The sequence below is a fragment of the Corynebacterium sp. HMSC075F02 genome (assembly GCF_001838335.1).
GTDB classification, from domain to species: Bacteria; Actinomycetota; Actinomycetes; order Mycobacteriales; family Mycobacteriaceae; genus Corynebacterium; species Corynebacterium jeikeium_D.
Window position 1 is genome coordinate 57,672 of sequence record NZ_KV836311.1, and the last position, 57,671, is coordinate 115,342.

The 57,671-nt window shown below is 59.7% G+C and carries 48 protein-coding genes (2 of these 48 cut by a window edge); 10 read left to right on the forward strand and 38 right to left on the reverse strand.

Translation table 11 applies throughout. From position 1 onward, the window contains the following. The 5 genes from HMPREF2920_RS04855 to gndA all read right to left on the reverse strand — a co-directional run. Positions 1–430 carry the beginning of a hemolysin family protein gene (locus HMPREF2920_RS04855; protein WP_048734025.1) on the reverse strand. Its footprint begins 785 nt before the window's first position, so only the first 430 of its 1,215 coding nucleotides appear in the window; the start codon lies at positions 428–430; its stop codon lies beyond the left edge, outside the window. Beyond that, positions 427–1,812, reverse strand: coding sequence for a hemolysin family protein (locus tag HMPREF2920_RS04860; RefSeq protein ID WP_016422831.1), 1,386 nt, complete (start codon positions 1,810–1,812; stop codon positions 427–429). Before HMPREF2920_RS04860 ends, HMPREF2920_RS04855 begins: the two co-directional genes overlap by 4 nt. A gap of 3 nt (positions 1,813–1,815) precedes the next feature. Continuing rightward, positions 1,816–3,045, reverse strand: coding sequence for a DEAD/DEAH box helicase (locus tag HMPREF2920_RS04865; protein ID WP_239660003.1), 1,230 nt, complete (start codon positions 3,043–3,045; stop codon positions 1,816–1,818). A gap of 185 nt (positions 3,046–3,230) precedes the next feature. Then, the gene (locus HMPREF2920_RS04870) at positions 3,231–4,844 is read right to left on the reverse strand and encodes a bifunctional hydroxymethylpyrimidine kinase/phosphomethylpyrimidine kinase (RefSeq protein ID WP_049193543.1); all 1,614 of its coding nucleotides are present in this window, start codon (positions 4,842–4,844) and stop codon (positions 3,231–3,233) included. Positions 4,845–4,891: 47 nt separating this feature from the next. Further along, on the reverse strand, positions 4,892–6,343 hold the full coding sequence (gndA, locus tag HMPREF2920_RS04875; protein ID WP_049170491.1) for an NADP-dependent phosphogluconate dehydrogenase: 1,452 nt from the start codon (positions 6,341–6,343) through the stop codon (positions 4,892–4,894). Positions 6,344–6,448: 105 nt separating this feature from the next. Here gndA and HMPREF2920_RS04880 point away from each other — a divergent pair, with 105 nt between their 5' ends. Beyond that, entirely contained in the window at positions 6,449–7,012 is a 564-nt protein-coding gene (locus HMPREF2920_RS04880; RefSeq protein ID WP_224433479.1) for a PaaI family thioesterase, read from the forward strand. A 92-nt stretch (positions 7,013–7,104) separates the two neighbouring features. Here the strand turns inward: HMPREF2920_RS04880 and HMPREF2920_RS04885 are convergent, their stop codons facing one another. After that, a complete protein-coding gene (locus HMPREF2920_RS04885; RefSeq protein ID WP_048734034.1) occupies positions 7,105–8,526 on the reverse strand; it encodes an NAD(P)/FAD-dependent oxidoreductase in 1,422 nt (473 codons plus the stop codon). A 187-nt stretch (positions 8,527–8,713) separates the two neighbouring features. Here HMPREF2920_RS04885 and HMPREF2920_RS04890 point away from each other — a divergent pair, with 187 nt between their 5' ends. Together HMPREF2920_RS04890 and HMPREF2920_RS04895 are read left to right on the forward strand one after the other, a co-directional pair. Next, positions 8,714–10,168, forward strand: coding sequence for a class I SAM-dependent methyltransferase (locus HMPREF2920_RS04890; RefSeq protein WP_070854061.1), 1,455 nt, complete (start codon positions 8,714–8,716; stop codon positions 10,166–10,168). Positions 10,169–10,285: 117 nt separating this feature from the next. After that, entirely contained in the window at positions 10,286–11,995 is a 1,710-nt protein-coding gene (locus HMPREF2920_RS04895; RefSeq protein ID WP_070854062.1) for an FAD-binding dehydrogenase, read from the forward strand. A gap of 38 nt (positions 11,996–12,033) precedes the next feature. Here HMPREF2920_RS04895 and HMPREF2920_RS04900 read toward each other — a convergent pair whose 3' ends face one another. Continuing rightward, a complete protein-coding gene (locus HMPREF2920_RS04900) occupies positions 12,034–12,318 on the reverse strand; it encodes an Lrp/AsnC family transcriptional regulator (RefSeq protein ID WP_005511316.1) in 285 nt (94 codons plus the stop codon). A gap of 174 nt (positions 12,319–12,492) precedes the next feature. Between HMPREF2920_RS04900 and tpx the strand changes: the two genes are divergently transcribed. Then, a complete protein-coding gene (tpx, locus tag HMPREF2920_RS04905; RefSeq protein WP_016422822.1) occupies positions 12,493–12,990 on the forward strand; it encodes a thiol peroxidase in 498 nt (165 codons plus the stop codon). Between the two features lie 64 nt (positions 12,991–13,054). Here tpx and HMPREF2920_RS04910 read toward each other — a convergent pair whose 3' ends face one another. The 5 genes from HMPREF2920_RS04910 to HMPREF2920_RS04930 all read right to left on the reverse strand — a co-directional run bounded on the left by HMPREF2920_RS04910 (position 13,055) and on the right by HMPREF2920_RS04930 (position 17,571). Then, positions 13,055–14,092, reverse strand: coding sequence for a hemolysin family protein (locus HMPREF2920_RS04910; protein WP_070854063.1), 1,038 nt, complete (start codon positions 14,090–14,092; stop codon positions 13,055–13,057). A 3-nt stretch (positions 14,093–14,095) separates the two neighbouring features. Beyond that, positions 14,096–15,532, reverse strand: coding sequence for a hemolysin family protein (locus HMPREF2920_RS04915; RefSeq protein WP_070854064.1), 1,437 nt, complete (start codon positions 15,530–15,532; stop codon positions 14,096–14,098). 509 nt (positions 15,533–16,041) lie between these two features. Further along, a complete protein-coding gene (locus HMPREF2920_RS04920) occupies positions 16,042–16,260 on the reverse strand; it encodes a hypothetical protein (RefSeq protein WP_016422819.1) in 219 nt (72 codons plus the stop codon). A 190-nt stretch (positions 16,261–16,450) separates the two neighbouring features. Continuing rightward, positions 16,451–17,152: a YceI family protein gene (locus tag HMPREF2920_RS04925; RefSeq protein ID WP_246821102.1), complete on the reverse strand. Its 702-nt coding sequence runs from the start codon at positions 17,150–17,152 to the stop codon at positions 16,451–16,453. A gap of 26 nt (positions 17,153–17,178) precedes the next feature. Further along, positions 17,179–17,571: a hypothetical protein gene (locus tag HMPREF2920_RS04930; RefSeq protein WP_224783748.1), complete on the reverse strand. Its 393-nt coding sequence runs from the start codon at positions 17,569–17,571 to the stop codon at positions 17,179–17,181. An 81-nt stretch (positions 17,572–17,652) separates the two neighbouring features. Here HMPREF2920_RS04930 and HMPREF2920_RS04935 point away from each other — a divergent pair, with 81 nt between their 5' ends. Next, complete coding sequence (locus HMPREF2920_RS04935) at positions 17,653–18,042, forward strand: RNA polymerase-binding protein RbpA (protein WP_005511311.1); 390 nt, start codon at positions 17,653–17,655, stop codon at positions 18,040–18,042. 322 nt (positions 18,043–18,364) lie between these two features. On the opposite strand, the gene HMPREF2920_RS04940 is transcribed toward HMPREF2920_RS04935, so the two are convergent. The 5 genes from HMPREF2920_RS04940 to HMPREF2920_RS04960 form a co-directional block, all read right to left on the reverse strand. Continuing rightward, positions 18,365–19,177 (reverse strand): polyprenol monophosphomannose synthase, encoded by an 813-nt coding sequence (locus HMPREF2920_RS04940; RefSeq protein WP_049170520.1) that lies wholly within the window; start codon positions 19,175–19,177, stop codon positions 18,365–18,367. 12 nt (positions 19,178–19,189) lie between these two features. Then, positions 19,190–20,878 (reverse strand): apolipoprotein N-acyltransferase, encoded by a 1,689-nt coding sequence (lnt, locus tag HMPREF2920_RS04945; RefSeq protein WP_070546148.1) that lies wholly within the window; start codon positions 20,876–20,878, stop codon positions 19,190–19,192. A gap of 38 nt (positions 20,879–20,916) precedes the next feature. Then, complete coding sequence (locus HMPREF2920_RS04950; protein ID WP_048734054.1) at positions 20,917–21,537, reverse strand: FxsA family protein; 621 nt, start codon at positions 21,535–21,537, stop codon at positions 20,917–20,919. A gap of 76 nt (positions 21,538–21,613) precedes the next feature. Further along, the gene (cobN, locus tag HMPREF2920_RS04955) at positions 21,614–25,264 is read right to left on the reverse strand and encodes a cobaltochelatase subunit CobN (RefSeq protein WP_070854066.1); all 3,651 of its coding nucleotides are present in this window, start codon (positions 25,262–25,264) and stop codon (positions 21,614–21,616) included. A gap of 173 nt (positions 25,265–25,437) precedes the next feature. Beyond that, complete coding sequence (locus tag HMPREF2920_RS04960) at positions 25,438–27,000, reverse strand: lipase family protein (RefSeq protein ID WP_049170527.1); 1,563 nt, start codon at positions 26,998–27,000, stop codon at positions 25,438–25,440. A 251-nt stretch (positions 27,001–27,251) separates the two neighbouring features. On the opposite strand from HMPREF2920_RS04960, the gene cobG reads away from it, so the two are divergent. The 3 genes from cobG to cobJ are packed head-to-tail and all read left to right on the forward strand — an operon-like array spanning position 27,252 to position 30,703. Further along, entirely contained in the window at positions 27,252–28,427 is a 1,176-nt protein-coding gene (gene cobG, locus HMPREF2920_RS04965; RefSeq protein ID WP_065419943.1) for a precorrin-3B synthase, read from the forward strand. An 11-nt stretch (positions 28,428–28,438) separates the two neighbouring features. Further along, on the forward strand, positions 28,439–29,089 hold the full coding sequence (locus HMPREF2920_RS04970) for a precorrin-8X methylmutase (RefSeq protein ID WP_048734062.1): 651 nt from the start codon (positions 28,439–28,441) through the stop codon (positions 29,087–29,089). 3 nt (positions 29,090–29,092) lie between these two features. Beyond that, a complete protein-coding gene (gene cobJ, locus HMPREF2920_RS04975) occupies positions 29,093–30,703 on the forward strand; it encodes a precorrin-3B C(17)-methyltransferase (protein WP_070854067.1) in 1,611 nt (536 codons plus the stop codon). Between the two features lie 3 nt (positions 30,704–30,706). Here the strand turns inward: cobJ and HMPREF2920_RS04980 are convergent, their stop codons facing one another. The 15 genes from HMPREF2920_RS04980 to HMPREF2920_RS05050 all read right to left on the reverse strand — a co-directional run bounded on the left by HMPREF2920_RS04980 (position 30,707) and on the right by HMPREF2920_RS05050 (position 47,908). Continuing rightward, positions 30,707–31,447, reverse strand: coding sequence for a cobalt-precorrin-6A reductase (locus HMPREF2920_RS04980; RefSeq protein WP_070854068.1), 741 nt, complete (start codon positions 31,445–31,447; stop codon positions 30,707–30,709). Continuing rightward, positions 31,435–32,208 (reverse strand): precorrin-4 C(11)-methyltransferase, encoded by a 774-nt coding sequence (gene cobM, locus HMPREF2920_RS04985; protein WP_005510735.1) that lies wholly within the window; start codon positions 32,206–32,208, stop codon positions 31,435–31,437. Before cobM ends, HMPREF2920_RS04980 begins: the two co-directional genes overlap by 13 nt. A gap of 46 nt (positions 32,209–32,254) precedes the next feature. Next, positions 32,255–33,481: a bifunctional cobalt-precorrin-7 (C(5))-methyltransferase/cobalt-precorrin-6B (C(15))-methyltransferase gene (locus HMPREF2920_RS04990; RefSeq protein WP_070601422.1), complete on the reverse strand. Its 1,227-nt coding sequence runs from the start codon at positions 33,479–33,481 to the stop codon at positions 32,255–32,257. Further along, positions 33,478–34,242 carry an SDR family NAD(P)-dependent oxidoreductase gene (locus tag HMPREF2920_RS04995; protein WP_070854069.1) on the reverse strand — a complete coding sequence of 255 codons (765 nt, stop codon included), beginning with the start codon at positions 34,240–34,242 and terminating at the stop codon, positions 33,478–33,480. Before HMPREF2920_RS04995 ends, HMPREF2920_RS04990 begins: the two co-directional genes overlap by 4 nt. A gap of 32 nt (positions 34,243–34,274) precedes the next feature. Continuing rightward, the gene (locus tag HMPREF2920_RS05000; RefSeq protein WP_070767498.1) at positions 34,275–35,390 is read right to left on the reverse strand and encodes a M24 family metallopeptidase; all 1,116 of its coding nucleotides are present in this window, start codon (positions 35,388–35,390) and stop codon (positions 34,275–34,277) included. A gap of 89 nt (positions 35,391–35,479) precedes the next feature. After that, the gene (locus HMPREF2920_RS05005) at positions 35,480–38,266 is read right to left on the reverse strand and encodes a DEAD/DEAH box helicase (RefSeq protein WP_070653068.1); all 2,787 of its coding nucleotides are present in this window, start codon (positions 38,264–38,266) and stop codon (positions 35,480–35,482) included. Positions 38,267–38,290: 24 nt separating this feature from the next. Further along, complete coding sequence (gene tatC / locus HMPREF2920_RS05010) at positions 38,291–39,517, reverse strand: twin-arginine translocase subunit TatC (protein WP_070854070.1); 1,227 nt, start codon at positions 39,515–39,517, stop codon at positions 38,291–38,293. A gap of 18 nt (positions 39,518–39,535) precedes the next feature. Continuing rightward, positions 39,536–39,847, reverse strand: a complete 312-nt coding sequence (gene tatA / locus HMPREF2920_RS05015; protein WP_048734080.1) for a Sec-independent protein translocase subunit TatA — start codon at positions 39,845–39,847, stop codon at positions 39,536–39,538. A 74-nt stretch (positions 39,848–39,921) separates the two neighbouring features. After that, positions 39,922–40,953 (reverse strand): helix-turn-helix transcriptional regulator, encoded by a 1,032-nt coding sequence (locus tag HMPREF2920_RS05020; RefSeq protein ID WP_070854071.1) that lies wholly within the window; start codon positions 40,951–40,953, stop codon positions 39,922–39,924. Further along, positions 40,953–41,981 carry a helix-turn-helix transcriptional regulator gene (locus HMPREF2920_RS05025; RefSeq protein WP_049189894.1) on the reverse strand — a complete coding sequence of 343 codons (1,029 nt, stop codon included), beginning with the start codon at positions 41,979–41,981 and terminating at the stop codon, positions 40,953–40,955. Before HMPREF2920_RS05025 ends, HMPREF2920_RS05020 begins: the two co-directional genes overlap by 1 nt. 43 nt (positions 41,982–42,024) lie before the next feature. Next, positions 42,025–43,485: a Pup--protein ligase gene (gene pafA, locus HMPREF2920_RS05030; RefSeq protein WP_049193530.1), complete on the reverse strand. Its 1,461-nt coding sequence runs from the start codon at positions 43,483–43,485 to the stop codon at positions 42,025–42,027. A gap of 69 nt (positions 43,486–43,554) precedes the next feature. After that, a complete protein-coding gene (locus tag HMPREF2920_RS05035) occupies positions 43,555–43,749 on the reverse strand; it encodes a ubiquitin-like protein Pup (protein ID WP_005510795.1) in 195 nt (64 codons plus the stop codon). A gap of 61 nt (positions 43,750–43,810) precedes the next feature. Beyond that, complete coding sequence (gene dop, locus HMPREF2920_RS05040) at positions 43,811–45,388, reverse strand: depupylase/deamidase Dop (protein ID WP_070854072.1); 1,578 nt, start codon at positions 45,386–45,388, stop codon at positions 43,811–43,813. Next, positions 45,381–46,958: a proteasome ATPase gene (gene arc / locus HMPREF2920_RS05045; RefSeq protein ID WP_241486341.1), complete on the reverse strand. Its 1,578-nt coding sequence runs from the start codon at positions 46,956–46,958 to the stop codon at positions 45,381–45,383. The genes dop and arc overlap by 8 nt, the downstream gene beginning before the upstream one ends. A gap of 107 nt (positions 46,959–47,065) precedes the next feature. Further along, the gene (locus HMPREF2920_RS05050; RefSeq protein ID WP_049170556.1) at positions 47,066–47,908 is read right to left on the reverse strand and encodes a tRNA (adenine-N1)-methyltransferase; all 843 of its coding nucleotides are present in this window, start codon (positions 47,906–47,908) and stop codon (positions 47,066–47,068) included. 115 nt (positions 47,909–48,023) lie between these two features. On the opposite strand from HMPREF2920_RS05050, the gene HMPREF2920_RS05055 reads away from it, so the two are divergent. After that, complete coding sequence (locus HMPREF2920_RS05055) at positions 48,024–48,911, forward strand: RecB family exonuclease (RefSeq protein ID WP_070854073.1); 888 nt, start codon at positions 48,024–48,026, stop codon at positions 48,909–48,911. A 179-nt stretch (positions 48,912–49,090) separates the two neighbouring features. Here HMPREF2920_RS05055 and HMPREF2920_RS05060 read toward each other — a convergent pair whose 3' ends face one another. From HMPREF2920_RS05060 to HMPREF2920_RS05080, 5 genes are all read right to left on the reverse strand, one after another. After that, positions 49,091–50,404 carry an anaerobic C4-dicarboxylate transporter gene (locus HMPREF2920_RS05060; RefSeq protein WP_070429706.1) on the reverse strand — a complete coding sequence of 438 codons (1,314 nt, stop codon included), beginning with the start codon at positions 50,402–50,404 and terminating at the stop codon, positions 49,091–49,093. 39 nt (positions 50,405–50,443) lie between these two features. Further along, a complete protein-coding gene (aspA, locus tag HMPREF2920_RS05065) occupies positions 50,444–51,892 on the reverse strand; it encodes an aspartate ammonia-lyase (protein WP_016422793.1) in 1,449 nt (482 codons plus the stop codon). Positions 51,893–52,150: 258 nt separating this feature from the next. Continuing rightward, a complete protein-coding gene (gene hisG / locus HMPREF2920_RS05070) occupies positions 52,151–52,996 on the reverse strand; it encodes an ATP phosphoribosyltransferase (RefSeq protein ID WP_016422792.1) in 846 nt (281 codons plus the stop codon). Between the two features lie 14 nt (positions 52,997–53,010). Then, entirely contained in the window at positions 53,011–53,274 is a 264-nt protein-coding gene (locus HMPREF2920_RS05075) for a phosphoribosyl-ATP diphosphatase (protein WP_005510825.1), read from the reverse strand. A 22-nt stretch (positions 53,275–53,296) separates the two neighbouring features. After that, entirely contained in the window at positions 53,297–53,980 is a 684-nt protein-coding gene (locus HMPREF2920_RS05080; protein ID WP_080985620.1) for an HAD family hydrolase, read from the reverse strand. A 155-nt stretch (positions 53,981–54,135) separates the two neighbouring features. Between HMPREF2920_RS05080 and HMPREF2920_RS05085 the strand changes: the two genes are divergently transcribed. Next, positions 54,136–55,041: a thioesterase family protein gene (locus tag HMPREF2920_RS05085; RefSeq protein ID WP_016422790.1), complete on the forward strand. Its 906-nt coding sequence runs from the start codon at positions 54,136–54,138 to the stop codon at positions 55,039–55,041. A 7-nt stretch (positions 55,042–55,048) separates the two neighbouring features. Here the strand turns inward: HMPREF2920_RS05085 and metH are convergent, their stop codons facing one another. Beyond that, positions 55,049–57,671: the 3' portion of a methionine synthase gene (gene metH, locus HMPREF2920_RS05090; protein WP_070567075.1), read on the reverse strand. The gene runs 1,037 nt beyond the window's last position; the window shows 2,623 of its 3,660 coding nt (coding positions 1,038–3,660); its start codon lies off the right edge, out of view — the gene reads right to left on this strand; it ends in the stop codon at positions 55,049–55,051.

Consider the following 57,671-nt stretch of genomic DNA (forward strand, 5'->3'; position numbering starts at 1 on the left):
TGTGAACAGGAATAAGCAGCATGGCCATCGTTTCCGGTCCTGCCAGCGCGATATTCTTCGGCACCATCTCACCGAGCATGATGTGCAGCACTGACACCAGCATCAATGCGATGGCAAAGCTCAGCGGGTGCAGCAGCGACTCCGGAATACCCATGGCGTGGAAAGGAGCTTCCAGCAGATGTGCCAGCGCCGGTTCAGAGACCTTACCCAGCAGTAGCGAGGCAATGGTGATGCCCAGCTGTGCGGCGGCGAGCATCATCGACAGGTGCTCAGAAGCATTGATAACTGTGCGTGCGCGCTTCTTTCCCTGAGCCAGCAGCGCTTCCAAACGGTCACGGCGCGCAGCAATAAGTGAGAACTCCGCGCCCACGAAAAACGCGTTGACCAACAACAAGAAGAAAGTCAGGAGGATTCCAAACCAGTCACTCATAGGTTGAACATCTCCTTAGCGCGCTCGTTGGTCACAGGAATCAAAATGGCACGGTCCACGCGGCGGTCATCCATCGCCAGAATGCGGGCGTACCAGCGTCCGGCGATACCCGATTCGAACTCGTCCATGAAGTCGCGTTCGGTCTCTGGCAGCAGGACGACGTCACCGACCTCCGGGATGCGACCGAGCGCAAACATAATCAAGCCACCGAGCGTTTCGAAGCTACCTTCTGGGGCGAAGTATCCGACCTTGGTCGGCAGCTCGTCGGTACGCACAAGGCCAGAGCAGTTCCAACCTTCGATCGCGCGTTTGACTTCCTGCTCGGACTCCTTGTCGTCGTACTCATCCCAGACCTCGCCAAGAATTTCCTCGACGACATCCTCGATGGTGACAATGCCGGCGATGCCGCCGTACTCATCGGCGACCAGCGCAATCTGCGAGCCGGCCGAACGCACGGCCTCCAGTACGGCATCGCCGTCCAGCGACTGCGGCAGCGTCGGCACAGGCCGTGCAATCTCCCGCATGGTGGTGGTTGAGCGCTTCGCCGCAGGCACCGCAAATGCGTCCTTGACGTGGACAACACCGACAGTGGCATCGAGGTCCCCGTCAGTAATGGGGAAGCGGGAATGCCCCGATTCGATAGCGACAGCCAGCAGATCCAGCGCCGTGTCATCGACATCGAGGGAGGTAATCGTCGACCGCGGCGTCATTAGGTCCTCCGCCGTCGTTTCGCCAAAGCGTAACGACGACTCGAGTACAGCGGCCTTCGACTCATCCAATGCACCCTGCTCCGCAGAATTACGTACCAGTGCTTCCAGCTCCTGAGGGGAACGCGCTGAAGCCAACTCATCCGCCGGTTCAATACCGAGCTTGCGCACCAGCCAGTTCGCCGTGGCATTCAGCGAATGGATGAAGTAGTGGAACACCCAGTTAAACGCCATCACCGGACGAGCCGTAACTCGCGCTACTGCCAGCGGCTCTGTAATCGCGACATTCTTTGGCACCAACTCGCCATAGACCATCGACAACATCGTGGCCACGATGAGGGCAAGAATCAGTGCGGTCGGTCCCGCTGCAGACTCGCTGAGCCCCATCCAATGCAACATCGGCGTGAAGTACTGTGCCAGCACCGGTTCCGCGAGGAAACCAGTTGCCAGCGTGGTCAACGTAATGCCCAGCTGTGCACCGGAAAGATGGAAGGACAGTCGATTATGCGCCTTGTGAACGGCCTCAGCAGGTGCATCCGCTGAACGGGCGCGGTCGGCGTCAATCGTAGACCGCTCCAGTCCGGTCAGCGCGAATTCAAACGCCACAAAGAGGCCGGTGCCAGCGGTTAGCGCGATAAAGCCGACAACCGCGACAATATTGAGAACAATATCCACTGATTATCTCTTCTTCTTTTTCCCTCGCTTGGGGCGGTGTACGCGACCGCCAGCACGATTCTTTCCGCTTGCCGACGAACCGCCGCGCCCGCGGTAACCGGCACCACCAGCACCGCCTGCCGATTGGCTCTGATCTTGACGAGCCCGGCGCGGACGCCGTGCGCCCAGTTCCTTGACAAATCGCGGCAGTCCCGGAGCGGCGCGCAGCTCTTCAGCTTCAACGCCGGCCCCTGCCAGCAGCTCGCGGGCCTGATCAACCTGGCGGTCACGCACAATCATCGCTACCGTGCCGGAAGCACCTGCACGAGCCGTCCGACCAGAGCGGTGAATATACGTCGCGGAATCCCTTGGCGGATCCGCGTGCACAACCAAGTCAAGAGCATCGATATCAATGCCACGAGCGGCCACATCCGTGGTGACGAGGACATTGATTTCACCGTCGGCAAAGGCCTTGAGGACCGCGCGGCGAGTTGCCTGGCCGCGATCGCCGTGGAGGAAACCTAACTTGATGTCATAGAACTGTAGAAACTTAGCCAGCTGCACGACACGCGCCTTAGAGTTGGCGAAGATGACGCACTGATCCTTGCGGGAGGCAATCCAGGCGACCACTTCGTCGGCTTCGTTGTTGTCCTCCACCCGAAGTAACAGATGCCGCATATTGCGCATGGTCAACCGGGAGGCAGTGACCTTGTGCTTCGCAACTTCAGTGCTACTTGCGCGACGATCGCGAATAAGCCCCGCGGCGTCGTCGTTAATCGTGGCGGAAAAAACCATGCGCTGTGCCGACTTCGGGCACGCACGGACCAGGCCCAGAACATCGGGCAGAAAGCCCATGTCAGCGAGCATGTCCGCTTCGTCAACGACAACAGCGAGGACGTGCTCAAGGCTGAGGAGACCGCGGCGGCGCAAATCGTGTGCGCGACCCGGTGTGACCACAGCGATATCGACTGGTGCCGCGAGCAGAGTCTGCTGCTTGGCCACGGAGTCACCGCCGACCAAGCTCAAGACACGCAGACCTGCAGCGGCACCGATGTCAGCCAGGACATCAGCAATCTGATCTGCGAGTTCGCGCGTTGGCGAAATAATGAGCGCGCGCGGGTAACCGGGAAGCGCTGGAGAGGCGTTATTGAGTAACGCGACCAGCGGAATGCCGAATGCGAGCGTTTTGCCCGAGCCTGTGGGGGCCTGTGCGAGAACGTCCTTGCCAGCGAAAGCATCTGGCAAAGTCGCCACCTGCACGGCGGTAGGCGAAGTTATGTGCTGGGCACGCAGAATACTCACAATCGCTTCCGGCGTGCCCAACTGTCTGAAATCACTGGACTCAGCAGGAGGGGGCATGCTTGTTAGAATACCGCTATCCCCGGACAGCCATGCAATAGGCACGTCCGGTGAGCTTGAAAACTACCGTCCCATGACATTTACCAACCGCGACCCGGTTGCGCATAGGCCTCGCGCTCAAGAATGGCGGCTCGACGGAAGATGTTGCGGATGGATTTGAGCTCCGCATCGCTGGCCGTGGACATATTCTTTTCAAGGACCTCGAGAGCCTGCTGAACACTGTCAACATACTCGGGGTCGGAATACACCTCCACCCAGTTCGCGATCGCGGAATCCCCATCAACCAGCGATTTTCCTTGCAGAGTCAGCTCGGTTGCAATCCACATTTCGGCGACGATACTGGTTACGGCGACCCGATATGGGTTGAAAGCGCTACAGGAAGAATGCACGTCCAGCAAAAGCTGCGTGATGGTTGTCGGCTCGATGTCCTCGAGCGCCGAAGAAGTCTCTTCCAGCGCGTTATTGCTCAATTCCAACGCACGCACCAGGGCTTCCTGTGCGAGTGACGACCACAGAACCTGTTCCTTAGCGCAGGGTGCTTTGGTTGCCAGATGCGACAGGACTGGGAAAACTTGGTGCAAGTACCAGGCCTCTTGCGCTACGAAGAAGTTGGTTTCGTCCGAGGAAAGGTCGCCGCGGAGCATCGTGGGGACGCTGAACATTCCGCCAATCTCGGCAACGATGTCCTCGATGTCCCGCCACAGCTGGGAAGTAAAGGGGCCCGCCGGCGCAATCTGGAGTGAGTGGCCGAAGAAAGATTCCAGCTCCTTCGGCGTCTGCTCAGTATCAGTGCCTTCGATGGCCGCCGGGTAAAAACTAGAGTTCAGATGCACTGGTTGCATTCGGCGAAGCGCGACCTTTTCCAGGCGACGAGCCCTGTGGCCGTGGTCAATGGGGCCGTGCCCCTGGCCGACGTTGAGGTTATCCGCGAAACGAATGGACTCGCTGAGCCAGCGCGTAGTCCAGCGCAGGGCATCATTAATCGCAGAGCCCCCACCAATCCGTGTGGCAAGAGCTGCGGACAGCGAACAACCCGTGCCATGGGTGTTCTCAGTGTGAATGCGGGGAGAAGAGCTGAAGAAAACCTGGCCATCGGGGAAGGCCACGGCATTGCCGGCTTCCTCATCACTTAAGTGACCAGTCTTTGCAATCACGATGACATCGTTCTTGCTCGCGAACTCCAGCGCCTGCTCAATCAGCTCAGTGAAGTCGCTGGCCTCCGGGGCGTCGGCAAGCAATGCCAGTTCGGGAACATTCGGCGTGATGACGGTGGCTTCCGCGACCAAGTCACGCATTGCGTCCATGGCATCTTCGTCAAGCAGACGGTCGCCAGAGGTGGCGACCATAACCGGATCGAGAACAACCACGGCTGGCTTGGTCTCCCGAACCCAGTTGGTGACGGCCTGCGTGAGTTCGCGTGAACCCAACATGCCAATCTTCACCGCGTCGATGGTGACATCCTCAGTTACAGCAGCCAGCTGCTCGACGAGGAAGTCAACAGGTGGGGTGTGGACGGCACGAACGCCCACGGTGTTCTGAGATACCAAAGCGGTGACCACGCCCATGCCATAACCACCGGCGGCGGCGATTGATTTTAAATCGGCATGGAGCCCAGCGCCACCTGTTGGGTCTGTGCCGGCGATGGAAAGAACTCGTGGCACAAAATCAGGCTTTGCCTTCTTGGGAAATGGCATCTCAGACCCCTTTTAACTTCAAGAGCGTGAAGCGACAGACTTCAAGACTACGCTTCAACCTCGGAGCGGTCGCCAGACCAGAGGGTGTGGAAAGCACCCTCGCGGTCAACACGCTGGTAAGTGTGCGCACCGAAGTAGTCACGCTGCCCCTGAACCAGTGCTGCCGGCAGACGCTCCGCACGCAGGCCGTCGTAGTAAGCCAGCGAAGAGGAGAACACCGGAGCCGGGATACCCATCTGTGCTGCAGTGACGACAACGTCGCGCCACGCGTCGAGGCACTCGGTGACCTGGTCACGGAAGTACTCGTCGAGTACCAGCGCCGGCAGCTCCGGATTGCGGTCGTACGCTTCCTTGATGCGGTTCAGGAACTGTGCGCGGATGATGCAGCCACCACGCCAGATGGTCGCCAGCGCACCGCGGTCAATCTCCCAGCCGTACTCCTTGGCACCAGCGTTAATCTCATCGAAGCCCTGCGAGTAGGCAACGATCTTGGAAGCGTAGAGCGCCTTACGGACGCGCTCCACAAAAGCATCGCGATCTTCCGGTGCCTTAGCCAGGCTTCCCGACGGCAGGTTGCGGGCAGCCTCACGCTGAGCAAGGGAAGACGACAGGGCGCGAGCGAACACGGCCTCGCCAATACCAGTTACTGGAATGCCCAAGTCCAAAGCGGCCTTGACCGTCCAACGGCCGGTACCCTTCTGACCAGCAGCATCAACGATGACATCCACCAGCGGCTTGCCTGTCTTCTCATCGACCTGAGAGAGAACCTCAGCGGTAATCTCGACCAGGTAGGAGTCCAGGTCGCCCTTATTCCACTCGCGGAAGATATCTGCAATCTCGGCAGGGGTGAGGCCAGCGGCCTCACGCAGCAGGTGGTAGGCCTCGCCAATGACCTGCATATCCGCGTACTCGATGCCGTTGTGGACCATCTTTACAAAGTGGCCAGCGCCATCGGAGGAAATGTGAGTACAGCACGGAACGCCATCAACGTGTGCGGAGATGGACTCCAGCAGCGGGCCGAGGGACTCGTAGGACTCCTTCGTTCCACCCGGCATAATGGATGGGCCAGTCAGAGCACCTTCTTCACCACCGGAAATACCAGTGCCAACGTAGTGCAGGCCACGGGCGCGAATAGCCTTCTCGCGACGGATGGTGTCCGTGTAAAGAGAGTTACCGCCATCAATGATGATGTCGCCGGGCTCCATCACGTCGGCAAGCTGATCGATGACCGCATCAGTAGCGGCACCTGCCTGAACCATGATCAGAGCGCGACGCGGGCGCTCCAGCGAAGCGACGAACTCTTCAATGGTCTCGGACGGGATGAATGAGCCTTCATCACCGTGTTCAGCGATGAGGGTGCGAGTTTTCTCCGGACTGCGGTTGTACACGGCAACGGTGTGTCCCTTGTGGGCGAAGTTGCGTGCGATATTCGAGCCCATGACGGCGAGCCCGACGACACCAATTTGTGCGAGTTCATTGTTATCGGTCATGCCCACCATCTTAAAGCCTGGCCGGGGTTCGTTGTATCTGGGACTCAGAAATTGTTACTGCTTTTAACGTTGAAACTGCCACGAGTGATGGCGTGCGCTGGCACAATGTTTGGCATGACTGACGAGACTATTGCGAATAATGGCAGTTCACAGGACTCTAACTCTGCAGCTTCCGTCGCCGAGCAGGCGAAGAGGAAGGCGCTGCGCGATTATATGACACTGGCGACGAAGGCTAGCCAGGAAGCGCTGAGCGATGAGGAGCTGGCTGTTTTTAACAGCACCTTGGGCGATAACGGAATCGGCGGTCTAGATACCTTGCTGGGCACGAAGTTTGTCCATGTCGGGCCGGAGCGAATTCAGATGGAGCTCGAGGTCGGGCCCGACCACCTGCAACCGTGGGGCCTAGCCAATGGCGGTGTTTATTGCTCGCTAGGTGAGACTGCTGGCTCTATTGCTGGTTTCGTTGCCTGCGGTGCGAAGAAGCCGGTCGTCGGTGTGAACAATAACACCGATTTTTACCGCTCCGCCCGAGCTGGCGAGGTAATCGTTACCACGGCGGAGCCAGAGTACCTGGGGCGCACCATGCAACTGTGGCGTATTGAGCACACCCGCAAGGCAGATGAAAAACTGCTGGCCCGCACCAACCTACGAATTGCGGTACTCGACAAGCCGCTGTAGCAAATCGTTATAGGTGGTAACGGGCCTGGTAGGAAGCTCGCAGGTGGCTTGTCGTGATTAGCTGTTTTCTAATCTGGCCACCTGCAAGTTAACTACTTGTTCCTTTTTGCGCGGTGCTCGCGGCGAGTGTCGCGAACCTCCAGCGGCAGATCCTGCTCAGCCTTGTCCTTGTTGAACTCGGCCAGGCGGTCGATGGCGTTGCGTGCGTACATCTGCTGGCGGGTGGAAACCATCTGCCAACGGTTGCGGTCCAGGACGTTCAGGCCCCAGCTGACGCAGGAGACGAGGCGGTTGCGGAAGCCCACCAGGAACATCAGGTGGACGGCCAGCCACAGAATCCAGCCGATGAAGCCGGTGACCTCAACCTTGCCCATCTTCACCACTGCGGAGAAGCGGGAGACGGTTGCCATGGAGCCCTTATCGAAGTACTCGAACGGCTGACGCTCAGCGACGTCGCGGCCGTCGGCCTCAGCTGCAATGTTGGCGGCGACGTACTCGCCACCCTGAATAGCAACCTGAGCAACACCCGGCAGGTTCTCGCGGTTGGACATGTCGCCCACGACGTAGACGTTCTTGTAGTCACCAGCTGTCATGTCCTCGTTGACAACGACACGGCCAGCGCGGTCGGTCTCGGCGCCAGTCTGCTCGGCAATCATCTTGCCCAGCGGGGAAGCGGACACGCCGGCGGACCAAATCTTGCAGAACGACGGGATGAACTCCTCGGTTCCATCCTTCATGTTCTTGTAGGTGACGCCCTCTTCATTGACGTCAGTCACCATCGCGCCAAGCTTGACGATGACGCCCATCTTTTCCAGGGACTTCTGAGCCTTGCGGCCCAGACGCTTGCCAAACGGCGGCAGAACCTGCGGTGCGCCGTCGAGCAGGACGACGCGTGCAGCGTGCGGGTTGTAGCTGCGGTAGGACGATGCGAGGGTGCGGTTAGCCAGCTCGGCCAGCTGGCCGGCAAGTTCAACACCAGTCGGACCAGCGCCGACAACGACGAAGGTCAGCAGGCGCTCGCGCTCAGCGGGATCGTCGGTCAGCTCGGCGCGCTCAAACGCGCCGATGATGCGGGCACGGATTTCGAGTGCGTCGTCGATGTTCTTCATGCCCGGAGCAAACTCGGCAAAGTGATCATTGCCGAAGTAGGACTGGCCAGCGCCAGCGGCAACCAGGAGGTGGTCGTATTCCCACTTGGAAGTCTGGTGACCCAGTTCCGAAGTCACAACCTGCTTTTCGACGTCGATGTCGGTGACATCGCCCTTGACAACACGAACGTTCTGAACACCGTCGAAGATTGTACGAGTGGACGGAGCGATTTCGCCCGAGGACAGGATGCCCGTTGCTACCTGGTAGAGCAGTGGCTGGAACAGGTGGTGGTTAGTGCGGTCGATGAGAGTGACGTCGACCTCGGCGCCCTGCAACTTCTTCGCCGCGAACAAGCCACCGAAACCCGAACCGATGACGACCACGTGCGGGCGTCCGGAGTGCGGGCGGTACGGAGTCTCGGTCATGTATTTTCTCCTCACAGACTTGAAAGTTCTCGAAGTTTTAGATTCGGCTTTTAGCCGGCAAGCCACAATAGTAATCCTCTCGGTGCGCCACCGCCTATTCTGGGTCCCTGCGCGGTAGGCTGCGAGAGCAAACTCAGTTCGTTATTCGTACCTTTATGCGGCGCGATTGTTAGGAGGTTCGGGCAGGGTGAATTCGGCAAGCCGGCAGGCAATTGACGCAGAGCGATGGCCTCGGGTTGCGCGTATTCCAGAGGGGCGTTTTCTAGCGAAACGTGCCGAAATGATGGAACGCTCTTTTGAGCGACTCTGCCAGGATAACGGCATTGAACTGGTTGAATCCGGTGAGTTTGTCGGGGAGTCTTTCATTACTCGGTCGACGGGTGACGCCGATTTGGCTATCGACGGAGTCGGTGGTGCCAGCTCTAGCGGCGGCAGTGAATCTCCCACTAGTTCTGAATCGTTTCGTCCAGTCGTTTTCAGCGTCATTGATCCTGTTTTCTATTCTCGACTAGCTGATTCAGAATGGCTCGGATTGGGGGAGGCCTATCTCGCGGGCGAATGGTCCAGTGATGATTTGCCAGAGCTTCTCAGCCGACTGCTCAGCGCCGAGCTTGATATTGCTTCGTTGGGGCCGCTGGCACGTGGTCTGATGAAAGTCGCGCGTTCACGTCCGCGTCTCGATGGGCCAGATATGGCGGGAGAGTTGCCGACCTCATTGCTGGAGCTCTATTCCGGCGAATTGCTGATGGGCGGTTCCGGCCTGTTCGCCTCCGGAGTGCGAACCTCGTCGCGGGAACAGATTCAAAACTATGCCCGTGGTGCTGGCAAGGGTGGGGTTCCCTCACACTGGTCAGTTGACGTGACTTATGTCGATGCCCCGAAATCCGTCGCGCGTGCCGATTTTCTGCATGCCCAGGTGCGCAATATTGAGCACATCCTCGATCTTGCTCGAGTCCGGGCCGGAGACCGTGTCGCCGAATGGCCGTCGGCAGGCGGAGAAATTGCCCTTCGGGCTGCAGAAAGGGGAGCGGGCGCGGAGGTTATTACCGTCTCTGATGACCACACCGAAACGGTGCTGGAACGGGTGGAAAAAGCCGGATTGCGCGGCGCGGTCGATGTGATCCAGATGGATCGCAACATTCCGTCGCCACGCGAATTCGAGTCCGACTTCGAGGCGGTTATCAACGTCGGGCGTCTGGAGACCTTCGGTCGTGCAGGTGCGCTGCGCTGGCTGAAGAGCGCCGAGCGTCTGCTTGTCGACCGCGGCACCATCGTCGTCCAAATGGTGGTAGCGACGGACAAATTCGATGCGCTCGCCGAGCGCAGCTTGGACCTCGTACGCGCTTACGTGTGGCCGCAGCTGCAGCTTTTCACCATGGAAGAGCTGCGCAAGATGGTGGACCGGGAAACCGGCCTGCGCATCGCGGCGGAAGAGTACATTCCGGCGCACTTCGCGACGACCTTGCAGCTCCAGCGAGATTTCTTTGCGGCGCATGCGCGCGAAGCCGCTGGTATCGGCTACGACAGAGTGTTCCGGAGGATGTGGAATTACTATCTGTCGCTGTTTGAAGCGCTCGTGCGCGCAGAGAAGGTCACGCTCGTACAGGTCGAGCTCGTGCATGCGCCACGCAGGCCTCACTAGCAGTGGGCAGCTCCGGGCCCGTTGGAAATTCGCCAGATAAATAAAGCCTGTAAAAATAAATCACGTTTTTAGGCAAAACCACCTCAAAGACGGTGTTTAGAGTCTAAAAACGAAACTATGAACGCACAGAGCACCACACGTACTGCAGACATTGTTGTCGTCGGCGCCGGTCTTGCCGGATTGGTCGCGACGTATGAGGCCACGCAGGCCGGCAAGAAGGTCATCCTTGTCGATCAGGAGAATGCCAACAACCTCGGCGGACAGGCTTTCTGGTCGCTGGGAGGAATCTTTCTCGTTGACTCGCCAGAGCAGCGCCGCCTCGGAGTCAAGGACAACCGCGAGCTCGCTGAAGCTGACTGGTTCAACTCCGCGCAGTTCGACCGCGAGGAAGACAACTGGGGGCGCAAGTGGGCCAAGGCCTACCTGAACTTCGCGGCAGGGGAGAAGCGTGACTACCTCCGCAATCTCGGCGTGAAGTTCCTGCCTGTCGTCGGGTGGGCTGAGCGCGGTGAAGGGCGTGCCGACGGTCACGGCAACTCGGTACCCCGATTCCACCTCACCTGGGGCACAGGCCCCGAAATCGTCCGCGTATTCGCAGAGCCGGTCGCTGAAGCTGCGAAGAAGGGGCTGGTGGAATACTGCCATCGCCACCGCGTTGACGAGGTGATTGTGGAAGATGGCCGCGCCGTCGGCGTGCGTGGCAAGATTCTGGTTCCCTGTGAATCTTTAGAGCGAGGAGTGGCGTCGTCACGCGAGGAAACAGGGGAGGACTTTGAGATCCGCGGGTCGGCCGTGTGCATTGCGACGGGCGGTGTTGGCGGCAACCTGGAAGCCGTGCGTAAGTGCTGGCCGACCGAGCGCCTGGGCGAGATGCCGAAGGACATGGTCTGCGGTGTGCCAGAGCATGTTGACGGCCGTGGTATCGAGATTGCAGAGCAGGCCGGCGCAAACCTCGTCAACCGTGACCGCATGTGGCATTACACCGAGGGCATGAAGAACTGGAATCCCGTGTGGCCGAATCACGGTATCCGTATCATCCCGGGGCCGTCGGCCATGTGGTTTGACGCAGAAGGAAGCCGCCTGCCAGCGCCATATATTCCGGGCGCCGATACTGTCGGCACGATGAAGCACATTCTGGCTACCGGACACTCTTACTCCTGGTTTGTGCTGAATAAGAACATCGTGGGCAAGGAGTTTATTTTCTCTGGCTCAGAACAGAATCCGGATCTGACCGACAAGGAGATCAAGAAGCTGATTGGCAAGGTGACCTCTGGTGTTGCCGCACCTATTCAGGCGTTTATGGATAACGGCGAAGACTGGGTGGTTGCCGACGATCTGCCAAAGCTGGTCGAGGGGATGAACGAGATTGTGGAGGCGAGCTCGGGCGGGGAGTCCGGAGCCGCAGCGCCGAAGATTGACCTGGAGAAGCTCGAGGAGCAGATTCGTCAGCGCGATATGCAGACCGGTAATCCCTTCTCCAAGGACTACCAGGTCAATTACGTCAACGTGGCCCGGAACTTCCTCGGGGACAAGATCATCCGCTCCGTGCCGCCATCACCGATTTTGGATCCGAAGAACGGCCCACTGATTGCTATTCGTCTGCGCATGCTGACCCGCAAGACGCTCGGTGGCATCGAGACCACCCTCGACGGCCAGTGCTTGCACCCGGACGGAACACCTTTTGAGGGGCTCTACGCTGCAGGCGAGGCCTCTGGCTTCGGTGGCGGTGGCGTTCACGGCAACAACGCGCTGGAAGGTACATTCCTGGGCGGCTGTATTTTCAGTGGCCGCCAGGCAGGCCGCGCGATGGCGGAAGTGGTTAAGTAGCTCCCGCATACCGCACGGCTCGGTAGAAGAATCCGCGACTACTCCAGCCCGATGGAGAATGCACTTTCCAGGTCGTGCTGAGAGTAGGTGCGGAAAGCCAGCTGAGTCTGAGTGCGAATAACACCGTCGACCTTGCTGATGAGATTTGGAATGATTTCCGCCAAATCATCGTGATTAGTTGCGCGCACCACGACGACCAAGTCCCAGTCACCAGTAACGGAGTAGACCTCAGTCACGCCGTCGATCTCGACGATGGTCTCGGCGGCCTCCGGAATCTTGTCAGCTTCGACATCGATGGACACAATTGCGGTAATCAAACTCATGGCTGCCTTTCCTCGGAGTTTAAACGTGGGGCCCGCTGAATAGCGTGGCCCGGACCGCAAGGTACGCAAGATTGCTCAAGATACTGCGGCCCGGAATTTCATTTCTGTCACGATTCTACTGATTTCCAGGAAACAGCCTGGAGGATCCGGACGAAAGGCGGTAAAAAGGGCGCTATGACACAAACCGCATTTCAGTCCAACCCAGTCCAGCTTTCCGGAGACCTGCCCCAGGTGGGCAACAAGGCTCCGGAGTTTACCCTCACCGGTGGTGACCTCGGGGAGGTCACCAATGAGACCTTCGCTGGTAAGAAGGTCGTCTACAACATCTTCCCGTCCGTAGATACTGGTGTTTGTGCAGCTTCGGTGCGTCACTTCAACGAGGACGCTGCTGGGCTGGACAACACCGTCGTAGTTAATGTTTCGCGTGACCTGCCGTTCGCTCTCGGCCGCTTCTGCGCTGCAGAAGGCCTGGACAACGTTGAGGTTGCCTCGGACTTCCGCCACGGCTTCGGCGAAGCCTTCGGTGTTGTCCAGCAGGATGGCCCGCTCGCTGGCCTGCTTGCTCGTGCCGTAGTCGTCACTGACGAAGAGGGCAAGGTCATTTACAACCAGCTGGTCGATGAAATCACCACGGAGCCGGACTACGACTCCGCACTGGCTGCACTGAAGTAATTAGTTAACTAGCTTTCAGCAGCAAGTAACCAGCTGGAATCGACGGGGCTCGTCGGCGCACTCGCTAGGCTGTTGCCTGGCGGACTTCGCCGACGAGCTCTTCTAGTACGTCCTCCAGTGCAACGATTCCGCTGACAGAGTTCTCCGAAGTACTGTTTTTCGCCGTCACCAAGGCGAAGTGAGCCTGCTCGCGCTGCATAAGCCGCATGACCGTCTGGAGCTTGGCATCCGGGCTGACGCTTGCGAAGGTGCGAATCAGGTTCCGCGGGAAGGGTCGGTCGCGGTGACCGTCGTCAAGCGAGAGCAAATCCTTGACATGAAGGTAGCCGATGAAGCTGCTGTCGGCATCGGTGATGGGGAAGCGGGAAAAGCGCGTGCGTGCGCTGAGCTCTTCGATGTCGGCGACAGTGGCGTCGGGGCCAATGGTGACGAGGGTGTCGAGTTGCATAGTGACATCCGCGGCGGTGAGATGCTCGAAGCCGAGAGCTTTGTGGAGGAGCGCGAGCTCGTCATTGTCGAGAAGGCCCTGACGCCCGGACTCGGCGACGAAATCCTGCACCTGACTAGCGGTGAAGGAGGAATCGACCTCGTCCTTCGGAGTGGCGCGAAGAACCTTGCGAACCACGATGTTCGCGGTCGTATTCATCGCCCAGATAACCGGATTGAGCACCCGCACAATCACATACAGCGGAATAGCCACGAACTTCGCCGTCGGGCTGGGGGCCGCAATAGCGATGTTCTTCGGCACCATTTCGCCGACAACCATGTGTAAGAAAGTGACAATCAGCAGTGCCAACGCCAGCGCAACCACGTGGGCGGTGCCCGCGGGGAGTCCCAGCGCTGTCATGTAGGGCTCGAAGAAGTGCGCAATCGCAGGCTCGCCGACGGCACCGATGAGCAGGGAACAGGCGGTAATGCCCAGCTGTGTTGCCGCCAGGGAGACCGACACGTTTTCGATACCACGCAGCGCGTACTTTGCGCTGGTAGAGCCGCTGACGGCATCCGGTTCAATTTGATCGCGGCGAGCCGAGACCATCGCAAATTCAGCGGCGACAAACCAGGCATTGAGGGCCAACAGCAAAACAAGAGTAAGTAGTGGCATGTTCTAGCCCTCCTTTTCGCTGTTGTGCTCGACGTGGTTGTGACTGGTGCCGTCCTGGTGAGCGCCTTCATCCGTGCGCGTGACCTTGTTGCCGGCGCGGTCCACCTGGACACGAATACGGCCAACGCGGTGACGCGCCATGCGCTCGACTCGAAAAGCAACTTCAGCGGTGGTAGGCAAGTTCTCCTCATCGAGGTTTTCGTGGTCGGTGGCTTCGACCGTAATCGTGTCGCCGAAGCGAGGCATGCGATCCAAGCGTTCGGTGATAAATCCACCAATAGTGTCGGATTCTTCGCCCTCCGGCAGGACCAGGTTTAGGATCTCTCCCAACTCATCAGGGCGCATGAGACCGGAAACAATCACCGTATTGGGGCTAATCCGGCTGTAGAGCAACGAACGATCGTCCTGTTCATCGTCAATTTCACCGACGATTTCCTCGACGAGATCCTCCAACGTCACAATGCCGTCCGTGCCGCCGTACTCATCGACAACCACTGCGAACTGGTATGCATCCTCACGCAGTTGACGCATCAGCGGATCAAGTGTGGTCGAGTCATTTACCACGAGTACATCTTTGGCCAGGCTCGCAGCCGACGTCGTCAAGCGTTGTGCGTGTGGCACGCTGAGCAGGTCGGTGTAATGCACCACGCCGCGAATGTCGTCGACGCTATTGCCAACGACGGGGAAGCGTGCATGTCCAGAATCTGCGACGACCGTCAGCATCTCTGCGACGCTCTGATTTTCGATAAAGATAATCTGCGTGCGTGGCGTCATCACTTCAGCCGCCGTGCGCTCGCCGAACTCAATCGATCGCGCCACCAACTCGGCGGTCTGCGGGTTAATCTTTCCTTCATCGCTAGAGCGCGTGACGACGGCACGGAGTTCCTCCGCGGTCCTGGCACTGGCGACCTCTTCCTCAGGGGAGAAGCCGAGCCGTTTTAGCACCCAATTAGCCGCGCTGTTGAGTAGCCAGACCAGCCAGCCGAATGCGAACATAAAGGCATTTTGTGGCCTGACCACCAGGTTTGCGACTTTAGCGGGCTCGGCGATGGCCCAGTTTTTGGGGACGAGTTCGCCAAAGACCATTTGAGTGAAAGTCGCGATAATGAAAGCGCCCGTAGTGCTGATTGCAGTGACGGTGGCGGGAGAGATGCTAGTGCCACCAAATGCGGCTTCGAGGAGCACGCCGAGGGAAGGCCCGGTAAGGAAACCAGCGACGAGGCTGGTGACCGTAATTCCCAGCTGTGCGCCGGAGAGGTTTGTAGAGGTGCGTGATAGAGCACGGTCTACTAAGTATGCGGACTTTGAGCCGGCGTTTGCGGCCTTCTTGACATCGTTCCTGTTAACCGTGAGGTAGGAAAACTCGACAGCAACGAAAATTGCGTTGGCGAAAACGAGGAATAGAAAGACCGCTAAGACGATGAGTGCGGATACAATCACGCGGCATCACCTGAAGTGTTCGCTGCGTTCGCTGGGGATGCTGCGGCGGTTGCTGCGGTGATTGCGCTTACTGCGGCTACAGAGAGCCCGCCAACGTTGGCGCGAGGCTCTGGGTCGTCGGACGAGCCAGATCTATCTGATGTGTCGGATGTATTGGGTCTGTCTGAGCTGCTGGATGTGTCTGAGAGTTCAGGCATGCGGGAAATCTTACTAAAAATTCCTGAATAGACGTGTAGCGAAAAATAGTTGTTTGCTGAGTGAGTAAAGCGGTCCGGGTTGGCGGTTCATTCTGACTGGCTGGTCGGCTGGTTAGACCTGACGGTAATGGCGCATCGGCGGTAATGGGGAGGACGGGACCCTTAGGCCAAAATGTCATAATGTATATTATCGGACAAATAATGAAAGTGGTTGGCCCTGGGGTTTTCTGAATTTCCAGGACTGTCGCCTTTTTCGCCGCCGCTTTTTCTGCTGCCGTGTTCTATCTTGGCGCTTGATCTATGCCGTCGGGATTATTGCTCATTGTCCTTGGCGTTCGCTGCAAGCTCATCCGCGTTGCGGACGGCAATCTCTTCCCGCAGCCTTTTGTTCTGCCACAGCGTCATGCCAATCAGGAGTATGCCGACAGCCACGAGCCACCACACGCCCTTGTAGGCCACGAATGCAATGAAGATAATCAGTAGTACCATTCGCACCTTTCGTGCGAGCAACATTGCTTCGTAGGTGTTCATATCGTTGTGACTCCCAACTGGTCTACCAAAATTGTTTTTGGCAGGATTTCTGTGGTGTGTGACTAAATGGCTTTATTGCGTCACAGTGACGAATCGAGGTGTATTTTCGCTGGCTATAAGCCTCTTTGGATTAGCGCTACTGCGATTTTCTTTAGATGGCGGTGCCTGCCAGCCGCGAAACCTACCCGTCCTACGCGTCCTGCTTCTCTGCGACAATGCGTAGATTGAGTTCGCCGTTTTCCTCGATGGATGCAGCTACAAACTGTGGCAGGCGCACGTTGTAATCCAGTCGGTTGATTGGCAGAGTGCCCGACAGCAAAACCAGGTTTTCGGTACGAGCGGCCTTCATCGGCACGGTGACATCATTGGTGACACCGCGGATGGTCAGGCGTCCCGGAATCTCGATATTCGCCCACTGGCCGTTATCTGGAATGTTTGAAATATCGAGCGGCTCTGCAAGCTCAAATTTAGCTTCTGGGTACTGCTCAACACTGAAAATATTGTTGCGGACATTGATGTCACGACGTTCAATATCGCTAGTCAGAGTTGCCATATCAACAACAACGGATGCGTCCTCAAGATTGTTGTCAGCAACCTTCAGCTCACCGGTGACATCGTGAGTGGAACCGGACGTCGTCCGCCTGCTGCCCGGCAGTACCTCGTTAAAAGTAAAACCAACGGAGGTGTTCTGTGAGTTATCGCCACCGACAATCTTCCAGGTGCCATTCGCATCAGTCGTTGCTGCAGGCAGCTCCGTGGCCTCGAAATCCCCAGTACGCACCCCTTCATGCGTGAAAACGCGATACAAAACTGGCCCCACAATAACAATTGCGAGCGCAACAACTGCAACGGCTATCAAAGTAATAATTGACTTACGAACACCAGAATTCATAGTGCTCATCCTATCCTTTTAATCCGCTATGGGATAAACCGTTCCACTTCACGCGTTTTCATAATCAATTCCTGCGTAATCTCCTGCAGGACGGCAGTCTCCATGCCGTCGTCAAGCGCGGTGCGCAAGTCTTCGGCGAGACAACGTACTTCGAAGAGCCCGTCCCCTATTCGCTTTACGACGTCATCGCCCGCCGGCCTGCTCGTGGCATCGGTGGCGGTCTTCAGCGTGAGATCCGAATTGATTCGCTCGGCAATCGGCCTGGAAGCGCCTTTTGCTACGCCAGTGCGTTTTTCATACGCGCGCTGCCGGCAGGCTTGGCTGCAGAACTTGCGACGGCGACCGCGGATAGCGACCTCCATTTCGCGGCCACACCACTGGCAATTGGCGGTAGTTGTGCTCGGCTTTTGATCTGACACAGAAGTCAATTATGGCATGAATACAGATTAAGGCGTTATAATGTGTGGTCTAGTATTTCTACCAAAGGGGGCACGTTCCACATGGCAGATCGAGTTCTTCGTGGCAGTCGCATGGGCGCCGTTTCGTATGAGACCGATCGCGATCATGACCTCGCGCCGCGAATGATGGTCCGCTACCGCACTGAATCCGGTGAGATCTTCGAGGTCCCATTCGCGGATGACGCGGAAATTCCAGGTGAATGGCTGTGCAAGAATGGCCAAATTGGTGAGCTGGTTGAAGGCGAAGGCACTGAAGCCAAGCCGGTGAAGCCGCCGAGGACTCACTGGGACATGCTCCGTGAGCGTCGCTCCATCGAGGAGCTCGACGTGCTGCTGGATGAGCGCGTTGACTTGCTGCGCAAGCGTCGTCGTAACGCCGCTCGCCTGCTGAAGGCTCAGAAGGAAGCCGAAGAAGCAGAGAAGAACGCTTAAGGTTTGAGCTGGCTTGCGCTAGTGAGCTTTAGAGCTTTGTAGCCGTCAATCAAACACTGAAATTCGGGTCCGGATAAGGTTTTGCTCCTTATTCGGACCCATTTTTCGTTGGTGCCTGGCTGCGGCGGGCCGAACCGAGTTACTGACTGCGTTTATGACAAAAATGGCCTGAAAAATGGCTTGAAACTGTCATAAACTAAGACAGTTTCACATTTGCAGCCCCCATTCATACAGGCAGCCCGTATTCACATTTGCAGCCCGCAGTCATACAGGCAGCCCGTCTCCACACAGGTAGGCCGCAATCTTTGGGGCTGCCCTAGCCCTACTTGCGGAATCGCTGCTTAAACTCGTGACCAGCCAGGCGACCAATCTCCGACCCCAGGTTTTTTACCTGCTGCGAGCGGTGCTTGAATCCCCACTTGGTGACCTGCAGCAGAGACTGCTTCACAAAGCTGCCATCCATCTTGGACTCGCCGTACTCGCGCTCAGTAAAGGTGATCGGAACCTCCTCCACCAAGAAGCCAGCCTGTACAGCCTCAAAAGCGAGCTCGGTCTGGAACAGGTACGCAGCCTTGCCAATGTTGTCGAGATCGAGGGTTTCGAGAACTTCCCGTCGATAAGCACGGTAGCCAGCGGTGATATCCGAGATGCCCGCGCCGAGCGCCAGCGAGATGTAGAGGTTGCCGCCGCGGGAGAGAACCTGACGGCTCATTGGCCAGTTGACGGTCTTGCCGCCCGGAATGTAGCGGGAACCGATGACGACATCGGCACCGTCCTCGAGCTTCTCCAGCAGCAGATGGAACTGCTCTGGTGCGTGGGAGCCGTCGGCATCCATCTCGCAGAGAACCTCGTAGTCGCGCTCGAGACCCCAAGCGAAGCCCGCGCGGTACGCACCCCAGAGACCGCCCTTGCCCTCGCGGTGCAGGACGTAGATGTGCTCTTCGCCGTTGTCCGACTTGTCAGCGGCAGCGATTTCATCGGCGAGCTCACCGGTGCCGTCTGGTGAAGAGTCATCGACAACCAAAATGTCGACGCGAGGCTCCGCTGCGCGCAGGCGTGCAATCACGCCCGGCAGGTTTTCCCGCTCGTTGAAAGTGGGAATGACAACCAGCGTCGACTCATTTAGGGCAGTCACTCGTGATTCTCCTTAGTGCATGTTCTGCTCAGTATCCCGGCCATCAACTTCATCTGCGCCTGCCCTGGCATCTCCGCCACGGCGACGCAGGACGGCACCAACCACACAAAGAATACCGAATGCGGTCAGTAGACCTTCAATCCACGTCCCGAAGCGGGCTGCAAAAGTCAGGTGGGCGTACTGAGGCAGAGTTTCAGTGAGTACCTTCTGCTCGAAGATTTTGCTCCGCTTTACGACGTCTCCGTGCGCATCCACAATCGCGCTCACACCGCTGGTTGCGGCGACGGCCGTGGATCGTTGGAACTCCATGGCTCGCATGCGGCTCATGGCCAGCTGTTGGTAGGTCATGTCGGTGAAACCGAAGGTGGCGTTATTTGTGGGCGTGGCCAGCATGGTTGCGCCGTGTTTGACTGCGTTGCGGAAGGCACCATCGAAGACCACTTCGTAACAGGTGGCCACGCCTAGATTGACCTTCTTTAAACCATCGGTGCCTGGCGTTGTAACCACGGCATCGCCGTTGCCCGGAGTCATGTCTCCGGCGTGAGCGACCATGTCGGAAAAGTGACGTAGCAGTTCGCGGAATGGCATGGTCTCGCCGAAGGGCTGGAGATAGATTTTCTCGTGCTGGTCGCCGGGGCCGGTCTGCGGATCCCAGACCACCATGGTGTTTTGCACCCCATTGGTGTAGGTAAAGGTGCCGACCACGATGGGAGCGCCAATATTCATCGCGGCGTTTTCGATAATGCGTGCCGCTTCCCCATCCGTAAACGGGCTGACATCGGAGGAGTTTTCGGGCCAGATGACGATGTCCGGCTGCTCTTCCTTACCTTGGTGGACACGTCGGGCCAGCTCATTGGTGGCATCGGCGTGGTTTTGCAGGACTGCGCGGCGCTGGGCATTGAACTCTAAACCGAGGCGCGGAACATTGCCCTGGATAACCGCGACACGGGTGTTGTCAGCGGCCGTAGGCTCAGGCAGCGGTTGGGTCCACGCAGGAAGAACCCAGCCGACGAATAACGCTCCCACCAAAAGCGCAGCGGAGGTTGCATAGGAACGTAGCGTGAGCGCGACCAGTCCCGCACCAACGCAAGCAGCGAGGAAAGTGACCAATGCAGTGCTGCCGATTGCCACTGCTGGGGCCAGCGGGCCGTCGACCTGCCCCCAGGCAACGCGGAGCCAGGGGAAGCCTCCGAAAGGCCAGCGGGCTAGCAGCGCCTCCCCTGCCACGAGCGCAGCGGCCATGCCAGGGAGCTTCAGCGCGAGGGGGAAACTGGATTGGGCAATCAGCCACATCGCAAGCGCCGCCGGAATTGCGAGCAGTCCCAGCACAATTGAGAGCGCCACGTAGGGGCCAATGCCGACGAAGGAGCCGATCCACGGCAGTGAGAAAAGAGCCGTCGCTGTTGCCCAGCTGAAGCCCACCACTACGCTGGATTTCCAATCGGCTGCGCAGAAGAAGGCAAAAATGAGCAGGGCGAGGCCGATCCAGGCCGTCCACCACCAGCTCATGGGCGCATAGCTTAAGAACTGCAATCCACCAGCGAGGATTGCAATGAAGGCGAGAACGAGGCGCTGCTTTAGTGGGGTAAGCGCGCGAAAGCGCGCCTGCCAGCGATTCGGATTCTCCAGAATGTCTTTCGAAGCGTCTTTCTGAGCGACGTTCCCGTGCTCGCTGGAGCGCGCTTGGCGGTTAGTGTGCACTTGTATAAGAGAACTCTCTACGTTTGCGAGTTTTTGAGTTAGCGCTTGTCGCTGTCGTCCTGGTCATCATCCCAGGCGTTGTCCGGTGCCGGTGGGACGATTTTATCCTGTGGGAAGGCCTTGCCATCCGCACCCGGGAAACCACCAGAGAATCCAGGGAAACCCGAAAAACCGCCAGCACCAGCGCCAGTTCCTGGAGCACCCGGGTTCATGCCGTACTGAGAGACCACCATCATGCTGCGGTCACTGAAGTTGCGGAGTCCGTTGAGCAGCGCCACCGATCCGCTCTTACGAATCAGCCAGCGAGTCGGCGGTAGCACCATGAGGAAACCAACAACCGTGGAGACGACGCCCGGCAGGGCAATCAGCCAAGAGCCAACCAACAGGATTGCCGAGTCAGCCACAAAGTGTCCCGCGCCCTTTGCCGAGCGCTTGATTGCCTCCTCCGGATGCTTCTGTCCGTACTCAGTAAGAGTACGAGAAGTATCCAGCAGCAACTTCTGGTAGATGCGCTTGAACTCGATGGCGGCGAAAACCAATCCCAGAATGAATAGACCCAGAACCAGCAGGACGGTCCAGCCATAGCCAATCCATTCACCAAGTGCGATAAAGGCCGCAATCTCGGCGATGAGGTAAATAATTGTGAACCACTTGCTCATAGTTCCCCAGTGTAACCGCCACTAGATGAGCAAGTGGTTACGGCTATCGGCCGGTTAGACGACGACTAGCGGTCGCCTACCGGTCAGCGCGCTCCTCCAAGTCGCCCTCTGTATCCAGGTAGGTCTGGCGCAGCAGATCCATGCGTTCCTGGTCGGGGTTTTCCCACATACCGCGCTCGGCGGCCTCCATCAGGCGCTCGGAAATATCGTGCAGAGCCCACGGATTCGACTGTTCAAAGAACTCGCGGTTTTCCGGGTTCGCAACGTACTCGTCGGTAAGCGTTTCGTACATCCAGTCATCCATGACCTGCGCCGTCGCGTCGTAACCGAAGAGGTAGTCGACGGTTGCGGCCATTTCGAAGGCGCCCTTGTAGCCGTGGTTACGCATTGCCTGCATCCAGCGTGGGTTGACCACGCGGGCACGGAAGACGCGTCGCGTCTCCTCGTGCAGGGTGCGGGTGCGCACGGCGTCCGGGCGGGTGGAATCGCCCACATAGGCCTCCGGAGCGGAACCCGTCAGTGCGCGGACCGTGGCGATCATGCCGCCGTGGAACTGGAAGTAGTCATCGGAGTCGGCGATATCGTGCTCGCGGGTATCGGCATTCTTCGCGGCAACCTGAATACGGCGGTAGGCCGTCTTCATGTCGTCAGCTGCCTCTTCCCCATCGACACCGCGGCCATAGGCGTAGCCACCCCAGGTCGTGTAGACCTTTGCCAGGTCCGCGTCATCGCGCCAGGAACCGGAATCGATCAGCTGCAGCAGGCCAGCTCCATAGGTGCCCGGCTTGGAACCGAAGATGCGACGCGGGCGCTCCTGCTGGTCGGCCTTCGCATGGGCGCGCACGTAGTTGTCCTCATCGGATTCATCAAGCTTGACGACGAGCTGAAACGCATCATCCAAAAGGTCGATAACATGCGGAAACGCATCACGGAAGAAGCCGGAAATACGGACGGTCACGTCAATGCGCGGGCGGCCCAGCTCCTCCAGCGGAATCGGCTCAAGGCCGACAATACGGCGAGATGCGTCATCCCACACCGGATGCACACCAATCAACGCGAGCACCTCGGCGATGTCATCGCCCGAGGTACGCATGGCGGAAGTGCCCCACACCGACAGACCAACCGACTTGGGGTACTCACCGTGGTCGGCGCGGTAGCGCTCAATCAGGCCATCGGCGAGGTTAACACCGGTTTCCCAAGCCAGGCGCGACGGCACCGCCTTGGGGTCAACCGAGTAGAAGTTGCGGGCAGTCGGCAGCACGTTGACCAGGCCACGCAACGGTGAGCCGGAGGGGCCAGCCGGGACGAATTCGCCATCGAGAGCAGAAAGAATGCGTGGGATCTCCTCGCTGGTAGCAGCCAGGCGCGGGAGAATTTCGTCGCGGGTGAACTGCAGCAGCTCGACGACCTGGTCGAGGCCGTTTGGTGCCGCGATATCGGCAAATTCCTCGGAGCCGAGCACTTCAGCCGCGATCTGTGTCACCGGTTGGTCGGGATTCTTCACCACGGCGGTTACCAGCGCCGTAGCCAGTGCATCGATAGAGTCCACAGCGTGGCGTTCATCGGTGCCGTCCTCGGCCAGGCCGAGAGCTTCGCGCAGGCCCGGCAGGGTCTGCTTGCCGCCCCACAGCTGGCGGGCGCGCAACATGGTGGTCACAGTGCCGATTAGAGATTCGTCTTCCGGTGCCTGGCTGAGCACGTGGAGGCCACCGCGGATGGCGACGTCCTTAATCTCGCAGAGCCAGCCGTCGACATGCATGAGCATGTCATCGAAGACCTCCTCGTCCGGGCGCTCGTCCCAGCCGAGGTCGCGGTCCATCTTCGCGGCGGTCAGCAGCGTCCAAATCTCCTGGCGGATGGCCGGCAGCTTGGCCGGATCCATGGCGGAGATGTTCTGGTGCTCGTCGAGAAGCTGTTCCAGACGGGTGATGTCACCGTAGGATTCGGCGCGGGCCATTGGCGGAATGAGGTGGTCGACAAGCGTGGCGTGAGCACGGCGCTTGGCCTGTGTGCCTTCGCCCGGGTCGTTGACCAGGAAGGGGTAGATCATTGGCAGCTCGCCGATGGCAGCATCCGGGCCGCAGGAAGCGGAAAGGCCGACGGTCTTGCCCGGCAGCCACTCCAGGTTGCCGTGCTTGCCCATGTGAACCACGGCATCGGCGCCGAAACCGCCCTCCGCCTGCGGCAGCGACAGGAAGCGGTAGCAGGCCAGGTAATGGTGCGTCGGCGGCAGATCCGGGTCGTGGTAGATACCCACCGGGTTGTCACCGAAACCGCGCGGTGGCTGCACCATGACCACGACATTGCCGAAGGTCAGGCCCGCAATGTAGATGTCCTGGGTATCCGGGTGGACGTACAGGGTGCCCGGCGCGGCACCCCACTTGTCCTGCATGTCGGAGCGAAGTTCTTCCGGCAAGGTAGCGAAGAACTTCTCGTAGGTGGCAGCGGGCAGGCGAAGCTCGGCTGCCTCCATAACCTCTTCGGTCAGCCAGTCCGGGTCCTGGCCGCCGGCCTCGATGATGGCGTGAATGAACGCATCTGGTTCATCGGCACCATCCTCGGCGGTGGCATATCCGGGGATTTTGGTGGTGTCGCCGAGGTTGTATCCGGCGTCGGCAAGCGCGTGCAGCACCTTCAACGTGGATGCTGGTGTGTCCAGACCGACAGCGTTGCCGATGCGGGCGTGCTTGGTCGGGTACGCAGAGAGCATGACGGCGACGCGCTTGTCAGCGTTGTTGATGTGGCGGAGCGCGGCGTAACGGGTGGCGATGCCGGCCAGGCGGTCGCAACGCTCGAGATCCGGGACGTAGGAAATGAGCTCGTCGGAGTCGATTTCCTTAAACGAGAACGCGACCGAGATGATGCGGCCGTCGAATTCGGGGACGGCGACCTGTGTTGCGACGTCCAGCGGCGACAGACCTTCGTCGTTGTCCTCCCATGCCGCCTTGGACGAAGTCAGGGCCAAACCCTGGATGATGGGAATGTTCAGGTCTGCGAGTGCGGCGACATCCCAGCCGTCATCGTCCTGGCCGGCCTGCGCGAGTGCCGGGCGGTTGCCGCCAGCGGCGAGCACCGTGGTGATGAGCGCGTCGCAGGAAGCTAGCTCTGCCAGCAGTTCATCGCTGGCGGTGCGCAGGGACGCGGCGAAGATAGGCTTGGCGACGTAGCCGCGAGCCTCGACCGCGTCAGCAAGCGCCTCAATGTAGTGCGTATTTCCCGCCAGGTGCTGGGCGCGGTAGTAAATAATGCCGACGGTGCCGCGGGAATCTTCCGTGGCCACCTTGGAGTCGCGCTCCAGGAAACCCCAGGCCGGCATGCGAGTGGGCTCTTCAAAGCCAAGACCGGTCAGAAGCAGTGTGTCCGACAGGAAATTGTGCAGCTGTGCGAGGTTCTTTGCGCCGCCTTCCGCCAGGTAAATGTGCGTTTGCGTGGCGACGTTTGCGGGAACTGTCGAATACTCGGTGAGTTCGGCATCGGGTGCCTGCTCACCGGAGACGAGGACGGTGGGAATACCGGAGTTCACAAAGTAGTCGATGCCGGATTCCCAGGCGCGGCGGCCACCGAGAAGTCGGATGATGACGACATCGGCGCCGTCGGCAAGCGTGGGCAAATCATCGTCGAGCAGACGCGCCGGGTTTGCCCAACGGTAGGACACCTCCGGGTTGGCCTGAGCGGCCGCGCGGGCGGACAGAAGGTCGGTATCCGAGGTCGACAGCAGCAGAATCACGGTGTAGTCATTCACTTCCTGGGGAGCAACGCGTCCCCGGTCGGCGGGAGTCTGCCTTCTAACCGATGACGAGGTCTGACTGTGACAGTGGCGCGACCGTGCGGATTTTCACCGAGCTTCTCGTCAGCGGCATGGCAGTGGATTTCTCCATCACTCTACTGCAGGGGCTATTGCTAGAGTTCCAGCGACTGCTCCGCCGGCTGATCTGGGAAGTGGGACCAGAGGAAGTCGGTGGCATTAGTCAGTTCCGCGAGCATCGGAACGATATGGTTAATGCCCGTCTTCGGTAGCACCGGTGAAGTCGTGTTTTCGACGTACTCCAGGTCGGTGAAGCCGAGATTCAGCCAGGAATCGCGCAGCTTGCGAACCTGGTTGATGGGGATGATGTCATCATGCTCACCCGAGTAGAGGTACACCGGCGCATTTGGGACGAAGTTGCCGACGCGCTGGCGTGCGAGTTCCTTCTGTACCGGCTCGTAGCGCTTAATCATCTCGCTGAGTGACTCACCGCTAGTCGTGTACTGGTCAGTGGTTTCAAACGAGTGATGGAAACCCAAGCCACCCGCGCAGTAGTTGCCCACGTTGTCCAGCAGTTCTTTGCCTTCGGGGCTGATTTCTTCCTTGAGGACTCGGCGCAGCTCCGGATCCTTATCCAGGACAGAATTGATTGCCAGTGCAATCGCGGCGGTCAGCGTAGTGCCATCAATCTGGTCGAGGACGTTTGCGAGATCGGACGGCGGGCCGCCGGCGGCAGATGCGGCGACGTTGAGCTCTGGAGCGTAGACACCTGCACGCTCAGCGGCTGCAGCGGCTGCGGAGCCACCCTGGGAGTAGCCATAAATTCCCACGGGCGCATTTTTGTCCACGCCGAGCTCGTGTGAGGCAGACACGGCATCAAACAGTGACTGTGCCGAGGCGATGTTGTCGACGTAGTCCTGGTTACCCTGGGAATTGCGGTGGTGGTCGATCATCACCACAGTCGCGCCTCGCTTCAAGTTCGCGACCATCGGGATCGTCTCGTATGGAGCAATAATGTCCAACGGACCGAACTCAATCTTTAGGCCGGTCTGCGAGGATACCGAGGGGTCGCACTTTTCCGCGCCCCCCTGCGTGCCCGGCGCGATTGCGACGACCGGACGCGGACCGCTGCCCTTCCACTCCGTCTTCGGCGTCACCACAAGGGCTGTGTCCACACTGGGATTTCCGAGGGAATCCGTGGAGTTGTAGTGAATACGCTTGGCATCCACATTCCACAGCTTGTCGTTCACCATCATCTCGGCATCCTCACTGCTGACCAGCATGCCGGCATTTGCCGTGCGCGACGGGGTCAGCGGCAGAGAATTCAGCGGAGAGGCTGCGGCCACGCGAGCCTGTTCCGGGGTCAGCTGCCTGCCTGCGCCCTCGCTACCAGACTCCTCATCGTCTTTCTCGATGCCGAGTAGCCTCTCCATATTCGGGTTCGGTACATGGCCGAAACCAGGCAGTTCGCGGTTTGCGCTTGACGACGACACCTTATCCGCCAGCCCACTATCCGATAGGCCCGGGATGTTTAGTGGCTGTGCGTTTGCAGGTGTAGCCAGGCCGATGGTCATAAGACCTGCTAGCGCTACCCCGATTCCCGTTCGGATTGTGCGACGGTTTCGTCGTGAAGCAGAGCGTGTCTGTGTCGAGGCACGGCCGGTGCCGACGGTGTCGTGTGCCTCGTGCGTGAGTGCTTCAGCGTCGTGATGTGGCATGAAATCTCCTGAATAACCCCAGATTGAAAACCCAATGAAAACTTCCCTTAATTCAGAGGAAGTTAGGTTATGAAAACAATAAGGTTTTAAAAAGGTAGATCGGTGGATTTTCAGTGAAGAATTTGTATGTTTTTGCGGAGGGGTATGAAAACTCCACTTCAGGATGGTTTCGTTGGGCTGGAAAGGGGCTGGATAATGTGCCCCTGTTTTCGGGGGCTCAGCTCTGTGTGTGTTTGCGTATTCTTGAGAGTATGACTGCATCTGATCAAGGAACCCGCACTCGTCAGGACGGTTGCCCCGGCAGCCGCAAGGTTCATATCGCAGCTGATGGCGCAATTGGTCGTCTGCGCTTCCCCGGAGGCTTTCTCCCCGCGCCGGGCTTCGCCGTACTCGCCGATTTGGCCGAGAATTTCGGCGACGGTGATATTCACTTCACCTCCCGCGGCAATGTTCAGATCCGTGGCATCACCAACACCGGCGCATTCGCCGATGCCGCGGAAGAAGAGAAGCTGGTTCCCTCCACCAGCCACGACCGCGTACGCAACGTTCTTCAGTCGCCGCTGTCCGGTCGCGTCGGCGGTAAAGCTGATGTGCGCGACCTGGTTCAAGAGTTCGACAAGGCCCTCATCGCGGAGCCGTCGCTGGCAACACTGCCAGGTCGCACACTCATGGCTTTCGACGATGGCCGCGGTGACGTGCTCGGTGAGCGCCCCGACTTCGGTGTTGTCGCCCACGATGAGAACACGTTCGAACTCATCATTGGTGGCGCGACCTCGGGGCTTGTCGTCTCGCGTGACGACGTCGTGGAGGCTCTCATCACCACAGCGAAGGTGTGGAATGACAGCCGTGGTTCAGCCTGGCGCATCGCCGAAGCCAATGCGGCCGAGCGCGTTGCTGATGCCGTAGTCGAGGAATTGGGCGCGCGAGTTCGTCGCCAGGAGCCGACTCCGGCTGAGAGCTTCGATGCCACCGCCGGGCTGTCCCGCCAGATCGGTTGGATTGACCAGCCGGATGGCCTGGTTAGCCTGGCCGCTGGCCTGCGCTTTGGTGTCCTCCCGGCGCGTCTGGCCCGAGCGATCTCGCACACTCAGGTGCCGGTGCATATCACTCCGTGGTACTCGCTGATCCTGCATGATTTGGAAGAGGAAGTTGCCGAACAGGTCGTCAAGGTATTGGCGCCCAATGGTCTGATCTTCGATCGGAAGTCCACCTGGCTGCGCGTCAGCGCCTGCACCGGACGCCCCGGCTGCAAAAAGTCTCTGGCTGACACCCGCGGCGATGCTTCTCACGCAATTGCCGATGGCCGACTGCCCGAGGGGCGCGTGCACTTCTCCGGTTGTGAGCGTCGCTGCGGCAAGCCCAAGGGCGGTTACTTCGACTATCTCGCCACCGGGGACGGAGAATACGAAGTCACTGCTGTGGACTAGGCTTTAAGCCTATGAAGCGCTTTGAGTACAACACCGACGGTGCGGATATTTACCGTAACTCGTTTGCCATCATTCGCGAAGAAAGCGATCTTTCCCGCTTCGATGCCGATGAGGAAACCGTCGCTGTCAGAATGATTCACGCAGCAGGTCAGACCGACCTGGCCAAGGACATCGTCTTTTCCACGGGAGCTGTGCGCGCAGCTCGCCAGGCTCTCGAGGAAGGCGCTCCTATCTTCACCGATGTCAACATGATCGCCTCGGGTATTACCCGCAAGCGCTTACCTGCTGACAACGAGGTCATCTGCCTGCTGCGTGATGAGCGCGTCCCCAAGCTGGCTCAAGAACTCGGCACCACGCGCACTGCTGCCGCCGTGGAGCTGTGGAAGCCACGCCTAGAGGGCGCGGTTGTCGCCATCGGCAACGCTCCCACCGCCCTCTTCCACCTGCTCAACCGCATTAATGAGGGCTCCTTCCCCATGCCCGCTGCCATTTTGGCCATGCCAGTGGGCTTCGTCGGTGCCGCGGAATCAAAGCAGGCCACTATCGACTCCGGTGCCGAAAACCCAGAGCTGAAGTACATCACCGTCACCGGCCGTCGCGGTGGCTCGGCTATCACCTGTGCTGCCCTCAATGCCATTGCCACCGCAAAGGAGATCATCTAAACCATGTCCGGCTCCTACAGTGCTCAGCCTGGTCATCTCTACGGCGTCGGACTCGGTCCCGGCGACGCAGGTCTCATTACACTCCGCGGTGCCGACATCATCCGCACAGCCGATGTCATCGCCTACCATGCCGGCACTCACGGACGTTCCACGGCGCGCTCAATCGCCGCCGAACTGATTGACGCGCGTGACGACGCTGCCGTGGAAGAACAATTGCAATACCCGGTGACCACCGGGCGCCCAGCCGACTATCGCGAGCAGCTCGCCGGTTTCTATGCAGAGGCCACTGCTCGCCTGCACAAGCACTTGGCCGAGGGACGAAGTGTTGCAGTGCTTTCGCTCGGTGACCCGATGCTCTATAGCTCGTACCAGCATCTGCACCACGCTCTCAGCGAGGACTTCCCCACTGAGATTGTCCCCGGAGTGGCCAGCATTACTGCGGCGGCAGCAGAGATTGGTCAGCCGCTCGGCGAGGCTACCGAAATCGTCAGCGTTGTCCCAGCCACCGCCGATTCCGAGCGCATCGCTGCGGTTCTTGACGCCTCAGACTGTGTAGTCATTATGAAGCTGGGGAAAAACGTTGAGAAGGTGCGCACAGCGTTGCAGTCCGCAGGCATGCTCGAGCGCGCCTACGTTGTCGAGCGAGCAACGATGAATGAGCACACCAGCTACCCGCTGGTCGATGCAGACCCGGAGAAAGTTCCGTACTTTGCAGTAGCCGTCGTGCCTTCCGCTGTCTACGGCACTGAACGGAGCGTATCTGGAGCATCAGAGCCAGCTAATGATGTGGCGACCGGTGTAGCCACCGATACGGCGACTGAGTCGGCTACCCCAGCGGTCGGTGAAGTTATCGTTGTCGGCCTGGGCCCGGGTGCGGAGCGCTGGACCACCCCAGAAGTCACTGAGGAACTGGCCCGGGCCACGGATCTGGTTGGCTACTCCACCTACATCAACCGGGTTCCTGAGCGCGCCGGGCAACGCCGCCACCTCTCCGACAACCGCGTAGAGGCAGAGAGAGCCACTATGGCGCTGGATATAGCCAAGCGTGGAGGTCGAGTTGCGGTGGTCAGTTCCGGTGACCCGGGGGTCTTCGCCATGGCGGCCGCAGTGCTGGAAGTCGCTGACGACGATATGTGGCGAAACATTCCAGTTCGAGTCGTGCCGGGCATGACTGCTGCTCAGGCTGTCGCAAGTCGAGTGGGTGCTCCCCTTGGCCATGACTTTGCGATGCTCAGTCTCTCCGACAGGTTGAAGCCCTGGGAGGTCGTCGTTAAGCGAGTGCGTGCTGTAGCCGGTGCGGACATGGCGTTTGCTGTCTACAACCCGGCCTCCAAGTCGCGGAGATGGCAGATTCGAGAGCTGCGTGCCTTGGCTTTGGAATACCGCGAGCCGACAACGCCTGTGATTGTGGCGCGGGCAGTCGGCTCGGAGCAGGAACACGTCACCGTGACCACGCTGGCGGAGTTCGACCCGGATGTCGTCGATATGCGGACCATGGTGATTATTGGTTCGTCGTCGACAAAGGCGTATCGTGCCGGCAAGACCACTCGGGTCTACACCGCACGCCACTACGGTGAGGGCGGCACCAGCGGAACTGGCGAGTTGCTGCGTTAGCCGCTATGCCCGGCGGACGACGGCGTTGTACGCCTCATCCACCGTTGTGGCGACGGTGGCGATATCCGCGCCGGGCAGCTGCGGGCGCTGCACGATAACGACCGGCTTCTTCAGGTCGCGGGCTGCCTCAATCTTGGCGTAAGTAGCAGCACCACCGGAGTTTTTGGTTGCCACGCAGTCCACGGCGTAATCCCGCATGAGCTTGCGCTCCGCTGCGACATCGTAAGGCCCACGGCTGAGAATAATCTTCCGATTCTTCGGCAGCGGCGGCGCGGGCTGTTCCACACAGCGAATGAGGTAACGGCCGTTGGAATCACCGGCAAATGGAGCAAGCTGCTGACGGCCAATAGTGAGAAACGGGCTGTAGAAACGGTCGGCAACAACGTCCGCGGCCTCCTGCATGGAGGACACCTCAATCCAGTTGTCGCCAGGCTGCTTCTCCCACGCAGGGCGATGCAGCGCAACAAGCGGAATACCGGTAGCGCGGGCAGCTTCAGCAGCAGATTCGCTGATCTGTTCTGCATACGGATGCGTGGCATCGATGATGACTTCCGTGGCATCGGAGATTAGCCACCGAGTCAGTCCTGCGGGACCGCCAAAACCGCCGATACGGACATTGCCGACGGGCAGCTTGGGGTTTGAAACGCGACCGGCCAGTGAAGAGGTGACAAACCAGCCCTCGCCCACTAAGCGCTTGGCCAGGGCGCGGGCTTCAGCAGTCCCACCCAGAATTAGTGCACGCATGGAATGGTCCGTCCGTGTTCATCGCGTGGGCGATCATCGCTGTAGAGGTAGCTATCCGGGAACGCCTCGGCGGTGAGCACCTTGCCGACAATGATGACAGCCGTACGAGTCACACCGGCATCCTTGACCTGCTGCGCGATATCAGACAGCGTGCCGCGGAGAATAACCTGTTCCGGGCGGGATGCGAAGGCCACGACTGCCACCGGACCGTGCTCACCATAATGCGGGGTGAGCTCCTCGACCACACGATCGATGTCGTGGGCGGCCAAGTGAATGCACAGAGTCGCGCCCGTGCGGCCGAAGTTCTCCAGGGTCTCGCCCTCCGGCATCTTGGAAGCGCGCCCGGAGATACGAGTCAGCACCACCGACTGACCAACAGTTGGCACCGTGAGCTCGTGGCCGAGAGCGGCCGCCGCCGCGGAAAATGCCGGCACACCCGGAACGATTTCGTAGTCAATACCGAGCTCGCTGAGACGACGGACCTGTTCTGCCAGCGCCGACCACACCGACGGGTCGCCGGACTGCAGGCGTGCGACATCCTTGCCCGCCGCATGCGCTGCCTGAATGGTCTCGATGATGGTATCCAGCGGCATACGCGCGGTATTGATAATCTCTGCGCCTTCGGGACAGTTCTCCAGCACCTCAGGCGGGACAATCGATCCCGCGTAAAGGCACACTGGGCAGGAACGAATAAGCCGGTCCGCGCGCAGCGTCAGCAAATCCGCTGCCCCCGGGCCTGCACCGATGAAATACACAGTCATTGTGAGTTACAGAGTCCTCAATATTTTCTAGACAGAGAAATTACGTCTATGGTAGCGCAGGCTCTACTGGCTTCTCCGCCACCCACTGCACCACCGGCAACGCAGGGCGCCACGCAGTGAAACTGCCGACTGCACCTGCGCGCTCCACGGAAATCCGGGTGACATCCCCGCCATAGTCGCGACGCGCCTGCCACAGCAGAGCCTCCGACTCCAGCGTCACGGTGTTTGCGACGATGGTGCCTCCCGGGGCAAGGCGTTGCCAACAGGTTTCAATCATTCCGTCAGCAGTGAGACCTCCGCCGATGAAAATGGCATCTGGGCGAAGATGCGAGTCTGCCAACACCGCTGGTGCCGCTCCGTGGTGGACGGTCACATTGCCAGACAGAGCCGCCACATTCTTAGCAATTCGCTCTGCACGAACAGCATCACGCTCGAAAATTTCCGCACGTCCGCCGTGCCGAGCCCACTCAATGCCAATCGACCCCGTGCCACCGCCGACATCCCACAGCAGAGCTCCCGGCCGCGGATCCAACGCAGCGACCGTCATTTGGCGAATCGGCGCCTTCGTCAGCTGACCATCCGAATCAAAGTCACCGTCGCGCAGCCAGCCGCGCGCGCTTCCCGACGGCTCCACCGCCAGCACCGTGAGGTTGCCAGCTGCAACCGGTGGGTTCGCCACTGTGCCTTCGGCAACGGACTCCGGCAGCCCTGTAGCTTCCGTGCCGCCGAGATTGGTCAGCACGGTGAGCTTGGTGTCTGGGCGGTCGGCTAAAACCGTAGCGACCTCTTTCACTGAATCCGCGTTTCGGCACAGCACCAGGAAGGGCCGTAGTGAATCCGCTACCGGTACGACACGCGCGGCACCAGGTAGCCCCGGTTTCCCTGTCACCAGCGAAATCACCGGAGTGTCATGCAAGGGCCAGCCAAGGTAGGCGCAGGCCAACGAGGCTGACGATGGCGCTGGAATAACCTCCAAGGCTCCACGGCCGAGTTCCCGAACCAGGGACGCTCCGACACCGTGGAACATGGGGTCGCCACTGGCGAGGATGACATCGACTGCGGGGTCAATATCTGCCAGGGTGGCCTGCCAGTCCTTCCAGAAGCCACCTGGCCAAGGTGAGAGGTCGGCGTCCAGGTTGACGTCGGCAAGCAAATGGAGCTGACGGGGAGAGCCAATGATGCGGCGAGCGGACGACAACGCCTCGACAGCGCGGGCGGATAGGCCAGGGTACCCGTCGCAGCCGATGCCGACGACGCGAAGCTTTGGGCTCATCGGGGCATCTTGCGCCAAATCCAGCGCGGAGTCAGATGTGTGGCGCGTGCGAGCAATGCCAATTTACGCGGCACCCAGACGTGGGGCTTCCGACCGTCGAAAGCAGTGACGGCGGCCTCCGCGACCTCGGCGGGGCGCGAGGACATCGGCGCTGGCTTCATGCCTTCGGTCATGCGGCCGATGACGAAGCCCGGCCGGACAATCGTCAGCTGAATATGGCTGCCGTGCAGGCGGTCCTGCATGCCCTGGAGGAAACCGTCGAGGCCGGCCTTCGCCGAACCGTAGACGTAGTTGGCGCGGCGCACGCGGGCACCTGCGATAGAGGAAAAGGCCATGATGCGGCCCGCGACCTTATCGCGCACAGGCAGAGTGCCGGCGGCGATGTCGGACTCCATGCGCGCGACAATCTCGGTGAGAATCGACGCCTGTGCCGTGAAGTCGGTATGTATGACTGCCGCAGCAGCCTCGCCGGACTCCTCGCACTTCCGCTGATCACCGAGGATACCGAACGCGACAATCACCGTGTCAATGGGACCGTGCTGCCAGGCGTGCTCGACGAACTGGCGGTGTGCCGCGATGTCATCGGCATCAAAGTGGATGCGGTGCACCGCGACGGCACCGGAGTCGATGAGCCGACCGGCAATGCCGTCGAGTGCCCCAGTGCGGCGCGCAGCGAGCGTGAAGGTGTTGTGGTTGGCCAGTCGCGCGGCAACTTCCCCGCCGATCTCGCTGGTGGCACCAAGAACGAGTACGTGTCCCATGCGCTAGAAAATACCTTTCCTCTAAACCTCGATTAGACGGTAATTAAATCGTGCGGACCATTATTGACCGATTCTCCGCCGTCTTCGGTGACAACGATGATGTCTTCCAGCCGCATACCGAACTCACCCGGCAGGTACACACCCGGCTCCACCGAAAACGCCATGCCAGGCTCGAGCTTGAGCTCATTGCCAGCCATAATGAACGGCTCCTCATGCGTGGACAGGCCAATGCCATGACCAGTGCGGTGAATGAAGTACTCGCCGTAGCCCGCAGCGGTGAGGCTATTACGCGCAATCGCATCGATCTCTGCAGCCGTCACACCGGGGCGCACCGCCGCCACGGCAGCTTCCTGCGCCTTGCGCAGAGCCGCCCACGCTGCAGCTTCCTTCTCCCCCGGCTTGCCGACGACATAGGTGCGCGTGCAATCGGAGTGGTAGCCAAGCGGCAAGGTGCCTCCGATATCGACGACCACCACGTCGCCTTCCTCGATGACGCGGTCGGAGAAATCGTGGTGCGGATTCGCGCCATTTTCAGCGGAGCCGACAATGACGAAGTCAATGGCGACGTGCCCCTCCTCCAGGATGGCAGCCGAGATCTCGTCGGCGACCTCGCGCTCAGTGCGACCTGCGCGCAGCATGCCCGGCACACGAGCGTGAACGCGGTCAATAGCGGCGCCGGCCTCGCGCAGCTGTTCAATCTCAGCGGCGTCCTTGCGCATGAACAGTTCCTTCAGAAGGTCTCCGGCCAACACAGTTTTAGCTCTGGTGAGATCCTGAATGGGAATCAAGTGGTCAGCGGTCAAAGAGGCTCCCACTGCGAGGGTGCCCACGTGGCCCACCAAGTCGGCGACAATGCGGTGCGGATTCTCTCCGTCTTCCCACAACACCACATCGGCGTTGAGATCACCGATAGCGCACAGCGGCAGATCCCCGCGCTCCACGGCGGGCAGTACCAACGTGGTGGTGCCGGATGCAGTGACCACCAGCGCGGTCAGGCGTTCATGCGAAGTGACCGCAGAACCAATGAGATACTGCAGGTCAGCGCCGGTTCCAAAGACTGCAGCGTCCGCATCGCGGCTGCGGAGTAGCTCCGCAGTGCGATCCAGACGCTGCTGATAGATGTCAAAGCTAAAGATACCGTTGCTCATAGTTGCCAACTGTACCCGTCGGCCTGTGCCCGTCGCCGGTTGAGTGGCCTCGGGGCGACGAGGCTTCGGCTGACCAACGTAACCGGCAACTAATTGTTCAGCGCCACTACGCCCCTGCGAATTGCCTGAATAGCCTCGGCGGACTTGTCGCGAATGTCCGTGGAGTAGCCCGTCTTCTTGATCTGCTGCAGCAGGTCAATGACCTGACGGCACCAGCGGACAAAGTCACCTGGAGTCAGCTCCGCGCCACTCTCGGCGGCGGCTTGCAGGCAGTACCCCAGCGGTGCACCCGCAGTCCACTGATGAATTGCCGTAGCAAAAGCCATATCCGGCAAGTCCGTTACCGGCAGCCGGTAACGGCGCTCATCCTCCGACAGTTCCTCCCAGATGCGGTAGGTGTTCCCCAGCGCCTTGGCCAGCGGCTCGGTAGGCACCTCGTCACTGCCTTGACTGGCCTTGCGGTTTTCAAAGACCAAGCTCGACACCGCACCGGCCAGTTCCGCGGGGTCCAGGTCATCCCAAATACCGCGGCGCAGACACGTGGCCACCAGCAAATCCGAGCCGTTGTGAATCTGCGCCAGCCGCAGGCCTTCCTCGGTAATTGTCGGCTCCGCGCCCTCCCGCCATTCCACGTAGTCCATTTGTGTTAGCAACTGCAGCATGCGGTCGAATGTGCGCGCCAATGTATCCGAGGCGGAATCGACGCGCTTTTGCAGCTTGGCCACATGCGCCTCGGCCTGCCGCAGCGTATCGGCGTGACGAGCCATCGTCTCCACCGCAGGATCGCCATGTAGCGGATGCTCGCGCAGCTCCTGGCGCAACTTCCTCACCGCCGGCGAGTTGCCACCAGTGCGACGCTTCAGCCTCTTTGGTCCCTTTAGCCCCTTGCGGCCAATCTCTGCGCGCACAATTCCGAGCGCACGTCGCGGATGCCGGTCCGCATCCCGAGGCAGCTTAATCGCGCCGACCGTCTGCGGCGCCGCTGGGAAGATATGCGGCTCCACACGCCCCACGAACCCGCCGACACTGATGACACCGGGACGTGGATTCGACTTCGAATGGTCCTCTCGGTACACCACCGCCAACTGCACCTTCTTACCCTTCGGCAGCGGAATAACCTCGCCTCGACGGAGTCTGCGCAGCGCGGTCACTGTTTCCGTATGGCGGTCTTCAATATTGCGGCGCTTGGCGTTCTTCTCCTCCTGGGTCAGCTTCGCGCGCAGATCCAGGTATTCAAGCATCTGGGTTAGGCGCTCGTCGTCACGCGAACTGCCTTCCTCGCTTGACGACGACCCCTCAGCCTCCGCCCCTTCAGCGTGCGCATCGGCTCCCCTGCCGAGCAATTCCGCACGCAGGGCCGCGGCTTCCTGCTTGGCCTTGGACAGTTCGGCGGCGACTCCGACAATGTCGCCATCCGCCTGGAACTGGGCGAATGAGCGCTCCATGACGCGCTTCGAGCCTTCGTAACCGAGCGTCTGCAGGAGGTTGACGCTCATGTTGTAGCTCGGCGCGAAGGTGGAAATCAGCGGGTATGTGCGCGTAGATGCCAGCCCTGCGACAGCCTTCGGATCCATTGCCGGGGCCCACTGCACCACTGCGTTGCCGACAGTGTCGATACCGCGGCGGCCAGCGCGACCGGTCATCTGCGTGTACTGACCCGGCGTGAGATCCACATGTGCTTCGCCGTTGAACTTGACCAGCTTCTCCAGCACGACCGTGCGGGCAGGCATGTTGATGCCCAGCGCAAGCGTCTCGGTGGCGAAGACAACCTTGACCAGGCCTTCGTTAAAGAGCTCTTCCACAATGTGCCGGAACGCCGGCAGCATGCCCGCATGGTGCGCCGCAAAACCACGGATGAGAATGCGGCGCCAGCGCAGGAAACCGAGAACCTGCAGATCTTCCTTCGGAATGTGTGCAACACCGTCATCGATAATCTTGGCGATGCGCTCCTGCTCATCCCGGTCGGTGAGCTCTGCGCGCGTAGCACCGACCTGCGCCAGCGCGCCTTCGCAGCCCGCGCGGGAGAAGATGAAAACGATCGCGGGCAGCATGTTCATGGAGCCGAGCATGCGGATAACATCGCCGCGCTTCGGCGGGCGGAATTTGCGCTGCCCCTTATCACCCCAGCTATACGAGCGGCCACCCCCCTTGTGCTTTTTGTACTGGTAACGCTCCCTGGCCCCAGCGTCCCCGTAGCCGAACTCGGCACGACGGCACGCCTCCAACAGGTCCTGATTGACCTTGTCCGACTTCGCCTCGAAAAGCGGATAGAGCCGATTTCCCACCAGCATGTGCTGATGCAGTGGAACTGGGCGCAGATCCGTGACAATGACGTCCGTGTGCCCGCGCACCGTGGAAAGCCAGCGGCCGAACTCCTCGGAGTTGGACACCGTCGCGGACAAACCGATGACGGCCACGGACTGGTCGAGGTTCAAAATAACCTCTTCCCAGACAGCGCCGCGCTCGCGGTCTGCGAGGTAGTGAATCTCGTCCATCACCACATGCGTGAGCCTCTTCAGCGTCGGCGAGTCCGCATAAATCATGTTGCGCAGCACCTCGGTGGTCATCACCACGATGTCCGCGTCGCCATTAATAGAAGTGTCGCCAGTGAGCAGGCCTACGCGGTCCTCGCCGTAGTCCTCGATTAGGTCGTGGTACTTCTGGTTGCTCAACGCCTTGATAGGTGTGGTGTAAAAGCACTTGCCACCGCGCTCAAGAGCTGCATAAATAGCGAATTCGCCAACAATGGTCTTGCCCGCACCGGTGGGTGCACAGACGACAACGCCCCGCCCTGCCTCAATTGATTGGCAGGCGCGGAGCTGAAAGTCGTCAAGATCGAAATCCTGTTGGCTGACGAAATCGCCGAGAAGAGTCATGCCTCTAGAGTGTCATAAACCGCGCTAGAGAACATCATCAAAGTCGCTCGTCGGACGATTTCGCAAGTCCTGCGTCGGCATCGGAGTCTCCGGAATCATGCCCTGTGGCCGTGGTGGACGCGAATTGCGAGTAGGACGCATCTGGGATGCCCGCGTCGGCGTCGGCGCGTTCACTGGCGTGGGGCCAGAGACCGGAGAGGTCGTCGGGGCCGCTGATGCCGTCGGCATGCCGCCCGGCTGAATCGACGTCGGCGCACTTACTGAAGTCGGGGCGTCAATGCCGCCCACATCACCGATACCGCCGGCGGAGCCAATCGGGCCGGACGCTGTAATGGGTCCGGAGCCTTGCTCGTCATCGACGTCCAACCAATCAGGTCGCTCATTTGCTTTACGACGGTCATGGAGACGACAAATCTGGATTGCGATTTCCACCAGCAACGTCAGTGCCGTTGCCATTGCGACCATGGATATTGGTTCCTGCCCCGGAGTCATGAAGGCCGCAAAGATGAACAGCGACATAATGATGATGCTGCGCTTGTCCTTGATGCTCTCGTAGGTAACGACACCGGCCATGTTCAACATGACCAGGAAAAGCGGAACCTCAAAGCTCACGCCAAAGCAGACGATGAGCGCCAAGAGGAAACCGAAGTATTGCGAACCGGTGAGTGCAGAAATTTGCGTCTCTTCACCAATCTGGAGCAAGAACTCCAGACCGATGGCGACAACGTAGTAGGCCAGGACGGAACCCATGACAAACAGCAGCGCGGCGGCAGTCACAACTCTGCGCGTGGTGCGGCGTTCCTTCCGAACCAAGCCGGGAGTGATGTAGGCCCAAATCTGGTAGAGCCACCATGGCGACGACATCACCAGACCGGCCAGCGCACCGACCTTCAGACGCAGCATGAACATTTCAAACGGACTGGTCGCCAGCAGACGACACTCCGCGCCTTCACCACCGCCGAGACGCATCTCGGGTGGAAGCTGACAGTACGGATCCTTGAGCAACTCGCCCAAGGACTTAAAGTGCAGAGGACCGATATTTGTCGAGGTAAACGGTATGCGGAACTGGCCAATGGTAAAGGCGGTCTGATACCAGATAAAGCCCACAACAGTGCCAACGGCAATACCAGCGAGGGCGAGAACGAGGCGACGCCGGAGCTCTTGAATGTGCTCGACAATAGTCATCACGCCCTCGGGATTGCGCCTACGCTGGCGCTTCCGAGGACGTGATGTGGATGTAGCTGAAGTCACGCTTCAACCGGCCTTCTACTACTGCTGCGGCTGGCCAGGGTTGTTCTGGCCAGGCTGCGGCTGGTACGGCTGCTGCGGCTGAGCCTGCGGTGCCGGCTGCTGGTACTGCTGCTGCGGCTGGTACGGCTGCTGTGGCTGGGCTTGCGGAGCCTGCTGAATTGCAGCCTGCTCCTGGTGCTCGTCATCGTTGCGCATTTCCTTGACTTCGGACTTGAAGATACGCATGGAGCGGCCGAGCGAACGTGCGGCATCCGGCAACTTCTTTGCACCAAAGAGCAAGACAAGAACGACCAGGATAATGATGATTTCCCAGGGACCTAGGTTCGGCATCCGCTTAGAGACCTTTCGAATGAATACAAATACAAGTGGCAAGTTGCCACATCGTGCGCGATTAAAGCTTTGATTTAAGCCTTGTCGTTTCGACCATACTCTGCCAAAGCTTCGCGGGCTCGCGCAACAACGGCGTTTTTCAATTTTAAGGGCTCAGCGACCGTTACGTTCGGTGAACGGCGGAGCACAAAGGAGACTGTTGCGGCCAAGTCGGACATCGGCACGTCAGCGACATATTCCGACTGCCCTAAGCCTTGGTCAGAGACCAGTTCGGTATCCTCTTCTTCTCCCTCATCTTCGGTAAAGAAGACCGGTTCATAGTCTGCGATCCAGGTGGCGTCGGCGTCGATAAGCACACTTGCCCATTCGGACGTTCCCGTTTCCGCACCAAAGGCGTGGGGATCACGGATATCGAAAGGCTCGGGGCGGTGGAAACCGGCGGGAGTGTCGAGGACCTCGGCGGCCTCCAGGCGGTCGACGCGGAAGCTCATCTGGCGACGGTCTTCCTGCGCACGGTCCACAGCGCGGAGGTACGTCGTGGATTCAACTGTATAAACGTTGACACAGTCAAGCTCACGGACTGTAATCTGCCCTGAGGCATTCCGGTAGCGCACCTTCAACACCTTGCGCTGATGCAGCGCGGAATAAATCTGCTCAGAAAAGGAAAAGGCCTTGCCATTTTCCGCAGCGGTCGAGTCAATGATGGGGACGTTTATTCCCAGAGCACTGCGTAGTTTTGTCGCGGCCGTCTGCGCGGCCTCGGAGGAAGTGGTGGCTGCGGAGTCCTCGATGGTTTCCAGGATGAGCAGCAAGGTCGCGGTTTCTTCGGCTGTGAGCGCACGTGGCTGGCTGAGCACCGTTGCCTGAGGCCGAATGCGGACATCAAAGCTGTTGCGGTAATCAACTTCAAAAGCCCGCACTCCGAGGAGTCCCGGCTGGTCGATGTCGGCAATCTGCTCCACGATTGCCCGAATTCGGGCAAAAGGTATGGCCAGCTCGGTAGCGGCCTCTGTCATTGAACGGTGCTGCGAAAAGTACGGTACGACCGCCAACAACTCGTCGACACTGACATTCGCGTCAAGTTCCCGGGCTGCATGCACTGTCATTAGTTGCCCTCCAAAGCGTTCTTCGCACCATTCGATCCGCCATGGCGAGCGAGTACCTGCTCCAACCGAGCAATAATCTCCGACCGTGCCTCTTCAGGTGATTCCACAATCAAATCCGGTGCGTAACTCAAACCTGTGGACACAATCTCACTCACAGGTGCCGCTGGCAGCTCGTAGCGCCCATCCCCCAACGCGGTCGCTTTCATCACCACATCAGCGCAGGTATTCGGAGCGATACGAACAACCGCCTGATAGGTCTTGCCACCGCGGTGCAACATGTTTTCCGCAATCTGTTGCAAGTCACCATCGGGCATTGGCTGGGTCGCCGACGTCCCTGTATCCGACACATCGCGGATACGGCTGAGCCGGAACATACGCGCGGCCTCACGCTGCGGATCAAAGCCCAACACATAAAAGCGCCCGCGCAGGTTAATCAGACCCCACGGCTCCAGCATGCGCAGTTCATCATCCACGCCGTACTGGCGGGAGTACCACATCTCCACTGTCCGGCGCGGCGAGGTCATCGCGGTCAGCAGTGTGCTGAAATCCACTCGACTCATATCCACCGCATCGGCCACCACCACCGACTCATCCGGCTTCGCAATGGCGCTGCGCTGCGCAAACGATGCGAGCTTCCGCCACGCCGCCACAGCCGTCGAGCTCAGCTCCTCCGAACCAAACGCCGCATTCGCCGCCTGGAAAACCACCGAAGCCTCCGCTTCAGTGAACTCGGGGTCGTGCTGGGGCCACCGTAGTCTGTTCAGGCGCAGACGTTTGACCTTATCGCCCGCGCTTGACGACGAAACCTCCACCGGGACCCCGGCTGCCAGGAGTGCCGCGGTGTCCGCACGTAAATAACGAGCCCGGGAATCCTCGGAAACACGGGAGTAACCCTCGACATGTTTGGAGATCCACGACTCGCTGACCCACCCGGTGTCGTCGGCAAGCGCCAACAGCAGCTGAACCTGACGTTGGTTCTCACTGATCGCAGCGGATCCGGGGTTTTCCGATACCGGTGAGACAGACACGACTGTGGGGCTCCTTTTCCTGGGGCAGTTTCCGGGGACGGAACTAGTTATTCGAATCCGTATCCGAGGTCTTCTTCGCGGCCGTCAGAATCTCGATCATCTCATTGACCTCATCGTTTTCCGTGGCAAAGGGGTCGCCGAGCATGGTGGAGATGGGATCGTCACCGGAAATCTTCAGGTGTGTCCAGTCCACTACGGTCTTCAAACTGGAGTCTTCAGCTGCAACGAGGAAATCACCGCGCAGCTTCGCACGAGTAGTTGGCGGTGCGATGCGGACTGCCTCAGCGACCTGCTCATCGGTGATCCACCGCGAGGCAATGCCACGGGCTTCCAGCGCACGGAAGATGCCTCGGCCGGGACGGATGTCGTGGTAGGCCAAGTCGATTTGATGAAGCTTGGGGTCCTCCAGCGTTAGACCGCGATCCAGGTAGCGTTTCATGAGCGAGTACTTAATGGCCCAGTCAATGTCGTGCTCAATGAGAGACCAGTCACCGGTTTCCACGGCATCCAGCGCGCGACCCCACAGCTCGACGATGCGGCCCATTTCCTCGTTGGACGTGCCGGCCCCGGCAATGCCCTTGTCTTCATTGACCATGTTTTCTTCGCGGACCTTCAGCCACTCCGTCGCAGCGTCCAGGAACTCGCGTTGAATCTGCAGTGCGGTGGCAGTTTCGCCACTGCGCAGTGGAATCTCGGCCTTGCCGGTCATATCGCGGCTCACCGCACGGATGGACTTGATTTCGTTGGCGACTTCGAAGTCCGGCAACTTCACGCCGGCTTCAATCATCTCCAGTACCAGCTGAGTGGAGCCAATTTTGAGCGCAGTCGTCGTCTCACTCATGTTGGAGTCGCCCACGATGACGTGCAAGCGGCGGAATCGGTTGGAGTCCGCGTGTGGCTCATCGCGAGTGTTAATAATCGGCCGGGAGCGCGTCGTTGCACTGGAGACGCCCTCCCACACATGATCCGCGCGCTGCGAGAAGCAGTACTGAATCGGATCGTTGTGATACGGCGAGGTTGGGTACGGCAGGAAAATCTTCCCCGCGCCACAGATGAGCTGTCGCGTAACCAAGAAAGGTAGCAGCAGCTTGGACAGGGACTTCAGTCCCAGTTCACGTCCAACCAGGTAGTTTTCGTGACAACCGTAGGAGTTACCGACGGTATCAACGTTGTTCTTCAGCAGGTAGACCTTGCCACCGATGCCCTCGTCGGCAAGCTCTGCTTCAGCCTTTTCAGCGAGTTCATTCAAGATGACCTCGCCCGAGCGGTCGTACGCTACCAGCTGCGAGACCGAATCGCACTCAGCGGTAGCGTACTCCGGGTGGCTTCCGACATCGAGGTACATACGACCAGCATTGGGGGTGAAAATGTTGGTTGCCCCGTACTTAGCGATCACCGGGCGGAACATGTAGCGGGCAATCTCATCCGGTCCCAGACGGCGCGAGCCATCCAGCGTCAGAGTGATGCCGAACTCGGTCTCAATACCGGTGATGCGTCGGGTCAACGCCTGTGCCGGTACCGGTGTCGGCGTTGCTTCCGGCTCCTGCTGCCCTACCTGCTGGTCAGTCACTTTTTACTGGCCACCCTTCTGGACATACGAACGCACGAACTCCTCGGCGTTGTTCTCCAGCAGACCATCAATTTCATCCAGCAGGTCGTCAGCAGCTGCAACGTGCTCCTGAGCCTGACCGCCGCCAGCGACCTCGCCGAACTCTTCCTCGTCGCCTCCGCCGGAACCGCCGCCGAAAACCTGAGTGTTACCAGCCATGATATTGCTCCTTAAAAATGAACTTTTGAGTATTACTGCTCTATTACTGCACTATGTGTGCCTATTGTTCGCGGATAGCCCCGAGAGTACGCAGATGCTCAACCACCTTGGCCACTGTCTCCGCAGACTCCAACACGTCACCGCATTCTGCGGCAGTGAAACGGTCAACTTCATCCAGCGTAATGTAGGCCAGCGTAATTCCAGGCGACTCCACGTCACGAGTGCTCCGATACACCCCCGCGGTGTCCACCACCAAGCTGGTCCAACTGCCCGCGACGACATCCTTGCCAAAGCGGCGCAGAATGCCACCGCGTACATACGCACGCGTAGACTCCGGTGCGTATTCAACCGCTCGGTCGACTTCTTCCTCGGTCACGAGTGTGCGCATCGAACCGCGGCGCACCAGCGCATGGTACAGCCCACGAGCAGGGTCAATATCCGAGTACTGAATATCAATCAACGCCAACTTCGGGTGGTCCCAGCCCGCGCCCAGGCGGGTACGCAGGCCCTCCATGAGGTTGTATTTCGCCACCCAATCCAGCAGATGGGCTGCCTTGCGGGGGTCGTCGGAAAGCACGTCGAGCACTTCACGCCAGAGCTTGACGACGTCGCCCTGCTGGTCGTAGCTCTCCACGCGACGCAGGTACTCGTACTGCATTTCCACTGCGGACATCCACGTGACATGGTCTGCCAGCTGCAGCTTCTCGGTGCAAGTCAAGTCTCGGGAGACCTTATGGACGGCCTCGACGGGGTTGCGGAGCTGCAGGTCGTCGAAACGCACGCCGTCCTCGATGGCGTCGATGACCAAACCTGTGGTGCCCAGCTTGAGGAAGGTGGCGACCTCGCTCATGTTGGCATCACCGATGATGACGTGCAGGCGGCGGAAGCGATCGGAGTCTGCGTGTGGTTCATCGCGGGTGTTGATGATGCCGCGGTTCAAAGTGGTCTCCAGCGAGACCTCAGTCTCGATGTAGTCCGCGCGCTGCGAAATCTGGAAACCCGACTCCTGCCCCGTCTGCCCCAGACCCACGCGACCAGCGCCCGTGAACACCTGGCGGGTGACGAAAAACGGCGTCAGACCGGCGACGATGTCATCGAACTCGGTTTCTCGGGAGAAAAGGTAGTTCTCGTGGGCACCATACGAGGCGCCCTTGCCATCGACATTGTTGCGGTAGAGCTTCAGCATCGGACCTGGATTGCCCTCAGCATCGGTGGCTTCGGCGGCAAGCTGAGCTGCGCGCAGCATAATCTTGTCACCTGCGCGGTCAGCGATAACCGCTTCGCGGGCAGTTGCCGTTTCCGGTGAGGAGTACTCCGGGTGCGCGTGATCGACGTAGAAGCGAGCACCATTTTGCACCAGCAGGTTTGCAGCGCCGACGGCGTTCGGGTCCACGATCGGTGGCTGGTGGTAACGCCGCAGGTCGAAGCCACGACTGTCGCGCAGTGGCGACTCTGGTGCGTAATCCCAGCGGATGCGCCCCGACAGGCTCTCCTCCTGCTCATGCGCGAAAGCCAGCACGGCCTGCGTGGAGGTGAGAATTGGGCTGACATCGGGGTTGTCTGGGCTGGAAATGCCGTACTCAATCTCCGTGCCGAAGAAGCGGTTCGGCTGTGCAGAACTGGCGGCGGAATTAGCCATGGCGAATCACCTCAACCGAGGCAACGCGCGCCGCTGGACGACCGGAGATGCGAGCCCACTCATCCGGGTTCGAGGTGTTCGGCAGGTCCTCGTTCTGCGCGAACTCCTCCGCCACTGCGGACAGCAGGTGATCCAGGCTAATACCAGCCTCGCCGCCAGCGATAACCGACTTGATGGCGGACTTCTTCGCACGGTCGACGATGTTGGAAATCATCGCGCCGGAGTTGAAATCGCGGTAGTACATAACCTCGCTGGTGCCATCTGCATAGCGAATTCGCACGTACTCGTTTTCTACTGTCTTGGCGTACATCCGCTCAACAACCTGGTCAATGAGGTGTGCGACATTCTGTTCCACCCCACCGCGCGCTTCCACCTCGGCTGCGTTGTACGGCAGCTCAGGGGGCAAGTACTTGCGGAAGATATCCTTCGCCGCAGCCTCATTCGGGCGCTCAATGCGGATTTTCACATCCAGGCGTCCCGGGCGCAGAATTGCTGGGTCAATCATCTCCTCGCGGTTGGTGGCACCAATCACGATGACGTTTTCCAGCCCCTCCACACCGTCAAGTTCACTGAGCAGCTGCGGAACCACAGTGTTCTCCATATCCGAGGAGATGCCCGAACCACGAGTGCGGAAAATCGAGTCCATCTCATCGAAGAAGACAATAACCGGCTTGCCATCCTCAGCAATGTCGCGAGCGCGGTCAAAAATCAGGCGAATCTGACGCTCCGTCTCACCCACGAACTTGTTCAGCAGCTCCGGGCCCTTGACATTCAAGAAGTACGACTGCGCCCGCTGCGCCTCCGACTCGGTTTTACCTCGGGATAGCGCAATCTTGCGAGCCAACGAATTAGCCACAGCCTTGGCAATCAGCGTCTTACCATTGCCGGGAGGGCCGTAGAGCAGCACACCCTTCGGAGGACGCAGGTTGTATTGCTCAAACAGTTCTGGCTGCAGGAACGGCATCTCCACGGCGTCGTGAATCTGCTCAATCTGGCTATCCAGACCACCGATATCCGTGTAGGTGACATCCGGTACCTCTTCCAGCACCAGGTTTTCCACCTCGGACTTCGGAATGACCTCAAACGCATAGCCCGACTTGCGGTCAATCATCACCGAGTCCCCCGGCTTCGGCGACAGATCCCCCGCCAGAGACACCACGAATTCCTCACCGTGAGTATCCGAGGCCAAAATGCGCTCCCGATCCGGCAGCACCTCACGAACATTGGCGATGTCGCCGCTTTCCGGATAACCGCAGTCCTCCACGATTATCGAGCCCTCATTCAGACGCACCTGCGCGCCCGGCCGAAGCGCCCGCTCGTTAATCTCCGGCTGCACCCGCAGGCGCATCCGTCGATTTCCGGTAAACACCTCTGCGGTGCCCTTCTCCGGTCCTGGCTTAAGGAAAATACCGTACGTGCTAGGCGGCTCCAGCATGTCCTCCATGTCTTGGCGCAGTAGCTCTAGCTTGTTACGGGAGTCCCGCAACAGCTCAACCAGGCGATTATTACGAATGCCGAGGTTGTAGTTCTTCTGCTCAAGATCACGGATTTTGTCAGACGGCGTTGTCATGTATCCCAGATTACCCATAGGGCCAGATGCCGTTGTTGCTTGGTCGATTTAGACCGTGTGTCGCATCACGTTACGACGGCTACACCTCCCAGCGGGTAGCGGCGGGTCTAGAGCTTCTTTTGATTTCGTCGCTGTGGGCGCGGAGGCACCGTGCCGTCGGCAAGCCTGCGTGCCCACACCAGGAATGCGGTATGTGCCTGCATACGGTGCGCCGGGCGGACGGAGAGATCCTGAACATTCCAGTCGCGGACCAGGGATTCCCAGGCGCGTGGTTCGGTGAAGCACTTCTGCGCGCGGATGCCCTCCATGACCTTCATTAGCTGCGGAACAGTGGCGACATAGACCATGAGCACGCCGCCAGGCTGAAGCACCTTCGAAACGGTGTCCAGGCATTCCCATGGAGCGAGCATGTCCAGAATGACTCGGTCGACCGGGCCGCCGAGCGACTCGACGGAGGCCTCGTTGAGATCGCCCAGGCGCAAGTCCCAGTTGTCGGGCTTGTGACCCATGAAGTCGACAACGTTGCGTTCCGCGTGCTCGATGTGGTCCTCGCGGACCTCGTAGGAAATAAGCTGCCCGTCAGCGCCGATGGCGCGGAGCAGGTTGAGGCTGAGCGCGCCGGAGCCAGCGCCGGCCTCCAACACGCGCGCACCTGGGAAGATGTCGCCCTCGACGATGATCTGTGCAGCATCCTTCGGGTAAATCACCGCAGCACCGCGCGGCATGGACAGGACGTAATCGACCAGCAAGTGACGCATGGCGAGGTAGACGGTGCCTTCGCTGGAGGTGACGGTGGTGCCTTCCTTGGCGCCGATGAGGTCGTCGTGGAGGATGGTGCCGCGGTGAGTGAAGAACTTGCCACCCTCCTCGAGGATGACGGTGAAGTGGCGATTCTTCGAGTCAGTCAGCTGGACTCGGTCGCCGACCTGGAATGGTCCGCTCAATGCCATAGGTGTGTGGCCTCCTTTTGGGGTTTGGTTGGGTCGGGGTGGGTCTGGTTCGGTTTGGTTGGGTCGGGTTGTGTCGGGTGCAGCCAAATCCGGGCGGTACTCTAACCTGGCTAGTATGCCCGACAATGCCCAAAGTTCTAAGTCAGCAGTTCAGCCTTCCCGCCGCTCTAAGTTGGCGCTGTCGCCGTCGAGAGCTAATGACTACCGCCAGTGCCCGCTGAAGTACCGGTTCCGTGCGATTGACAAGATTCCGGAGCCATCGACTGTCGCGCAGGTCAAGGGCACGTTGGTGCATGCTGTGCTCGAACAGATGCATGCCTGGCCCCGTGAAGAACGCACTTACCCAGCGGCGGTGAAGCGTCTGAAGCCGACCTGGGAGGACATGCGTGCAAAGGACGAGGAACTGATTGCGCTAGTTCCGGAGGATGATTACTACGACTTCCTGGTCGAATGCCGCGGCCTGCTCAAGGGATATTTCATGATGGAAAACCCCATGGGCTTCGATGCTGCCGAGATGGAAAAGTTCGTTCAGCTGGTTATCGATCCGGATGCAGATCAGACTGTGCCGTTGTCGGTGCCACTTCGTGGTTTTATCGACCGCGTCGATATTGCCCCGACCGGTGAGGTCCGGATTGTCGACTACAAGACGGGCAAGAAGCCCTCTCCTCGCTTCCAGGATGAGGCGCTCTTCCAGATGCGGTTTTACGCGCTGGTGTGGTGGCGACTCACCGGTCGTATCCCGGAACAGCTGCGGTTGATGTACCTGAAGGTTGCCGATGACCTGGTGCTCAGCCCCACCTCGGCGGAATTAGAGGCCTTCCAAGCGGAGATTGCCGACTTGTGGTCGGCGATCGTGCGCGACGGTGAAAACGGTGACTTTGTGCCGAAGAAGTCCAAACTCTGCGGATGGTGTTCTTTCCAGGAGCTGTGCCCTGCCTATGGCGGGGTCACCCCGGAGTACCCCGGTTGGCCGGGTGCTGTCGGCGATGGTGGCGCTGAGTAAAAGCTGCGGATGGCGGTGGCTCTCGCGGCGATGTTAGCTTTCGCGGGGTGCCGCCGTCGGCGGTAACGGTGCCAGTAAAAGTTACTGACTAGGTTTATGACAGGTGAATGGAATTCACAGCTTCGATTTTGTCATAAACCTAGTCAGTTTCTCTATGCGGTGTTTTAGGTAGTCCCCCACTACAGCAGTGCGCTGCCGAAGGCGAATCCGAACGCGACGGACAGGGCAATACATAAGGTTCCTGGGATGATGAACGAGTGGTTAAACACGTATTTGCCAATTCGGGTTGTGCCAGTGTCGTCCATCTCCACCGCGGCAAGGAGCGTCGGGTAAGTAGGCAGTACGAATAGCGCGGAAGTCGCTGCGAAGGAAGCAATCGCAGTGATGGGAGAAACTCCCACCGCGAGTGCAGCGGGCATGATGGCCTTTGCCGTGGCCGCCTGCGAGTACAGCAATGCGGCCGCGAAGAAGAGCACGATTGCCAGCATCCACGGCATTGTGGTCAGTAGGCTGCCGGACGCGGCCTTAATGTCGTCGATGTAGTGGTTGATAATTGTGGTTCCCAGCCACGCCACACCGAGAACGCAGACGCTGGCGGACATGCCCGATTTGAACACCGGTGTGTTCAAAATGGTTGCCGCGTCCAACTTGCAGGCCAGCACGATAACGGTGGCGGCGGTCAACATGATTGACATGATTGCCTCGTTTCGTGGGAGCGTGGGATCAGCGATGAGGCCGACCTGTTCAGTGCTGATGGTCGCATAGACCATCACCGCGAGAATCGAGAGTAGGAAAACCGCCACGGACCACTTGGCCGACTTGGTTGGCACGTATTCGCTCATCTGGCCACGTGGCTTGGAGACTAACCCCTTTTCCAAGCGGCTTTGATACTCCGGATCGTCGTCAAGCTCTTTGCCTAGGTGATTCGTGACAAAGGCGGTCGGAAGGATGGCGAGGAACGTCGAAGGAATGACAATCGCCAGGAGTGTGAGATAACCAACGCCGCGGGGTTCCATGAGCGAAGCCATCAGCACCACAGCCGCTGAAATGGGTGATGCCGTAATCGCCAACTGAGATGCGATGACCGCCACGGACAGCGGGCGGGACGGGCGAACGCCTCCCTCCTTGGATACTTCGGCGATAACTGGGAGGGTGGAAAATGCGGTGTGGCCGGTGCCGGCGAGCAGTGTCATCAGGTAGGTGACAACCGGGGCCCAGTAGGTGATGTGTCGCGGATTCTTGCGCAGCAACCGTTCGGCAATGTGGACGAGATAGTCCATGCCTCCGGCCTTCTGCATAGCGGCAATTGCCGCGATTACCGACATAATGATGCCGATGACATCGAACGGAATGTCGTCTTTGGTGACCGGAACCCCGGTGATGCCCAGCGCCAAAACGCCCAGCCCACCGGCGAACCCGATAGCAATTGAACCAAGACGCGCGCCAAGGAGGATCGCTGCTAGAACGATAGAGATTTGGACGGCAACTAACATGTGTATCTCCGAAAAGTCACTCGTTAGACTTGTTGCCGCTTAGGACAAATCGTCGAGGCGAGACTCCCCTGCCACGTAGCGCTTCCCCCGGTATTCCGGGTGCATGAGGTTCTCGGTGCTCAGGACCTGGTTGAGCTCCTTCTCGTCCATCAGCCCGCGTTCGAGGACAATGTCCCGGACGGAGCGGCCAGTGCGAGCGGCTTCCTTGCCAATCATATCGCCCTCGTGGTGGCCAATGACCGGATTCAGGTAGGTCACGATACCGATGGAGTTTTCCACATAGCCGCGGCAAACTTCCGGGTTAGCGGTGATGCCGGTAATGCACTTGTCGCGCAGAGTGTCGGTAGCACTGCGCAGCAGTTCAATCGACTCGAAGAGGCATGCGCCGATGACAGGCTCCATCACGTTTAGCTGCAACTGGCCAGCCTCGGCTGCCCAGGTCAGGGTCACGTCGTTGCCGAAGACCTTGAAGCAGGCCTGGTTCGCGACCTCTGGGATTACCGGGTTAACCTTTGCCGGCATAATCGAAGACCCAGCGGCGCGCTCCGGAAGGTTGATTTCATTCAGTCCGGCTCGTGGACCCGATGCCAGCAGGCGCAGGTCGTTGCACATCTTGGAAATCTTCATGGCCGCGCGCTTCAGGGATGCATGCACGCTGACGTAGGCGCCGGTATCGCTGGTGGCTTCGATTAGGTCCTTCGCAGAGGTCACCTTAAAGCCACTGACCTCACGCAGCGCCTGGGTCACGGCCTCGCGGTAGCCTGCCGGCGCATTTACACCGGTACCGATAGCGGTTGCTCCCAGGTTGATTTGCAGCAGGCGTGCCGACGCAGTTGCGATGGACTCCTGCTCTTCCTCAAGGTTGTGGGCAAATGCGTGGAAAGCCTGTCCCAGGGTCATGGGAACGGCATCCTGCAGCTGCGTGCGCCCCATTGTGATGATGTCGTTGAATTCATCACCCTTGGCGTGTAGAGCCTCAACCAGGGAGTCGAAGTGCTTCTGCAGGCTCAGCAGCGACATGTGGATGGCAAGACGGAAACCTGTTGGGTAGGCATCGTTGGTTGACTGGCACTGGTTGACATCATCGTTGGGGTGAATGACGTCGTATCGGCCCTTTTCCAGGCCGAGCAGTTCTAGAGCGAGGTTAGCGATGACCTCGTTGGTGTTCATGTTGAGACTGGTGCCAGCTCCACCCTGGAAGACATCGATTGGAAACTGATCCATGCAGCGTCCCTTTTCCAGGATTTCATCACATGCGGCGACGATGATGTCTGCAACATCGCTGGGCAGCGTGTGGACGCGCTGGTTGGCAATGGCCGTGGCCTTCTTCACCATCACCATGCCACGAATGAATTCGGGCACGTCGTTGATGGTCTTGGCTGAGATTTGGTAGTTGTCGATTGCGCGCAGGGTGTGGATGCCGTAGTAAGCCTCTGCCGGGACCTCCATAGAGCCAAGCAGGTCGACCTCGGTACGTGTTGCGGACATGTGGAAGCAATCCCTTCTAGCCTTTTAGCAGACCTAGTAGACGCAGCCTTGTGGGCCACATTTAGTGGCGATGATTGGTTACACCGCCAAAACTACAGTGCTGGCGTATGTGCCGCATGTACAGGCATAAAGTTACTGCTTCGGTCCGGCTAACGCCGTGCGCACTCTTAGTGTCAATATTACTACCTACGCTAGCGTAGGTAAAGGGTGGATTCAGCTAGGAAGCTCCCACTGGATAGCGTGTAAGGTTCGCGTGACTTAAATACGCGCGATACGGATATTCGAAGCCAAGATCGCCTCGGCACCAATCTTTGCCAGTGCGTCCATGAGCGGGTTGGCCTCTGCCTTCGGAACTAGCGCGCGAACTGCTACCCAATCCTCGTTAGCCAGCGGCGACACGGTCGGGCCGGACAGCCCCGGGGTGAGCTTGGATGCCTCTTCCAGCGCGGACGCACGGATGTTGTAGTCAATCATCAAGTACGTCTTGGCATGCAGAATGCCGGTCATGCGACGCAGGAACACCTGCTGCTCCTCGGTGACCTCTACACCCTTGCGTCCGACAACAACTGCCTCAGAGCTGACCAAAACATCGCCGAATGGCTTCAATCCCTGCTTGCGCAGGGTGCGACCGGTGGAGACAACATCGGCGATAACGTCGGCAACTCCCAAGCGGATGGAAATCTCCACTGCACCATCAAGGCGAATGACGGTGGCGTTAATGCCACGAGCCTTCAGATCCTCGCGCACCAGATTCGGGTACGAGGTGGCAATGCGCTTGCCCTCCAGAGCTTCTACGGTCCACTCCTCATCGGCCGGAGCGGCGTAGCGGAAGGTCGAGGCGCCGAAGCCCAGATTCAGAACCTCATCGACCGGAGCCAGCGAGTCAGCGGCCAGGTCGCGGCCGGTGATGCCCAAATCCAGATGGCCGTTGCCAACGTAGATAGGAATATCCTTCGGGCGGAGGAAGAAAAACTCAATGTCGTTGGCTTCGTCGTGGATGGTCAGGCTCTTGGAGTCGCCTCGACCCGGGTAGCCAGCTTCCTTCAGGATTTCGACTGCCGCCTCGGACAGCGATCCCTTGTTGGGCACGGCAATACGCAGCATGGTGTTGATTTCTCCTACAGGTACTTGTAAACATCCTCGGGGCTCAGCCCGCGACCGACCATGACCACCTGCAGCCAGTACAACAGCTGCGAAATCTCCTCTGCGAGGGCTTCGTCAGATTCGTGCTCAGCTGCAAGCCAGACCTCACCGGCCTCTTCGACAATTTTCTTGCCCTGGAAATGCACACCAGCGTCCAGCGCCTTGACTGTGCCCGATCCCTCGGGGCGCGACTGTGCTTTTTCCTTCAGCTCTGCAAACAGGTCATCAAAGTTCTTCACCCGGTCTATTGTTCCATGTCGTCTACTCGCCCGCGAAAGCAGCCCGCAATAAGCCCAAATTCGAGGTATCCAAATTGCCCGAAATGAAGCGCGCCGGGGGTACTAACGTCCCCACATCAGCCTGCGAAACGCTCACATCCGGCATTGGATTCCACACCACCGTGCATCCCGCAGCGAGTGCAGAGCGCACCCCCGTTGAGGAATCTTCGATAGCCAGGCAGTCCTCTGGCGCAAATCCGGCTAGCTCTGCGCCACGCAAGTACGGATCCGGTGCCGGTTTGCCGTTGGCCACCTCATCGCTACACACTGTTGCGGCGAAGTGCTGCTCCCCCATGACATCAATGCAGGGTTGCGCCACGTGCCGACGGGTATTGGTCACCAACACCACCGGAATGTCAGCAGCCCGGGCCTGGTCCAAAATCGCCGGCACACCCGGGCGCCACTCCACCCCATGTTCTAGAACCAATTCAGTGAAGCGACCTTCGACGAATTGGGAGCCCGAGGCAAACAGCTCGTCGTCAAGCGTGCGTCCCGCATGATCAGCACAAATCGACAGCGTGTCCCAGAGCGTGTTGCCGACGCACTGCATGCGCAACTCCGGAGTCAGGCGACGGCCTACGAATTCCGAGAGGTCGTACGTGGCAATCTCCCACAGAGGTTCCGTGTTGATGAGGCTGCCGTCCATGTCCCACAAAATTGCTTTCACACCATGCGACTATGCCAGGCACGCAAGCTTTTAGCGATTATGTCAGCAAAACCGTCGGATAAAGGTTTAGAGTTTCAGGAAGGAAAGTATATTGCGGTGTTACATGAAACCACCGCATGAACGTGTCCCGCGCGAATGAAAGGCATCGACTCGCTATGACAACCACTGAAGATTCGCTCGCCCAGGCTATCGACCAACCCGAGGCATACTTCATTCCGCTAGGGACGGTCACCGAAGGCGAGCTCAGCTACGAGCGCTTCATGCCCACTAGCTTCACTTATGGGGCGTGGGGGCCGTTTCAGCACGGTGCGCCGCCGTCGGCGCTGCTGACGCGCATGTTGGAGCGCCGCCGTCTGGAAAGCGAGGGGATGCGTATTACTCGCATCGCCGTGGATCTGTTGTCGGCTGTACCGTACACGGAGCTCCGCGCGCGCTCATGGGTCTCGCGCCCGGGGCGGCAAATCGCCAAGGTCGAAGCCGAATTGCTTGCCGACGTCAAGGGTGCCTGGCGGCCAGTTGCCACGGCGTCCGCATGGATGATGGCCACTGCGGATACGCGGGATATTGAGCGTGCATTCGACAAGCAGGTGCCCGGGCCCGAGGAATGCAGCGCCGAGTACATTCCGCTTACCGACGATTGGAGTGGCGGCTACATCGAATCAATTGAAGCCCGCGCCGGCGCGACGGAAGAGCTGGCCGAGACGCAAATTCACTGGGTTCGCGCGCAGTACCCAATCGTGCTCGGGGAGGAGCCGACTGCGGTGGAGCGAGTCATGCAGGTAGCTGATACCGCCAACGGTATCGGGGCCACGCTGAGCCCGCACCAGTGGGCGTTTATGAATACCGACTTAGTGGTTCACCTGCACCGACTCCCCCAGCTCGGCGCCTCGGAGAAGTCGGCGGAATCGGAGTTGCAGTCGGAAGACGGCGGCTGGGTGGGCATCGCCGCCCGCGGTTCCATTGGGCCGGACGGAATCGGCATGACCGCGGGCGAGCTCTACGATGTGCACGGCCCCATCGGCCGCAGCATGCAGACCTTGCTGGTGCGACCGCAGGGATAACGCGAAGCTACACGTTAAAGTACTTCGCTTCCGGGTGGTAGAGCACGAACGCATCGGTGGACTGCTCTGGGTGCAGCTGGAGCTCCTCAGAGAGCTCCACGCCGATGCGCTCCGGCTGCAGCAGGTCAATCATGCCCTGACGGAAGGTCAGATCCGGGCAGGAACCATAGCCGAAGGAGTAACGAGCGCCACGGTACTTCAGGTCAAAGAAGTCCTGGGTATCGTCGGAGTCTTCCGCGCCAACACTTGTGCCGTCGGAGAACGCGAGCTCGGAGCGAATGCGCTGGTGCCAGTACTCGGCCAGCGCCTCGGTGAGCTGCACGCCGATACCGTGAACCTCCAGGTAGTCGCGGTATTCGTTCTTGGCGTAAATATCGTTGGCGAAGTCAGCGATGGGCTGTCCCATGGTCACCAGCTGGAACGGCATGACGTCGGTCTGTCCTGCGGCGATGGCATCTTCGCGCGAGCGAATGAAGTCAGCAATGCATAGGAAGCGACCACGCTGCTGGCGCGGGAAGGTCCAGGACACCACTGGCTCTGCCGCGGGGTCGGGCTGCTCCCCTTCCGCAGGTAGCGGCAGTACGTGTACGGTATCGCCCTCAGAAACTGCTGGGAAGTAGCCATAGACGACAGCCGCATGCTGGAGGATGTTCTCGGCGCGCAGGCGCTGCAGCCATGCGCGCAGGCGTGGACGACCATCGGATTCGACCAGTTCCTCGTAACTCGGCCCCTCGTCGCCGCGGGTGCCGCGCAGTCCCCACTGCCCCATGAACAGAGCGCGTTCGTCGAGGGTGGTCAGGTAGTCGTCGAGGGGCAGGCCCTTGACAATGCGGGTTCCCCAGAACGGCGGTGTCGCAACGGGGACATCAGCGGCGACATCGGAACGCTCCGGCACCTCGGGGGCTTCAGCAGCAGCCTTGGCGGCGCGCTGCGCGGCGATGCGCTTGGAGCGCTCACGGCGGGCGCGGCGAGCTTCCTTCTTCTCGCGGGCAGCAATGGCCTCTGGCGAATTCTCGTCTGGGCCGAGGCCCTTCTTAGCTGCCATCAGCTCGTCCATGATGCGCAGTCCTTCGAAGGCATCCCTGCCGTAGTAGACATCGCCGTGGTAGAGCTCGGACAGGTCGTCTTCCACGTAGCTACGCGTCAGCGCGGCGCCGCCGAGCAGTACTGGGAAGCGGGTGGCATCGCCGGCGGAGTTGATCTCCAGCAGGTTGTCCTTCATCACCACAGTGGACTTCACCAGCAGGCCGGACATGCCGATGGCGTCGACATCCAGTTCCTTGGCGGCGGACAGAATCGTAGCGATTGGCTGCTTAATGCCCAGGTTATGCACGGTGTAGCCGTTGTTGGAGAGAATAATCTCCACCAGGTTCTTGCCGATGTCGTGGACATCGCCCTTCACCGTGGCCAGCACAATCGAGCCCTTGGAGCCCGTGGCATCCTCGGCATCCATAAAGCCCTCGAGGTAGCCCACCGCGGCCTTCATCGTCTCGGCCGACTGCAGCACGAATGGCAGCTGCATCTGGCCAGAACCGAACAGGTCACCAACGGTCTGCATGCCACGCAGCAGGTCCTCGTTGACAATCGCCAGCGGTTCCTTTTCCTTCATGCCCTCATCGAGGTCAGCCTCGATACCCGTGCGCTCACCGTCGATGATGCGCTGCGCCAGGCGGTCGAACAGCGGCATGGCGGCGAGCTTTTCGGCCCGGGCGTCCTTCGCGTCAGCGGCGGAGACTCCTTCGAAGAGCTCCATGAATACCTGCAGTGGGTCGTACTCCCCGTCGGGGTGCCCCGCTTCACGACGGCGGTCGTACACCATATCGAGAGCGACTTCGCGCTGCTTGTCGTCGATCTTGTTCATCGGCAAGATCTTGGAGCTGTGGGCAATGGCGGAGTCCAGACCGGCCTCGATGCACTCGTTGAGGAACACCGAGTTGAGTACCTGGCGAGCCGCCGGGTTCAGACCGAAGGAAATGTTGGACAGACCGAGCGTGGTGTGCACGTTCGGGTGGCGACGCTTAAGTTCGCGGATGGCTTCGATGGTTTCGATGCCGTCGCGGCGAGTTTCCTCCTGGCCAGTGGAAATCGGGAAAGTCAGACAGTCGACAATAATGTCCTGCTCGCGCAGTCCCCACGTGCCGGTGATGTCGGCGATGAGACGCTCGGCGATCTCAATCTTCTTGTCCTTTGTACGCGCCTGACCTTCTTCGTCGATAGTCAAAGCGACCACGGCAGCACCGTGCTCAACAACCTGGCGCATAATGCGCTGGTAGCGCGAGTCCGGGCCATCGCCGTCTTCAAAGTTCACAGAGTTGACCGCGCAGCGACCACCGAGGTGCTCCAGGCCAGTCTTCAAAACCTCCGGTTCCGTGGAGTCCAGCATGACCGGCAACGTCACCGAGGTGGCGATCTGCGATGCCAGGGTTGCCATGTCATCGCGACCGTCGCGCCCCACGTAGTCCACACACAGGTCAATCATGTGTGCGCCATCGGTGACCTGACCGCGGGCGGTGTTAAGGCACTTCTCCCAATCGCCGGCCAGCATGGCCTCGCGGAAAGCCTTGGAACCGTTGGCGTTGGTGCGCTCACCAATCATGGTGATGCCGGTTGTCTGCGTCAGCGGGGCTGCC

Bases quoted from the DNA above. Each gene is read 5' to 3' on its own strand.
- HMPREF2920_RS04935 (WP_005511311.1), top strand. From the start codon at position 17,653: ATGGCAGATCGAGTTCTTCGTGGCAGTCGCATGGGCGCCGTTTCGTAT.
- HMPREF2920_RS04970 (WP_048734062.1), top strand. From the start codon at position 28,439: ATGAAGCGCTTTGAGTACAACACCGACGGTGCGGATATTTACCGTAAC.
- HMPREF2920_RS05000 (WP_070767498.1), bottom strand. From the start codon at position 35,390: ATGAGCAACGGTATCTTTAGCTTTGACATCTATCAGCAGCGTCTGGAT.
- HMPREF2920_RS05020 (WP_070854071.1), bottom strand. From the start codon at position 40,953: ATGACAGTGCATGCAGCCCGGGAACTTGACGCGAATGTCAGTGTCGAC.
- HMPREF2920_RS05060 (WP_070429706.1), bottom strand. From the start codon at position 50,404: ATGTTAGTTGCCGTCCAAATCTCTATCGTTCTAGCAGCGATCCTCCTT.
- HMPREF2920_RS04880 (WP_224433479.1), top strand. From the start codon at position 6,449: ATGACTGACGAGACTATTGCGAATAATGGCAGTTCACAGGACTCTAAC.
- HMPREF2920_RS05055 (WP_070854073.1), top strand. From the start codon at position 48,024: ATGCCCGACAATGCCCAAAGTTCTAAGTCAGCAGTTCAGCCTTCCCGC.
- aspA (WP_016422793.1), bottom strand. From the start codon at position 51,892: ATGTCCGCAACACGTACCGAGGTCGACCTGCTTGGCTCTATGGAGGTC.
- arc (WP_241486341.1), bottom strand. From the start codon at position 46,958: ATGACAACGCCGTCTGACAAAATCCGTGATCTTGAGCAGAAGAACTAC.
- HMPREF2920_RS04950 (WP_048734054.1), bottom strand. From the start codon at position 21,537: ATGAGCAAGTGGTTCACAATTATTTACCTCATCGCCGAGATTGCGGCC.
- HMPREF2920_RS04920 (WP_016422819.1), bottom strand. From the start codon at position 16,260: ATGAACACCTACGAAGCAATGTTGCTCGCACGAAAGGTGCGAATGGTA.
- HMPREF2920_RS05005 (WP_070653068.1), bottom strand. From the start codon at position 38,266: ATGACTCTTCTCGGCGATTTCGTCAGCCAACAGGATTTCGATCTTGAC.
- HMPREF2920_RS04995 (WP_070854069.1), bottom strand. From the start codon at position 34,242: ATGGGACACGTACTCGTTCTTGGTGCCACCAGCGAGATCGGCGGGGAA.
- gndA (WP_049170491.1), bottom strand. From the start codon at position 6,343: ATGGTGGGCATGACCGATAACAATGAACTCGCACAAATTGGTGTCGTC.
- HMPREF2920_RS04980 (WP_070854068.1), bottom strand. From the start codon at position 31,447: ATGCGTGCACTAATTCTGGGTGGGACTGCTGAAGCCCGCGCCCTGGCC.
- HMPREF2920_RS04900 (WP_005511316.1), bottom strand. From the start codon at position 12,318: ATGAGTTTGATTACCGCAATTGTGTCCATCGATGTCGAAGCTGACAAG.
- HMPREF2920_RS05085 (WP_016422790.1), top strand. From the start codon at position 54,136: ATGACAACCACTGAAGATTCGCTCGCCCAGGCTATCGACCAACCCGAG.
- HMPREF2920_RS04960 (WP_049170527.1), bottom strand. From the start codon at position 27,000: ATGCCACATCACGACGCTGAAGCACTCACGCACGAGGCACACGACACC.
- cobG (WP_065419943.1), top strand. From the start codon at position 27,252: ATGACTGCATCTGATCAAGGAACCCGCACTCGTCAGGACGGTTGCCCC.
- HMPREF2920_RS04990 (WP_070601422.1), bottom strand. From the start codon at position 33,481: ATGAGCCCAAAGCTTCGCGTCGTCGGCATCGGCTGCGACGGGTACCCT.
- HMPREF2920_RS04895 (WP_070854062.1), top strand. From the start codon at position 10,286: ATGAACGCACAGAGCACCACACGTACTGCAGACATTGTTGTCGTCGGC.
- HMPREF2920_RS04885 (WP_048734034.1), bottom strand. From the start codon at position 8,526: ATGACCGAGACTCCGTACCGCCCGCACTCCGGACGCCCGCACGTGGTC.
- hisG (WP_016422792.1), bottom strand. From the start codon at position 52,996: ATGCTGCGTATTGCCGTGCCCAACAAGGGATCGCTGTCCGAGGCGGCA.
- cobJ (WP_070854067.1), top strand. From the start codon at position 29,093: ATGTCCGGCTCCTACAGTGCTCAGCCTGGTCATCTCTACGGCGTCGGA.
- HMPREF2920_RS04910 (WP_070854063.1), bottom strand. From the start codon at position 14,092: ATGCCACTACTTACTCTTGTTTTGCTGTTGGCCCTCAATGCCTGGTTT.
- HMPREF2920_RS04925 (WP_246821102.1), bottom strand. From the start codon at position 17,152: ATGAATTCTGGTGTTCGTAAGTCAATTATTACTTTGATAGCCGTTGCA.
- tatA (WP_048734080.1), bottom strand. From the start codon at position 39,847: ATGCCGAACCTAGGTCCCTGGGAAATCATCATTATCCTGGTCGTTCTT.
- cobM (WP_005510735.1), bottom strand. From the start codon at position 32,208: ATGACTGTGTATTTCATCGGTGCAGGCCCGGGGGCAGCGGATTTGCTG.
- HMPREF2920_RS05035 (WP_005510795.1), bottom strand. From the start codon at position 43,749: ATGGCTGGTAACACTCAGGTTTTCGGCGGCGGTTCCGGCGGAGGCGAC.
- HMPREF2920_RS05050 (WP_049170556.1), bottom strand. From the start codon at position 47,908: ATGGCATTGAGCGGACCATTCCAGGTCGGCGACCGAGTCCAGCTGACT.
- tpx (WP_016422822.1), top strand. From the start codon at position 12,493: ATGACACAAACCGCATTTCAGTCCAACCCAGTCCAGCTTTCCGGAGAC.
- HMPREF2920_RS04870 (WP_049193543.1), bottom strand. From the start codon at position 4,844: ATGCCATTTCCCAAGAAGGCAAAGCCTGATTTTGTGCCACGAGTTCTT.
- dop (WP_070854072.1), bottom strand. From the start codon at position 45,388: ATGGCTAATTCCGCCGCCAGTTCTGCACAGCCGAACCGCTTCTTCGGC.